This is a genomic window from Streptomyces sp. NPDC052016 (assembly GCF_044548445.1).
Taxonomy (GTDB): domain Bacteria; phylum Actinomycetota; class Actinomycetes; order Streptomycetales; family Streptomycetaceae; genus Streptomyces.
The window spans coordinates 1-56,599 of sequence record NZ_JBIUBX010000019.1; the positions used below are offsets into that span (position 1 = coordinate 1).

The following is a 56,599-nucleotide window of genomic DNA, read 5'->3' on the forward strand; positions in this document are numbered from 1 at the left end:
CACACGCCGCAACGACGCGCACAGAAAAGCCGATCACGGCCACTGTCAACCATCAGCTGGGACCGAACTGTCAAGCATCACCCGGGACCGGACAGTCAAGCCCCATCCCAGCGGGATAAGACTTTCCCTACTTCATCAAGGCCCGCGCACGGCGCGGGCGCGCGCCGCCTCTACGGCGCGGCCCGCCTCCTGTCTTCGCCCCGGCTGGCCGCGCCCGGCGGCGCGCTGCGAGCTGCGGGGATGAGGTAGGAGACACCCTCTGTGGCTGGGGCGGTCGGCTCCACGACTTTAGGCAGCCACCATGGGGCGAGCCTCGAAGATCATGGCCCCAACGTCGTGCTTTAACGGGCAGGTCCACAGACTGCCCGACGCGCCGGAAGCTTACGGGGCCATGATCACTCGCCCCATGGCAGCTCCTGCCCAAAGTCGCTCCGCCGACCTTGCAACCCACGCGCGCCACTCGGAAGCGACGCGCAGGCCCTTTGAGGCTCCTTTGGGGATACTCTGACTGCAAGACCGCCCCCAAAGGAGTCCCAAACGATGCCACCGTCGGTCCTCCCAGCTCTGGAGAAGGTGCTCGCCGGTACAACGGCTGCCAAGTGCGAGACAGAGACGTTGGACTTCAAGCAGGCCAAGCCCAACCAGAAGGATGCCTTCGCGGATCTGGCCGAGGCCGCAGTCTGCTTCGCCAATGCAAGCGGCGGGACGATCGTCGTGGGTGTCGTTGATGCTCGCGGCGGCGAGCAAGCGTTCGTTGGCTGCGACTTGGACGCACCGACCCTGCGAGGCAGAATTCATGCGCTGACTACCCCATCCCTACTGGTGGAAGTCGATGAGATCACGTTCGCCGATAAGAGGCTTTTGGTCATCTCAGTCCCCGAGGGCCTTGAGGTGTACTCCACAGCGAAGGGCTACACATACCAACGAATCAATACTGACTGCATTCCGATGCGGCCGGCGGATGTAACTCGCCTGGCAGAGGAGCGTCGAGGGTTCGACTGGTCGGCTACACCTAGCGGACGCCCCCTTGAAGACATTGACCCTCTGGCCTTTCGGTACTGCCGACGGCTTCTAACCAGTTCTATTGATGTCACGCGGCAGAGACATGGGAAACTCAACGACCGCGATCTACTCCACGCCATGAAAGCCGTGGCAGATGATGGCACTCTCACCCGGGCTGGCGAATTGGTGCTGTGCCAGGATGCAACGTCATCTCCAGCCGAGGCCATCGTTTATCAGCACCGCCGAACGCAGGCAGGTGAAACTGATGCAGTCCTTAGGCTTGGAACGCCGCTCGTTCTGGCCTTTGAGGAGGTCCTCCAAGCTACCCGAGCACGACAGGGAATCACACCGGTAACTCTGCCTGATGGCCGACAGTTGCAGATCGAGGACTACCCATCCGCAGCAGTTCGCGAAGCGATCGTAAACGCGCTCATTCATGGCGACTGGCGCCTGCGTGTTCCTGTGCGCATCGAGCACTCCCCCCAGTATCTAAAGATCGACTCTCCCGGCCCACTCGTGTCCGGTGTGACCACGAGCAACATCCTTACCCGCGGTTCGCGAGCGCGTTACCCCTCGCTCGCCGCAGCCTTCCGACTTCTGGGCCTGGCGGAGGAAGTCGGTCAAGGCGTCGACCGCATGTATCGCGAGATGATTCGCTCAGGACGAGACGTACCCGTCATCTCGGAGGACTCGGAACAGGTATCTGTTCTGTTTCGCGGGGCACCTCCTAATACACGTATCGCAAAATTCCTAGCTTCTCTCCCGGAAGATGAGCAGGACGACACCGACGCCCTGCTCATCATCCGCATCCTATGCAGCAAGCGCACAGTCAAAGCATCCGAGATCGCGAGTGTTATTCAGCGCACGGAGGAGGAGGCGCAAGCGGCACTCTTGAGACTGTCCGTGGAGCCTTTGAATATCTTGGAGCCGACTCGCGGAACAATGCGTAATAGGCTTCCCTCATACCGCCTACGCGGTGAAGTCGTAGCCCGTCTAGGCAGCGCCGTCACGTATCACAGCCGAGCAATCGACGACATCGACAAGAAGATCATCGAGCACATTGTCGACTATGGCGAAGTGAATAATAGGACGATTCAGCGCCTGTTTGATGTGGATGTCTATCAGGCCCGCGACATTCTGCGCGATCTGGTCGGCCGCGAGGTAATTACTCGCACATCCGAACAGAAACGGGGAACGGCCGTGCGATATGGACCTGGACCCGCATTTCCGAAGACCAAAAAAACGCGCTCGCGCAAAAAGATCAATCCCGAGGGAGAAAATGGGCAGGATGAAACGATCTTCTGACCTCTGCCTCCAGCTAGAGCGGCGGAAGTCTTGCTCAAGCGCGTGTCTAACTGCGTGACAACGCTGACGAACAGCAGCGGACACCCACAGACGCTTGCGCACAATCCCACCAGGTCAGAGAGGCTCTGACCCGAGGTCAGCCGCACACCCAAGTTGCTTCGGGACGAAGCGGTCACTGCGTTACGGTGCTCCGCATGACCGACGAGGCCCCCGCCTGTCCCGAGTGCAGCCAGCCCATGCGGTTCGGTGGCTTCGTGCTCTCCAAGCGGGCGGATGAAGGCCGGCGAACTTGTCGGGAGCTGTGGCGGTGTGCCGGTCGGCATGTCTGGTGGGGGTGGGCCGACCGGCCGGGTGAGCCGCTGGAGATCTGCCCCTTCCCGAAGCTGTTCCGCTGACATCCACGAGTGACATCAACGGCAGCGGACGGCGGCGACAGTCAGCAGCCGAGCACGGCACCGGTGCATGAGGCGGGCCCCCACCGGACCGGGTGGGGAACGAACTTGTAAAGCGAAGGTCGTCGGTTCGAGTCCGACAGGGGGCTCCATGCCCGACCAGGGACAACGCCCCCGCGATCTTGGATCGTGGGGGCGTTGACGGCTGTCCCGCCTGACGGCGCCCCCGGCGCGATCGCTCTCGTGCCAGTCCGTTCCTGCCGCCACCCGTCGCTCCGCCTGTCGCATGTGCTGCCATCGGACGGCGCGACGCACACCAGTGGGATGGGGATCCCACGCGACCATCGGCCACGGGTGCCGGGAGCAGTCGGCGCAGTGCCGGGGATTCTGCATCAACAAAAGTCATGGCCGGCGTGCGCCGAACGGGGCTTCACCCGGTGAGGCGCCCTGATCGGTCCCGGACGGTTCGTCCGGGACCGTTCGCTGCCTGGCCACCATGGACCGGCGCGCCGACATGGCCCTGCCGGGCCACCGTGGGCGGCGCGTCGCCGTGTTCAGGACTTGGTGTCCGGCTCGTTGCGGCGTGTGGCGAACTCCTTGTGGCCGTTGGGGCAGGTGGGGATCTTGTCGCCCTGCTGCACGTGGACCTTCTCGTCGCACTTGGCGCAGTAGAAGTCGCCGGTCTTCTGTGCCTTCTCGCCGGCCTTCGCGGTCACTGCTCTCGCCTCCGCGTGTTCGTCGCCGGTGGCTGCGGCGCGGCGTGGTGCTACGCGCGCCGGGCTCAGCGGTCGGTGGAGTCCGCGCCTGTCTCGTCGTCCGGCTCCGGCGGTGTGTGCTCCTCGGCCTCGATCCCTTCCAGCGGCTTGCCCGCCGTCGTGCCGCGTTCCGGCTGGTAGCCCTCCTTGGCGCTCGCCGTGCCCGGCACGGATCGCTCCTGTGCCTGGTGCTCCGAGCCCGAGTGCGCCCCGGGCTCGGCTTCGTCGCGCGCCCGGTCGTAGCGGTCCCCGCGGTGGTCGTTCCGGCCGGCCATGTCCGTCCTCCCATCGACGTCGGGCTTCGCCGGGTTCCCCCGGGCTGAGGACCGGAAACGGCTCCGGGAGTGATCCACCAGGGGTCCCGGTCGGCGTGCCTCGGCCGCTCAGGCAGCGACGCCGTGGCCGGGAGTCGCCTCCCCGGCCCTGGGTACGCGGTCGCCATCGGATGCGGAGTGACGCCGTAGCGGACCGTGCTGCGCCCGCCGGGCAGCGGCCGGCGCGTGAGGTGGCCTCCTCCTGACCGGAGCTGCGACATGGCGACCACCACGGACTTCGGGACTATGATGCGCCGGCTGATGCAGGCGGCCCACACCGTCACGCTGGAGCAGTTGCCCGGCCTCATCGCCGGCCACGCGGCGGCCGCCGGGCTGTTCGACGTGGCCGTCTACGGCGTCGACATCCAGGAGACGGTGCTGCGGCAGATCACCGGCCTGGGCGCCGACGCGGCGGCCCGCGGGGAACAGGTGAAGGTCGACGGCACGCTGCCCGGGCGGGCCTACCAGCGCGTGGAGCTCATCGCCGAGCCCGCGCGCGAGGAGCAGGAGCGGCGGCGCTGGTGGGTGCCGGTGACCGACGGCGTGGAACGGCTCGGAGTGCTGCGGGCGGACGCGGACAGCCGTGACGAGGGGGCCGTTCGGCAGGTTCTGCGGGACCTCGGCTCGATGGTGGCCCTGCTCCTGTTGAGCAAGCGGTCCTTCAGCGACTCGTACGCCCGGCTGGTGCGTACCGAGCCGATGAACGTGGCCGCGGAGATGCAGTGGAACCTGATGCCTCCGCCCGCCTTCGCGGGTCACGACGTCAGCGTCGGCGCCCTGATCGAGCCGGCCTACGGGGTGGGCGGCGACGCCTTCGACTACGCCGTCAGCGGTCAGACGCTGCACCTGGCCGTCCTCGACGCCATGGGCCACGACACCACGGCGGGGATCACCGCGAACGTGGCGGTCGCCGCCTGCCGTAACGCCCGCCGCCAGGGAACCTCGCTCGCCGAGACCAGTCAGGCGGTCGAGGAGGTGCTCCTGGCGCACTTCGGCACCAGCCGGTACGTCACCGGCATCCTCGCGGAACTCGACCTCTCCAGCGGGCAGCTGAGCTGGGTCAACCGCGGGCACCATCTGCCGCTCGTCGTCCGCGACAACCGCTGGACCATCGAGCTGACCTGTCCGCCGGCCGGGCCGATGGGCAGCGGTCTCGGGCTGCCCGTCGTCGTGCGCCGTCAGCAGCTCCAGCCCGGCGATCGGCTGCTGATGTACACCGACGGTGTCGTCGAGGCCCGTGACGCCGAGGGGCGGGAGTTCGGCCGGGACCGCTTCGTCGACTTCATCGTCCGCCAGCACTCCGGCCGTCAGACGCTGCACGAGACCCTGCGCCGCCTGATGCACGCGGTCGTCGGCCACCACGCCGGCCGTCTCGACGACGACGCCACCGTGCTGCTGGCCGAGTGGCGCGTAGGCCACCAGGAGGAGCTCGTTCCCTGACCCCGCGGGTGGCCTCCCGGAATGATCAGCCGCTTCCCGACACCCGAGGGTCCCGCGTGGCTGTACGTGGAGGCACGGAGGCCGGCTCCCGACACCTACGTGATCACTGTGGCCGGTGACCTCGACCGACACAGCAGGGACCGGCTCGACGACAGCGTGCGAACCGTGCCGGCCGGCCGCCCCGCCACCGTGCTGGTCGAGCTGTCCGGCACCGTCTTCATGGACTCCTCCGGACTGACCAGCCTCATCAACGCCTACCGCGCGGCCCTGCGGACCGGCACCCGCTTCCCCTCGTCGCTCCCACCGAGCCGGTCAGCCGGATCCTGGCGCTGACCGGGATCGACCGGGTCCTCGACAGCTGTCCGACGTGCGAGGCGGCCCGCCGCCGGACGGCAGGTGATCACGGACGGGTTCCGTCCTGCCGAGCGGGTCAGAGGCTGTCGCGTCGAGTCCTGCGGGGGCTCCGCTCCGCGTTCCTCGCCCGTCCGTCGTCCGTCTGTGCGACGGCCGGTTCCGCGTCCGGTCGCCTGTCCGCCGCAGGCCGTCCCAACGGCGGGTTTGCCGTCGTGCCCCCTGCGCCGGCCGGGTGAAGTGCGAGGGGTGGGCGGGCACCTCCGGTGCGGTGCATCCGCGCACGTCGTGACGGCTCCCCGACCTCCCCCGCGGGCCGGGGCGAGGGGGTCCTCGCGGTTAATTGTGAACCTTTTGTGGCGAATGAGGGGGTTATGACCAGTCAAGGGCTCCCCGCAACCGGCATCCCACGCCCCTCGCCCCAGCAGATCTTCACCGACCTCTCCGTCGCCCTCACCGGTTTCGACCGGGACGAACTGGCCGGCACCGGCCTGCTCGACACGTACTACGACGCCCTGCTGCGGATCCTCGGCGAGCGGGAGGCCGGTCAGCTGTTCCGGGTGGCCGCCGAGGCGCTGGAGGAGGACCGCGGGAACGACGACCACGCGGCCCTGGAGGCGCGGGTCGTCGACAGCCCCCGCTTCGGGCCGGTCGCCGTCGGCCTGATCAAGCTCTGGTACCTCGGCACCTGGTACCCGTCCGGCGGTGGCCACCGCGACCTCGAGGGCTCGACCGCGTACGACGTCGAGCACGTCGTCTCCCCCCGGGGCCACCGCGAGGGCCTCGTCTGGGCCGCCGCCGGCGCCCACCCGATGGGCGCCGAGCCACCCGGCTTCGGCTCGTGGGCCGAGCCCCCCTCCCTGCCTCCGACCCTCTCAGCCCGAGGAAGCGCATGAGCACCGAGCACTTCGACCTGGTGATCGTCGGCGGCGGGGTCGCCGCGGCCACGGTCGCCAAGACGGTCGTGGAGAAGGCCGCGGCCCAGACCCCGCCCCGGCACCCCCGCATCCTGATCCTGGAGGCCGGCCGGGCCACGGCGATGAGCGCCGACACCTACGACACCTACGTGGAGGCCTACCACGGGGCGGCGGTAAAGTCCCCCAACGCGCCCTACCCGGCGAGTACTTGGGCGCCGCATCCGGACGTGGCGGACATCGCCAGACCGGTCATGGACGGCGCGCGGACCACATCGCCCGCCGACCGGGGGTACTTCGTCCAGATGGGCCCGCTGCCCTTCGGCAGCGACTACACCCGCGCGCTCGGCGGCACCAGCCTGCGCTGGCCGGGCACCTGCCTGCGGATGCTGCCCCACGACTTCCGCATGTACTCGACGTACCGGCGGGGTGTCGACTGGCCGCTGACCTACGAGGAGCTGAAGCCGTACTACGAGCGGGCCGAGTGGGACGTCCTCGGCGTCGCCGGGAACGTCGCCGACCAGCGCTACCCCGGCTCCGCCGCCGACCCCGCGGAGTTCTTCGCGGCCGCCGACACCGAGAGGTTCCCGGGCGGGGCCTACGGCTTCCCCATGGAACGCATCCCTTCCAGCTACCTCGACCAGTACCTGACCAAGCTGGCCGACGGTCTGACGGTCAGTCTGAGCGGCGGGAACGGCACCGTCCACGACTTCACGATCAGGATCGGCAACACGCCGGCCGCCCGCAACTCCACGCCGGCCACCCCGGCGTACGAGGTCGTCGGGGCCGTCGGCGACACCGGCCGGGGGCAGCGCTGCGAGGGCTACGCGAGCTGCGCCGCGATCTGCCCCTCCCAGGCGAAGTACAGCGCGCTCAGGACGCTGCACGAGCTGGTCGTCCGCCACCCCGACCGTGAGCCGGGGGACCGGGCGCGGGTCGCGGTGCGCAGCCAGTGCGTCGTCACGGAGGTGCTGCACACCCAGAAGCCCGGCGAGACGGGCACGGTCACCGGGCTGAGGTACAGGAGGTACTACGACAGCGGCAGCCGGCCGACGGACCACACGGTGACCGCCGGCACGTACGTCCTCGCCGCCAACGCCATCGAGAACGCCACTCTGCTGCTCGCCTCCGGCGCCGCCAACAACAGCGACCAGGTCGGCCGCAACCTGATGGACCGTCCGGTGCTGTACACCTGGGGCCTGCTCCAGGAGAACGCCGGCGCGTTCCGCGGCCCGGCGTCCACCTCCGACATCCCCGTCTTCCGCGACGGCGACTTCCGCCGGGAACGCACCGCCTTCCGCGTGGAGATCGGCAACTGGGGCTGGAACGTCCCGGACAACGCCCCGTACGACACCGTCCACGACCTGGTCGGCGGCAGCAGGGACGGCAGGGCGCGGCTCTACGGCAGGGAACTGCGCCGCAGGATCGGCGACATCCTGCCCCGGCAGTTCCGGCTGGCGTGGGAGCTGGAGCAGGACCCTCAGCCCGGCAACCGGGTCCGCGTGGACGACCGTTACCGCGACGCGCTGGGCAGGCACCGCCCGGTCATCCACTACGACCTCTCCGAGTACGTGCGCGCCTCCCTGCCCTGGGCGGCGCAGGCCGGCAAGCAGCTGTTCCGGCAGCTCGGCATCGGCGAGACGCAGCGGCGGCCCCTCTACGAGGCCGGTGACTACACCCACTACGACCCGGACGACGCCTCGGCCGTGGAGTACGAGGGCGTGACGTACTGGGTGCGCGGCTCGGGCTCCGTCGCGGGCACCCACCGGATGGGCGACGACCCGCGGACCTCCGTCGTCGACAGCCACCAGCGCAGCCACGACCTGGACAACCTCTACGTCGTCGGCTGCGGCAGCATGCCGACGCTGGGCACCTCCGACCCGACGCTCACCATGACCGCGCTGGCCATCCGCACCGGCGACCGGATCGCCGAGGAGTTGAAGGGAGCGGGCCGGTGACCGAGCCGGGGCCCTGAAGGACCCCGCGATCCGTCCGTACGGGGCAGGGCCGTCGCCCTGATGCGCACCCCGGTGCGGATCAGCGGTTCCGCAGGCGGCGGGCGAGCGCCAGATCGTCCGCCGGCGGCGGGTCGCCGTCCTCGATCTCCCACAGGGCGTTCTGCAGCACCCGGCCGAGCGTCCAGGCGAGGGCGCGCTCCCGGTCCAGGCCCAGGACCCCGGTCATCGCGTCGAAACGCCAGGGGACGTCGTCGACGTCGAAGCGGTTGTTCAGCGCGGGCCAGAGGTCGAAGCCGGGGTCGCCGGCGAGCGGCTTGGGGTCGATGGCCAGCCAGGGGGCGCGGTCCGCGCCGAGCACGTTCTCGTAGTGCAGGTCCCAGTGCAGGAGCCGGTCGCCGCTCTCGCCGGCCACCTCGCGCACGGCGGCCGCGCAGTCCGCGACCAGCCGCCGGTCGGCCGGGTCCGCGACCCGCTCCAGCGCCGCGGGGGTCCGCTCCAGCATCTCCCCGGCGATGTCGTCGAGCCGCCGCAGGTCCGGCGGGGCCGGGACGGACGTCAGGTGGGCCAGCAGGCCGGCGATGACCAGGACCGCCTCGTGGATGTCCGCGACGTGGGAGAGCATGCGGGCCGGGTCGAGGCGCTCGAGGAGCAGCGTGCCGGTCGGCCCGTCGTGCCGCAGCAGCCGGACGGCCCGGTCGCCGTTCCACACGCGCAGGGCGACCGGCTCGCCCTCGCTCTCCTCGTCCAGGAGTTGCAGCTTGAGCACGGCGGGCGTCCCGTCGGCGCCCGTGACCGGCAGGACGAGCGCGCTCACGCCGTGCATCGCCGGGCCGTCCGGCCGCAGCTCCCAGCGCTCCAGGAACTCCGCCGTCAGTCCCGGCAGCGCGGCGACGAAGGCCCGCCCCGCCGCCCCGTTGAACCTCGCCTGCGCCTGGGCCAAACCGTCCGGAACGTCGATCACCCGCTCGACGATACGGACGGCGGGAGATCGGCTCACGCTCTTTTCCGGGGCGACGAGTCCACGAAATCCGAAGGAGACAGCCGCCGTGCGGGCGGTTATCGTCCGGCCATGAGCAGCTGGGCGAGCGGTGTCGTGAACGGCGGGATCTCCTACTGGTACGCGGACGACGGCCTTCCGGCGGTACGGGAGCCGCTGACCGGTGACGCCTCCGCGGACGTCGTGATCGTCGGGGGCGGCTACACGGGCCTGTGGACCGCGTACTACCTGAAGAAGGCGGCGCCCTTCCTCCGGATCACCGTCCTGGAGCAGCGGTTCTGCGGCTACGGCGCCTCCGGGCGCAACGGCGGCTGGCTCTACAACGGCATCGCGGGCCGCGACCGGTACGCGAAGCTGCACGGCCGGGAGGCCGCCGTACGGCTCCAGCGGGCGATGAACGACACGGTCGGCGAAGTCGTGCGGGTGGTCCGCGAGGAGGGCGTCGAGGCCGACGTCCACCAGGGAGGGGTCCTGGAAGTCGCCCGGACGCCCGCGCAGCTGGCCCGGCTGAAGGAGTTCCACGCGCACGAGGTGGCGTTCGGGGAGAAGGACCGCGAGCTGTACGGGGCGCGGGAGACCGCCGAGCGGATCCGGGTGGCCGGCGCGGTCGGCTCGACGTGGACGCCGCACGGGGCGCGCGTGCACCCGGTGAAGCTGATGAAGGGGCTCGCGGCGGCCGTCGAGGCGCTCGGGGTGACGATCCACGAGGCGACCCCGGTGACCGAGATCCGGCCGGGACACGCCGTCACGCCGTACGGGACCGTGCGCGCCCCGTACGTGCTGCGGTGCACGGAGGGCTTCACGGCGTCGCTGAAGGGGCAGAAGCGCACCTGGCTGCCCATGAACTCCTCGATGATCGCCACCGAACCCCTGAGCGAGGAGCAGTGGGCGACGGTGGGCTGGACGGGCCGGGAGACCCTGGGCGACATGGCGCACGCCTACATGTACGCGCAGCGCACGGCCGACGGGCGGATCGCGCTGGGCGGGCGCGGGGTGCCGTACCGCTTCGGTTCGCGGACCGACAACGACGGGCGGACGCAGGAGGCGACCGTCGAGGCGCTGCGGAAGATTCTCGTCGGCTTCTTCCCCTCCCTCGCCGGGGTGCGGATCGCGCACGCCTGGTCCGGGGTGCTGGGCGTGCCCCGCGACTGGTGCGCGACGGTCACCCTGGACCGTTCGACCGGTCTCGGCTGGGCGGGCGGGTACGTCGGCTCGGGCGTCGCCACCGCGAACCTGGCGGGACGCACCCTGCGCGACCTGGTCCGGTTCGATTCCGGTCAGGGCGGCCGTACGGAGCTGACGGACCTGCCGTGGGTCGGCCACAAGGTCCGCAGGTGGGAGCCGGAGCCGCTGCGCTGGCTGGGCGTACAGGGCATGTACGCCACCTACCGGGCGGCGGACCGGCGGGAGGCCGTCCGGCACGGCGCGCAGTCGTCGCGGCTGGCGCGGGCCGCGGACCGGGTGGCGGGGCGCCACTGAGCCCCGGCCGGGCTCCGGGCACACGGCGGGCGCCGCGGTACGGGTCCCCGTCGGGGGTCTCCGTCACCCGACGGGCTCCGGTACGGCGTCCTGGGCGTCGTAGCGGGTCGGCTTCGCCGTGGCCAGCAGGGCCGCGGTCAGGGCAGCGAGCAGCATGATGGCGGCGGCCCAGCCGATGGCGACCGTGTAGCCGTGCACCATGCCCTCCGTGGTGACCTGGGCCCGGCGGGCCGGGTCGGCGAGGTGCGCGGTGACGTAGGCGGCCCCGCTGGTGGTGGCGACCGTGTTGAGCAGGGCCGTGCCGATGGAACCGCCCACCTGTTGTGCGGTGTTGACGGTGGCCGAGGTGACGCCGGCGTCCTGGGGGTCGACGCCCGCGGTGGCCGTGGAGAAGACCGGTGTGAAGGTCAGGCCCATGCCGAGGCCCATCAGGACCAGGCTGGGCAGGATGTCGGTGGCGTACGTGCTGTGCACCGTCATCCGGGTGAGGATCAGCATGCCGGTGGCCGCGAGGAGCATGCCGGGGGTCATCAGCAGGCGGGGCGGGACGCGGTGGACCAGGCGGGCGGAGATCTGCGTGGAGCCGGTGAGGATCGAGGCGGTCATGGGGAGGAAGGCCAGACCCGTCAGCACGGGCGAGTAGTGCAGGACGACCTGCAGGTAGTAGGTCATGAACAGGAACATGCCGAACATGCCGACGACCGCCATGGCCATGGTCAGGAAGCAGCCCAGGCGGTTGCGGTCGAGAAGGATGTGCAGCGGCAGCAGGGGGGCCGGCGCCCTCTTCTGCCACCACACGAACCCCGCCAGCAGCATGAACCCGGCCGCGATCACGGCCCACACCAGCGGGTCGGCCCAGCCGCGCGGCTCGGCCTCCGCGAAGCCGTAGACGATCGCGATCAGGCCGCCGCAGCCCAGCAGGACGCCGGGGACGTCGAGCCGGTCGGCCGTGCGGTCGGGGGTGTCGCGCAGGAGGACGAGGGCGCCGACGACGGCGACCATCGCGATGGGCACGTTGACGTACAGGCACCAGCGCCAGTTCAGGTACTCGGTGACCAGCCCGCCCACGACGAAGCCGATCGCGGCCCCGCCGGCGGCGAGCGTGCCGAAGATGCCGAGCGCCCTGGCGCGTTCCCTGGAGTCGGTGAAGGTCGTGGTCAGCAGGCTGAGCGCGGACGGGGCCAGGACGGCGGCGAAGACGCCCTGGAGGGCGCGGGCGCCGAACAGCATGCCCGGGGTGGTGGCCGCGCCGCCGAGCGCGGAGGCGACGGCGAAGCCGGCCAGGCCGATGACGAAGCTGCGTCTGCGGCCCACCAGGTCGGCGATCCGGCCGCCCAGCAGGAGCAGCCCGCCGAAGGCCAGCGTGTAGGCGGTGATCACCCACTGGCGGTCGCCGTCGGACATGCCCAGGTCCCGTTGCGCGGACGGCAGCGCGATGTTCACGATCGTCGCGTCCAGCACCACCATGAGCTGGGCGAGGGCGATCGTCCACAGGCCCCACCAGCGGCGCGGGTCCGGCCGCGCCGGAGGTTCGTCTGCCCCTGAGACACTCACGCCGTCAGAAGACCATGAACGGGACCGGGCCGCATCCGGACCGTCACGGCTTCTCACGCACCGTCACGGCTCCAGGACGACCTTGCCGGTCGTGCCGCGGCTCTCCAGTGCGCGGTGGGCGGCGGCCGCCTCGGCCAGCCGGAAGCGCTGGACGGCCGGGGTGAGGCGGCCGGCGGCGGCTTCGGCCAGGGCGCGCAGCTCCAGGGTCCGGAGGGGGTCGGGGCCGCCCGCCTTCTCCATCATCACCGGGCCCAGGACCTGCTCGGAGACCCCTTCGACGAGGTAGGGCCGGCCGTCGTGCAGTCCCTCGCCCGACCAGCCGAAGACGATGTGCCGGCCGCCGGGGCCGAGCAGGGCGGTGGCCTCGCGGGCGACGTCGCCGCCGACGCCGTCGAAGACGACGGTGGCCGGCCGGCCGCCGAGGTGGGCGCGGACCTTCTCCGGCCAGTCCGGGTCCTTGTAGTCGACGGCGAGGTCGGCTCCGTTCTCCCGTACCCGCGCGGCCTTCTCCGGGCCGCCCGCCAGGCCGACGACGGTGGCGCCCGCGTTCTTCGCGTACTGCACGAGCAGGGTGCCGATGCCGCCCGCGGCGGCCGGGACGAGGACGACGGAACCGGGGCCCGGCTCCGCGAACTGGAGGATCCCCATCGCCGTACGGCCGGTGCCGATCATGGCGACGGCCTGGGCGGCGTCCAGGCCCGGCGGGATCTCGTGGACGCGGGCGGCGTCGGCGACGGCCAGCTCGGCGTAGCCGCCCGGGGCGAAACCGAGGTGGACGACGACCCGCCGTCCGAGCCACGAGGCGTCCACGCCCTCGCCGAGGGACTCGACGACGCCGGCGACCTCACGTCCCGGGACGGTCGGCAGGACCGTCGGCTGGGGCAGCGGGCCCCGCATGCCCTCGCGCAGGGCGGTGTCGAGGAGGTGCACTCCGGCGGCCTCGACGGCGATGCGGACCTGGCCCGGGGCGGGCCGCGGGTCCTCGACCTCCTCGTAGACGAGGTTCTCGGCCGGGCCGAAGGCGTGCAGACGGATGGCGTGCATGTGGGTCCCCCCGTGGTCCGATCGTTCCGCGCGGTGTACGCGGCTCGCTGTGCCGTCGGGACCACTCTTCGACCTCAAGCATGCTTGAGGTCAAGCGTTTTGCGGCCCAGGGCGAGGGAGACGGCGGCCAGGGCACTGTGGAAGGAGACCTCCGAGAGCACACCGGGGGCGGCCACCTGGTCGCCGGCCAGGTACACGCCGTCGCCGCGGTCCACGGCCGGGCGGTCGCGCCAACTCGTGCCGGGCGGGTCGACCGCCCCCGTACGGCCCGCCGCGACGGCCTCCCGCCGCCAGGTGACGCGCTCGCGCCAGCCCGGGAAGCCGAGGTCGAGCAGTTGCTCCGCGCGGGCGACGCCCTCGGCCTTCGACTCGTGCGGGGCGATCGGGATCTGGCCCTGGATCAGCTGCTCGCCGGCCGGGGCGAGGGTGCGGTCCTGGGCGGTGAACCGCTCGATCCAGCCGGGCGCGTCCAGGTCCGACACGGCGAAGGCGTCGCCGGTGGGGGTGCCCCCGAACGAGCGAAGCCGGGAACGGGGGAGGCTGCGGACGGCGAGGTCGACCAGCGCCGTGCGGCCGCTCGGCCAGGTCAGCGAGTCGTCCCCCAGCAGGCGCCGGGCGGCGGCCAGGGAGGTGGCGACGATCACCGGCGTGTCCGTGGGCAGCGTGTCGACGCGGGAGAGGGTCTCCACGCGCACCCCGAGGTTCCAGGCACGGGCCGCCATCCGGTCGACGAGCGCGCCCCAGCCACCGCGCGGGTAGTGCGCCTCGGGCGGCAGCTTGGTGGCGCGGAGCAGGCGCTCCTGGACGAAGGCGGCGGACAGGGCGCCGGGGTCGTGGTGGAAGAGGGCCACGGCGGAGTAGTGGGCGGCGGCCCGGGCCCCCTCCTCGCCGGCCACCTCCGTGGCCCACGTCAGGAAGTCGACGTCCACGGGCGCGGTGCGGCGGACGCCGGGGCGCAGCAGTTTGAGCATCGAGAAGGGCGGGGTGCGGCGCAGGGTGCCCTTGTGGCGCAGCCGGAGGCGGGCCGCTTCCAGGGGCGGGAGGGGCGCGAGCGGCCCGACCAGGTCGCGCCGCTTGAGCCAGGCCCAGTGCGCACCGCCGTTGTAGAGGGCGTGCGGGCCTTCGTTCGTCCGGTACGGGCCGTCCGCGGTCCTGGCCCGTCCACCGAGGGTGTCGTGGGCCTCGTGGAGGGTGACCTTGGCGCCCGCCTCCGCGGCGGCGACGGCGGCGGTGAGGCCGGCGAAGCCGCCTCCGACGACGGTGAGGCGCTGCAGGCGCCTGGGCAGGTGCTCGGCCGGGGGCATGGGCATGGGCGTGGCTCTCCTTCTGGTGTGACGCCTTCGCCGAGTACGACTCCTGGAGGGCCCCGGTCTGTGACATCGGGGGTGTTCACGCAGGTCGGGCGGATTGTCAGTGGCGGGGTGCAGCATGGGCGCATGGCGAGGACGGGTGCGGGCGGGACCGGCAGGAGCAGGGTGAAGGGCGCGCGGCGGCCCGAGGTGCGGCTGCCGGCGCTCGAGGCGTACGAGAGCGGGGAGGTGGAGCCCGACGGGGACTACGACGGGGTGGAGTTCGCGGGGACCGACCTCGCCGGACAGGACGGCGCCGGGGCGAGATTCATGGACTGCGCGCTGACGGGCTGCGCGCTGGACGGGACGCGGCTGCCGCACGCCCGCCTCCTCGACTCGGTCCTCACCGGCATCCGGGGGGTCGGCACGGACCTGGCCGAGTCGACCCTGCGGGACGTCGAGATCGTCGACGCCCGTCTCGGCGGCACCCAGTTGCACGGCGCCGTCCTGGAGCGCGTCCTGGTGCGCGGCGGCAAGATCGACTTCCTGAACCTGCGTCACGCCCGGCTGCGGGACGTCGTCTTCGAGGGCTGCGTCCTCGTCGAGCCCGACTTCGGGGGCGCCCGGCTGGAGCGGGTCGAGTTCGTGGACTGCGCGCTGAAGGCGGCCGACTTCACCGCGGCCACCCTGACCGACGTGGATCTGCGCGGCGCGACGGAACTGGACATCGCGGGCGGCCTGGACCGCCTGTCCGGCGCGGTGATCAGCACGGCGCAACTGCTGGACCTGGCCCCGGCGCTGGCGGCGGAGCTGGGGATCAGGGTGGAGGACTGAGGGGACCGAGGGGAGGGGGTCGAGGGGAGGGGGTCGAGGGGGGTGGGCCTCTTGGGGGAGGGGACCAGGTTTGGGGTGCGGGTTGGGGTGACGCCGGGCCGAGGGGGGGACCGGTCCGCGCCGAGGGGAGGTTCCGGCCGGGGCCGGGCCGAGGGGAGGTCCGGGCCCGGGGCCGGGCTGAGGTGGCGCTGGGCCGGGGGGAAGAACGGGTCGAGGCAGGGCCGGGCCGGGCCGAGGGGAGGTTCGGGTTGGGGCCGGGCCGGGGGAGGGGTCGCGGTGGCGCTGGGCCGGGGGAAGGCCGGGCCAGGGCAGGGCCGCGCCGCGTGAGGGGAGGTTCGGGCCGGGGGCCGGGGGCCGGGGGCCGGGGGTCGGGGCGAGGTGGCGCTGGGCCGGGGTGGGGCCGGGCCGGTCACCCCAACCGGGGGAAGCGTGCCTGCAGGGTCCAGATCGCCGGGTTCTCGCCCAGGTCCTCGTGCAGGTCGACCAGGTCGGCGATCAGGTCGTGCAGGAAGTCACGGGCCTCGCGGCGCAGCTCGGCGTGGGAGAAGGTCAGCGGCGGCTCCTCGGCCGGCATCCAGTCGGCCTCGATGTCCACCCAGCCGAAGCGGCGCTCGAAGAGCATGCGGTCGGTCGACTCGGTGAAGTCCAGCTCCGCGTACTGGGGGCGGGAGGCGCGGGAGCCGGCCGGGTCCTGGTCGATCCGCTCCACGATGTCGCACAGCGCCCACGCGAAGTCGAGAACCGGCACCCATCCCCAGGCTGTGGACAGCTCCCGGTCCGCCTTGGTGTCGGCGAGGTAGACGTCTCCGCAGAACAGGTCGTGCCGCAGCGCGTGGACGTCCGCACGGCGGTAGTCGGTCTGCGGGGGATCGGGGAAGCGGTTGGAGAGGGCATAGCCGATGTCGAGCACGTAGGCGATGGTGTCACGCCCTTGCCGGTCCGGACCCACCGACCGACTGCGGCCCCGGCCGGGCCGTGACCGCAGTCGGCTACGCCCTGGTCGGGTGTGCCCGCGACCCGGGCGGTGGTCTTCGTCCGTGCGTGACTGTGGCCGGGGGTGCCCTGGTCGGTGTGCCCGCGACCCGGGCGGTGGTCTTCGTCCGTGCGTGGCCGTGGCCGGGGGTGCCCCGGCCGGTGCGCCCACGATCGGCCGGGGCCTCCGTCCGCGCGTGACCGTGGCCGACTGTGTCCTGGTCGGCCACCCCGCGGCCGGTCGTGGTCTCCGTCTCCGCCCGTGGGTGTGGCCTCCGTCCGCTCGCGGCCTCCGACCGTAGGATCTGTGACATGTCCAGATCCGTGCGCCTTGTCCGGTCGGTCGCCGTCCTCACGGCGTTGGCGCTCCCCGCCGCCCTCACCGCTTGCGACTCGGGCGGGCGGAAAGACACCGGCGACGCGGGTGCCGGGGACCCGTACTTCCCGAAGGCCGGAAACGGCGGCTACGACGTCCGCCACTACGCCCTCGACCTCGCCTACGACCCGGCGGCCCACCGGCTGTCCGGCACCGCCCGTGTCACCGCCCGTGCGACCCAGCGGCTGGCCGCCTTCGACCTCGACCTCCAAGGCATGGAGGTCGATACCGTCACCGTCGAGGGAGCGGCGGCCCCCTTCGACCGCGAAGGGCAGGAACTCACCGTCCGCCCCGAGGAGCGCCTGGAGAAGGGGGAGACCTTCCAGGTGGCCGTCCGCTACGCCGGCCGCCCGGAGACGATCACCGACCCGGACGGCTCGAGGGAAGGCTGGCTGCGCACCGCCGACGGCGCCGTGGTCCTCGGCCAGCCGACCGGCTCCATGGCGTGGTTCCCCGGCAACCACCACCCCTCCGACAAGGCGACCTACGACATCACGGTCACCGTGCCGAAGGGCCTGACGGCGGTCTCCAACGGGGAGTTGAGGAGCGAACGGACCACCGGCGGGCGCACCGCCTTCACCTGGCGCACCGCCGAACCCATGGCGCCCCACGTCGCCACGCTCGCCGTGGGGCGCTACGGCGTGACGCGCTCCTCCACACCGGACGGCCTGCCCGTGTACGTCGCCGTCGACACGACCCAGACCGACGCCGGCCGTGCCGCGCTCGCCCGTCTCCCCGAGGTCATGGAGTGGGCGGAGTACAACTTCGGCCCGTACCCCTTCTCCTCCACCGGAGCGATCGTCGACCGCCCGGAGGACTCCGAGTACGCCCTGGAGACCCAGAACCGTCCCGTCTTCCCCGGCGCCCCCGACACCGGGCTGCTCGTCCACGAGATCGCCCACGAGTGGTTCGGCAACTCCGTCACGCCGAGGACCTGGCAGGACATGTGGCTCAGCGAGGGCTTCGCCACCTACGCCGAGTGGCTGTGGACGGAGGACGAGGGCGGCGCCACCGCCGAGCAGACCTTCCAGGCGCTCTACGACCACGGTGAGGACACCTACGACGACCTCTGGTCCTTCCCGCCCGCGAAGCAGCCGAGCGCCGCGCACGTCTCCGGCGACCCCGTCTACCAGCGCGGTGCGATGGTGATCCACAAGATCCGCCGGACGCTCGGCGACGACGCCTTCCACGACCTCGTCCAGGGCTGGACCGCCGCCCACCGCCACGGCAACGCCGACACCGACGACTTCACGGCGTACGTGGAGGAGCAGGCGCCGGAGAAGGACTTCGACGCGATCTGGGACGACTGGCTGTACGGGGAGGGAAAGCCGGCCCGCCCGTGAGCCCGGCCCGCCCGTGAGCCCGGTCCGTCCGTGAGCCCGGTCCGCCTGTGAGCGCGGCCCGCCCTTGAGCCCGGCCCGTGCGTGCGGGGCCGGGACGCGCGCGGCAGGCCGGTCGACGGGCGGTCGTGGCGTCAGCGGCGGGAGGCGGCGCGCTTGGGAGGTGCGATGCGCACCCGCTGTTCGGCGGGCGCGTTCTCTATGTCGTCGAGTTGCGCGACGATCGTGTGGCGCAGGTCGTCGTAGTCCTCGAAGCAGTGGTCGTTGAACAGCGTGTAGCCCGTCCACATCAGGTTGGCGCACACCCGGGCCGGCACCCGGCCGGTCTGGGCGCCCATGCCGACCAGCGCCACCGACTCGATGCTGCCCGGCGCGTCCCTGTTCTGCCGGTGGATCGCCTGGAACGCGGCGGCGCAGGCCAGCGCCACGTTCAGCGTCTCGCTCACGTTCTGGGAGGACTGCTCCATCGTCGGCGTCGAGATCAGGAACTTCGGGTTGACCGCGCCGGACGGGACGCACACCGCGCTGCCCACCGGGAGCCGTCCCGCGAACCCGTCGCGGATCGCGCGCTGCACGCGCAGTTGGATGCCCGCCCCGAGGTGCCGCTTGATGACGGCGTCGACCCCGCCGTTCATCAGGCCCCGGGAGTTGGTCGGGCTGACCCAGGCGTCGACCTTCTCGTCGAGGATCGACCCCTTGCGGATCTCGATCTCGGGGGTGTCGGCGAACGCCGCCCGCCACGCCTCCACCACCTTGGCGTTGACGTCGGTCAACACCACCCTGAGCGGCGCCTGCTCGCGGTTCACGGTCATAGTGCACTCCCACGTGAGGGTCGGTCCTTCCACTGCTCGGGACGCTACCGCGCCCCACTGACAACGCAGTTGGGAGCCAGAGCCGCTGTCGTACCCCGCTGCTAGCCTCCCGGCCATGATCGACGCCAACGCTCCCGCGCAGCCGGACCCGAACGACCCGCTGGCCCTCGCCGAACTCTTCCAGGGCGGTGGCGAACCGTGGCTTCCGCTGCTGAAGCCGGTCATCGAGGCGCAGCCGGACGCGGCCGCGTTCATCGGCCCGAACCGCGGCCCGGACGTCGTTCCCGTGCGCGAACTCACCTTCCAGGCGCTCAAGCCCAACCCGCCGCACAAGTGGAAGGTCGTCGTCTTCGGTCAGAACCCGTACCCGCGGCCGGAGAGCGCCACGGGCATCGCCATGTTCGACAACACCTTCCACGACTGGAAGGACAGCCAGTTCGGCCGGGTCGTCAGCATCCGCTGCATCATCAAGGCGGCGGCGATGTGGAAGTACGGCATACCCAAGAAGACGCCGATCGCCGACATCCGGGCGCTTCTGAAGGAGCGGGACGCCGTCCAGCCGCCGGAGTGGTTCCAGGCGATGCTGACGCAGGGCGTCCTGCTGCTGAACGCGTCGCTCACCGCCAGCAGCGACGCGGTGCGGGGGGACGACCGGCACACGGTGTTCTGGCGTCCGATCGCCGAGCGGATCGTCGAGGAGATCCTCAAGGCCAAGCGGGACGCCGACGAGGAGGACCGGGGAGTCGTCTTCGCGTGGTGGGGAGCGCACGCGCGCAACCTGAAGAAGGTCGTCCTCCGGCTCCAGAAGAAGTATCCCGAGGTCGAGGTCCGGCACATCGACCACCCCAATCCCGCGGCGCAGGGCGACATCTTCTGCGACGGCGACCATTTCGGGATGGTGAACGACGCCCTCGCGTCGGTGGGCGCGGACGCGATCGACTGGCTGCCGAGCAGAGGGTGGGACCAGCACGCGGCGGAGGCCGGCGGCGCGGACGGCGGCGTCGCCGAGCGCATGGGCGCGTTCATCGCGTCCACCATGGAACTGCACCAGCTCTATCTGGAGCGGCTCTCCAGCGTCAAGGACGAGGGACTCGTCCTCCCCGCGATCACCGGTGTGTTCGACACCCCGCTCATGGACTTCCGCGACGCCGTCGGTCCTGTCGCCGAGCTGCTGTCGGGTCTCGACCGGCATGTGCAGCGGTCGCACGAGTTCGGCAAGCGGCGGGCGGACGAAGCGGCCGACGGCCTGTCCGCCGACGCGATCGCCGCCCTCTACCTCTACACCTGCGAGTCCGCGTTCTACCGGGAGATCAACGCCATCCTGCGCGCCCCGGACCGGTCCAGGGTCGTCCCGTACCTGCCGTACCTGCGTCTGCTGTTCTCGGCGGTGTCGGGGCTTCCCGTCCGCACGGAGCCGCTGTACCGCGGGGTGTCGCTCGACCTGCGGGCGCAGTACCCCGTCGGGCGTACCGTGACCTGGTGGGGCGTGTCCTCGTGCACGTCCGAGCTCGGCGTGGCACGGGCGTTCCTCGGCAGCCGCGGCAAGCGGACGCTCTTCGAGGTGCAGCCGGCACGGGCCGTCGGCATCCGCGACTTCTCCGCGTTCACGGGCGAGGAGGAGTTCGTCCTCCTGCCGGGCACGCAGCTGAAGGTGACGGACGTGAAGGCCCAGCGCGGCGGCCTGTGCACCGTGAGGCTGACCGAACTGGAGGAGGAGCGCCTCGTCTCCTGAGCGGGCGCGGACGGGCATGCGCGGAGCCCCCGGCCGGGTGAGCGGCCGGGGGCTCCGGGAGGCCTGACGTGGCTCAGACGTTCACGCCGAAGTCCTGCGCGATGCCCACCAGGCCCGAGGCGTAGCCCTGGCCGACCGCGCGGAACTTCCACTCGGCGCCGTTGCGGTACAGCTCGCCGAAGACCATGGCCGTCTCGGTGGCCGCGTCCTCCGACAGGTCGTAGCGGGCGATCTCGGCGCCGCCGGCCTGGTTGATGATGCGGATGTAGGCGTTGCGGACCTGGCCGAAGTTCTGCGAGCGGCTCTCCGCGTCGTAGATGGAGACCGGGAAGACGATCTTGTCGATGTCGGCCGGGAGGGCCGCCAGGTTGACGTTGATCGCCTCGTCGTCGCCCGCACCCTCGCCGGTGCGGTTGTCGCCGGTGTGGACGATGGAGTTGTCCGGGGTCTGCTTGTTGTTGAAGAAGACGAAGTGGGCGTCCGAGTAGACCTTGCCCTGGGGGTTGACCGCGATCGCGGAGGCGTCGAGGTCGAAGTCCGTGCCGGTGGTGGTGCGGACGTCCCAGCCGAGGCCCACGGTGACGGCGGTCAGGCCCGGAGCCTCCTTGGTGAGCGAGACGTTGCCACCCTTGGACAGGCTTACAGCCATGGTTGGGAGTCCTTTCCCTCGGTGCGTAGAGGCTTCGTGCGCCACGAAGCTACAGCTACCCGTATGAACGCGGAGAGGGGTACCCAAGGTTCCCCGTGTCTTTGCCTTCTTTACCCCCGGACGGCCCTGCCGGACGCCCCCCGCGGGCGGACGGGCCCTCCGGACGGCCGTCGGTTAATCGGGTGACGTGGACGGGTCACGGGAGGGAACATGTACGGCATGTCCGGTCCCTATCCCATCCGCGGCTCCGTCTCCCTGCCCGAGGCCGAGCTGATGTGGCGTTTCTCGCGGTCGTCGGGGCCCGGTGGGCAGCACGTGAACACCAGTGACTCGCAGGTGGAGCTCCGCTTCGATCTGGCCCGTACCGAGGCGCTGCCCGAGGTGTGGAAGGCGCGGGCGCTGGAGCGGCTCGCCGGGCGGCTCGTGGACGGCGTCGTCACCGTCCGCGCCTCCGAGCACCGTTCCCAGTGGCGCAACCGCGAGACCGCCGCCGTGCGCCTCGCCGCCCTCCTGGCCGAGGCCACGGCACCCCCGCCGAAGCCCCGCAGGCCCACCCGCATCCCGCGCGGTGTCAACGAGCGCCGGTTGCGGGAGAAGAAGCAGCGGTCGGAGACCAAGCGGGGAAGGACCGGACGGGACTGGGGCTGAACGGGTCCGAACGGGATCAATTCCTGATCGAAGCGGGCTCGATCCCGAACGCTTCCGATATTCGCCGGATTTTTTCTTCGAGCCTGAAGGAAGCCCTCGGCTGCCTGATCAATGCCGGCCAACTGAATTCCCGTTCAGTCCGTTCGGCAGGTCGGCCGGTTCGGCGACTTCCGCTCGTTCGTACCGGTCGGCGTTCAGTCCAACTGCCGGTAGCGGCCTTTGAAATAGACCAGCGGGCCGCCCTCCGCGCTCGGTACCCGCGCGCTCAGGACGCGGCCGATCACCAGCGTGTGGTCGCCCGCCTCCACCCGCTGCTCGGTGCGGCACTCCAGGGTGGCCAGCGCGCCGCCGACCAGGGGAGCGCCGGTGATGTCGCCACGGGTGTACGGGATGTCCTCGAAGAGGAGGCGGTCGCTGAGGCGGCCCTTCATCGCGAAGCGGCCGGCGATGTGGCGCTGGCTCCCGGTCAGCATCGACACGCCCCACAGAAGCTGCTCGTCGAGCAGGTCGTCCATGCGGGAGCCCGTACGCAGGCTGACCAGGACCAGGGGCGGGTCGAGGGAGACCGACAGGAACGCCGTCGCCGTCATGCCGGCGTACTCGCCCTCCGGCGCCCGCGGGTCGTCGGGATCCAGCGGCGGCTCCTGCGCGGTCACCAGGACGACGCCGCCGGCGAGCCGGGACATCGCGGCGCGGAACTCGTCGTTGCTCACCCCCTCAGCATGCCCGGAGCCCGGGGCGGGGACGGCGGCGACAGGGGCGGGGAGCGTCTTGAGTACGTCTGGAGGCACTCCTGCACGCTAGTGTCCGCTCGGCCCGCCCCGCATCGGACCTCCGCCCGAGTACGGTCGTAGGTCCGGGGGCGGATTCACGTACGCTCGGCCATTGGTCGTCATACGCTCAGTAAACACACAGGTAAAACGCAGAAACTCCACGCAATTGTTCACCTTCTTATGTGACTTGAGTCACAAGGGCGATGAATTGTTGACCCTGTGTACCGAGTGGGGAGCACGCTGTGATTCAGTGGCGGAGGCGTCACTGGTTCAGACCCACGGCGGAACAACCAAGAGCGCAAACGACCGACGAACGACACAGCAACGGCAGACGCAACGAGAGAAACGACGTTACGCCGAAGACAACCCTTGATTCGCTGCGAAGTCTCGGGGGGAGGGCGAAGCATGGAGGCCGAGTCGGAGCCGTACGTCCGTCTTGCGTCCCTGCGACAGCTGCACCAGGTCATGGCCGACATGAACACGGCACGGAGCCTGGCCGACACACTGCAGACCGTCGCCGACGGAGTGGTCACCGCGCTCGGTTACGAGCTGGCGTGCGTCAACCTCGTACGCGCCGACGGCGATCTCGTCGTCGCCGCCTTCTCCGGCAACCCCGCCGCGGAGGCCCTCATCACCGGCCGGGTCGGCTCCCGCGAGTCCTGGGAGCGGCGCCTGAGCATGGGCGAGAACTGGGGCGACCTGGTCTTCATACCGCACACCGAGGGCTGGGTCCTCGACGACGACGACGTCCCGCAGTGGTACACCGACGGGCCCGCGCCCCGGTTCGAGGACGAGTGGCACCCCTCCGACCGCCTCTTCGCCCCCATGTACACGCCCGCCGCGCCCGGCGGCGGTGCCGGCGGCGAGCTGATCGGCGTCCTGTCCGTGGACCGGCCGCGCAACGGCCGCCGGCCCGGCGCCTGGGGCCGCGAGGCGCTCCAGATGTACGCCTTCCAGGCCGCCATCGCGATCAGCAACGCGCGTCTACGAGCCAACATGCAGCGCGCCCTGGTCCGCCTCGAGCGCGAGCAGCAGGCGCTGCGCGCCAGCGAGGAAAGCTTCCGTCAGGCCTTCGAGTACGCCCCCTCCGGCATGGCCATCGCCGAGATGGGCGGCGACCAGCACGGCCGGATCCTGCGCACCAACGACGCCCTGTGCCGCCTCCTGGGCCGCCCCGCCTCCGCGATGCGCCGCTACTCGTTCTCCGACCTCGTCCACCCCGAGGACATAGGCACCCTGCTCCGCACCTCCGCCGAGGGCGGACGCGCCGAGCTCCGCCTCGGCCGCCGCGACGGCACCTACGTCTGGGTCAGCCTCCGCAACTCCGTCGTCGCCGACGCCGCCGACGGTCCCCGCTTCCTCCTCACCCACGTCGAGGACATCGAGGAGCGCAAGCGCCGCGAGCTCCAGCTCGCCCACCGCGCCTCGCACGACTCCCTCACGGGCCTGCCGAACTCCGCCGAGCTGCGCTCCCGCCTCTCCTCCCGGCTCTGCCAGCGCCCGCAGTCCACCCATCCCGCCGCCGTCGACGCCTACGACTCGCACGACGTGGCGTACGCGCACCCGGCCGCCTTCGACGCCAACGGCCACGGCTTCGACTACCGGCCCGGCGGCGGCGAGGCCTACGAGGCCTACGACCACCACGTGCACACCGTCGCCCCGGAGGACGTCGGCCGCGACGACGGCACCAAGGGGCTCGCGGTCCTCTTCTGCGACCTGGACGGCTTCAAGTCGATCAACGACCGGTTCGGGCACAACGCCGGTGACGCGGTCCTCATCGAGGTCGCCCGTCGGCTCTCGCGCGGCGTCCGCGACGGCGACACCGTCGCCCGGCTCGGCGGCGACGAGTTCGTGATCCTCGCCGACGGTCTCGGCCGCGCCGACGCCCAGGACCTCGCCGTACGCCTGCGCAACGAGATCATCCAGCCCATCCGCGCCGAGGGCCGGGCCGTCCGTGTGGGCGCCAGCTTCGGCATCGGCTGGGCGCACTGCGGGATGACGGCCGACGAGGTTCTGAAGTCAGCCGACGAGCGGATGTACGTCGAGAAACGATCTCGTCCCAAACAGCACAGACGGGCGGGCTGAATCCCGGGCCGAACCCCAGGTCAGAGGCGTTTGTGCCGAAGCGGTGCGCTCCGAGTCACCCGTTTGGGGCACCGAGAGCGGGTAGGCTCGCCATTCTGACCCTTGCATCGCATCAGCCCCGCACCTGTTGAGGAGTACGAAGGGATGACGCCCGGCAACAATGGCGCGAGCACGCCCGAGGACGACGACCCGTTCGGCTACCTCTACGCCGACGGCCAGGCCAACGGAGCTCAGCCCCCCTCCGGCGGCTACGGCTACCCCAACTCGGTCAGCCGCGTGCGCACCGTCGGCGAACGCCAGTACGGACAGCAGCCCCCACAGCAGACCGCGCAGTACGGGCAGCCGACGGTGCCGCAGCAGGGTGCGTACGGCCGGCCGAACGCCCACTACGCCGCGCCCGAGACCCTCCCCGGCGGCGGAGCCCCCACCGGCAACCGTCAGCAGGCGCCCGGCGGCGGGCGGGGCCGCGGCCCCAACACCAAGGGCCTGCTGATCGGCGCGGTCGCGGTGGTCGCCGCGGTCGTGATCGGTATCGCCGTGGCCATGTCGCAGGGTGACTCGGCCGACGGCAACGAGGGCGGCGGCCAGGCCTCCACCTCGCCCACCGCCTCCGCGAGCGCCTCGCCCAGCGAGTCGAGCAGCGGCGACGCGAGCAACGAGAAGGAACTGCCGACGATCGACGCGAAGGCCCTCCGACTCGGCGGTACCGCCGCGCTCGCCTCCGACGTCCAGGGCGCCCAGGCGGACGGCGGCGTCTACGTCGGCAACCTCAACCAGGTCGGCAACTCCGTCACCTGGAGCGTCGACGGCATCCCCGAGGACGGTACCTACACCCTCTTCGCGCACTACAGCACGGCCGGCGAGGACCAGTCGATGACGCTGACGATCAACGGCAAGAAGTTCGGCAGCCCGCTGAGCATGAAGAACTACGCGAAGGCCGCCGACGGCGACTTCGCCAAGGGCTGGACGACGACCTACGCCTGGCCCAGCCTCACCAAGGGCACCAACACGGTCACCCTCTCCTGCGAGAACGGCGACAAGTGCAACGTGCTGCTGGACCAGCTGTGGCTGAAGGCGGGCCAGGTCAAGAAGTAGTTCTCGCGCGGGTCAGGCCGCGGTGACCTCCCCGGTCACCGCCACCCGCCCCACCAGTTCCTCGTACGCGGCCCGGTCGAACTCGCCGGCCGCCGGGGCGAGGACGGTCGCCGCGGACAGGGCGACCGCGCGGGCCAGGGTCTGCGGCCAGGGGAGGCGGTCGACCAGGCCCGACAGCAGGCCGGCGGACACCGAGTCGCCGGCGCCCGTGGGGTTCCCGCGCAGGCGGGCGGGCGGAGTCGCCCGCCAGCGGCCCTCCGGTGCCGCCGCCACCAGGCCCTCAGGGCCCAGAGAGGCCACCACGGCACGGGCGCCGCGCCGGCGGGCGTCCTGGGTGGCGCGCAACGGCTCGTGCGAGCCGGTCAGCTCGGCCAGTTCGTCGGCGTTCGGCTTGATCAGGTCCGGACGGGCGGCGACCGCGCGGCGCAGCGCCTCGCCACTGGTGTCCAGCAGGACGGGTATGCCCGCGGCGCGGGCGGTGCGCACCAGCCCGGCGTACGCGCCCACCGGCACCCCCGGCGGCAGGCTGCCGCACAGGGCCACCGCCCGCGCTCCGGCCACGAGGCCCTCGTACGTCTCCTGGAAGGCGGACCACTCGGCGGGCGTGATGACCGGGCCCGGCTCGTTCAGCTGGGTGGTGTCGCCGGTGCGCTGGTCGACGACGGCTATCGTGCGGCGGGTCGGGCCGGCGACCGGGACGAGGGCGTCCGTCACGCCGGTGAGGCCTTCCCGGACGGCCCGGCCGGTGGCACCGCCGGCGAAGCCGGTGACCGTGACCTCGTGCCCGAGGGCGGACAGGACGCGCGCCACGTTCAGCCCCTTGCCACCGGGGCGTTCCGTCACGTCGGTCACCCGGTGCGTGGTGTGCGGGCGCAGGGACGGGACGCGGTAGGTGACGTCGAGAGCGGTGTTCAGTGTGACCGTGAGGATCACCTGGTCCGACCTCCCCCGATTGCCGGCGTTCGCCTTCTGTTCACGTGCTCCCGGTGTTCGTGCCGGGGTTTCCGTGTGTCCGGAGGCCGATCATGCCAAAGAGACGGCGACCGGCCCAGTCCTCGGGTCGGCCACCGTCTCTCGACGAGCGGACGTTTCAGGCCAGTTGGGGATCGACCACCCATTCCCCGCGCCGCATCACGCCCTTGAGGTCGAAGTTCTCGTCCAGCAGGACGAGGTCGGCGTCCTTGCCGGGCTCCAGGGAGCCCACGCGGTCGTCCATCCCCAGCAGGCGGGCCGGGGTGGCGGACAGGGCCTCGACCACGTCCTCGACCGGGATGCGGTCGGTCGTCACCGCCCGCTTGAAGGCGCGGTCCAGGGTGAGGGTGGAGCCCGCGATCGAGCCGCCCTCCACCAGGCGGGCCACGCCTTCGCTGACCTCGACCTCCAGCGGGCCGAGCATGTAGCGGCCGTCGCCGATGCCGGCCGCGTCCATCGCGTCCGTGATGAACGCGACGCGCCCCGGGCCGGCGTGACGGAACGCCAGCTCCAGGGCGGCCGGGTGCAGATGGACGCCGTCGTTGATCAGCTCGACGGTGACCCGCTCGTCCTCCAGCAGCGCGGCGATCGGGCCGGGGGCGCGGTGGCCGAGGGCGGGCATCGCGTTGAAGAGGTGGGTGGCGACCGTGGCGCCCGCCTCGATGGCCTCGACGGTCTGCTCGTAGGTGGCGTCCGTGTGGCCGACGGCGGCGATCACGCCGTGCTCGGCGAGCAGCCGTACGGAGTCGAGGCCGCCCGGCAGCTCCGTGGCCAGCGTGACCATCCTCGCCCGGCCGCGCGCCGCGTCGATCAGCTTGCGCACCTCCTCCGGGTCCGGGTCGCGCAGCAGCTTCTCCGAGTGCGCGCCCTTGCGGCACGGCGAGATGAACGGGCCCTCGAAGTGGATGCCGGCGAGGTCGCCCTGCTCGGCCAGTTCGCTGAGCAGGCCGGCCTGCCGGACCAGGACGTCCATGTCGTCGGTGACGGTGGAGGCGACGAGGGTGGTGGTGCCGTGCCGGCGGTGGGCGCGGATGGCCTTGAGGACGTCCTCCACCGGTCCGGAGAAGGACGCGCCTCCTCCGCCGTGGTTGTGGAGGTCCACGAAGCCGGGGACCAGCCAGTGGCCTCGCGCGTCGATGACCTGGGCGTCCGCCGGGGTCGCAGCGGAGATGCGGGTGCCGTCGACGGTGACGCTGCCCTCGGGCACCGTGCCGGTCGGCAGCACCACGTGGGCGCCGGCGAGCACTGTCGTGCGTCCGCCGCCCGCGGGCTGCGGGCGCGTCGTGGCGGGTCGCGCGGACTCGGCGGAGCCGCATGATGTCGCGTCACGCGCCCCTAGTGGGGTGGCCATCAGGGTGTTACCTCCATACCGTCGGTTGTCTCGAGGAGATCCCAGGCCAGGAGCCCCGCACCCAGGCAGCCCGCCGTGTCCCCCAGGGCCGCCGGGACGATCTCCGGCAGCTTCTGGAAGGTGACCCGCTGCCGGACGGCCTCCCGCAGTGGTGTGAACAAGGTTTCCCCCGCCTCGGCGAGCCCGCCACCGATGACGAGCGTGCGCGGGTCCAGCAGGGTGAGGGCGGTGACCAGGCCGTCCGCGAGGGCGTCGACGGCCCGCTGCCAGATCCGGACGGCGTTCGGGTCGCCGGACGCGACGGCCTCGGCGCAGTCCGCCGCGTCCGCCTCCGGGTCACCGCAGGCCTCCGCCCACGCCTCGCTGACCGCCGCGGCGGACGCGAACCGCTCCAGACAGCCGCGCTGCCCGCACGGACAGGGGGTTCCGCCGGGCCGTACGACGATGTGGCCGATCTCGCCCGCGAAGCCGTGCGCGCCGGCCTCGACCCGGCCGTCGACGCCGATGGCGCCCGCGATGCCGGTGCCCAGGGCGACGAACAGGAAGCGGTCGGCGCCCCGTCCCGCGCCGATCCGCCCCTCCGCGAGACCACCGGTGCGCACGTCGTGGCCGAGGGCGACCGGAATGCCCAGCTTCCCGCCGATCAGCTCGCGCAGGGGGACGTCCCGCCAGCCGAGGTTGGCCGCGTAGGCGGCGACGCCCCGGGCCTCGTCGACGATGCCGGGGACGGCTACACCGGCGGCGGCCGCGGGCTCGCCGAGGTGCTCGGCGCCGTACGTGTGCAGCTCGGCGGCGAAGTCGAGGATGCCGGTGACGACCGCGTCGGGGCCGCGGTCGCGGCCGGTGGCGCGGCGGGCCCGGTGCAGGAGCGCGCCGTCCGCCCCGACCAGGGCGGCCTTCATCCCGGTGCCGCCCACGTCGAGGGCGATGACATGTCTCACGGGGGACAGTGTGGCCCGAGTACCCTCAAGAGGTCTAGTCCACTTGCTGGATTAGACCTCAGTTCGGATAGCGGTTTAATTGGTCGGAGCATTCATCGGTCGGGCGTTCATGGCCTACGGCCTTCAGGGGAGCGGGAGAAGCACAGTGCAGCGGCGGGCAGGCAGGTCAGGAACGATCGCGGTGGCAACCGCCCTCGGCATGACGGCGGTCCTCGCCGGTTGCGGGGTCACCGGTGACTCCGGCGACGTCACCCTCACACTCGTCGCCGCCGACTACGGCGACAGCAGTGCCAACAGCTCGAAGAAGTACTGGGACGCGCTGGTGAAGGCGTACGAGAAGGAGCACCCCGGCGTCCACGTCGAGGTCACCGTCCATTCCTGGAACGACGTCGACCGCGAGGTCAAGGAGATGGTCGACGCGGGCGAGGCCCCCGACATGGCCCAGATAGGCGCCTACTCCGACTACGCCGCCGCCGACCTGCTCTACAAGGCGGGCGACGTCCTCTCCATCCCCGTCCAGGCCGACTTCGTGTCCCAGCTCGCCGACGCGGGCGAGGTGAAGGGCGTGCAGTACGGCATGCCGTTCGCCTCCTCGACGCGGCTGCTCTTCTACAACAAGACCCTCTTCGCCAAGGCCGGGGTGAGCGCGCCGACCACCTGGGCCGAGCTGGCCGAGGCCGCGGAGGCGCTCAAGGAGGAGGGCGTGAAGTACCCGTACGCGCTCCCCCTCGGGCCCGAGGAGGCGCAGGCCGAGACCATGCAGTGGCTGCTCAGCGGTGGGGGCGGCTACACCGAGACGGCCACCGGCTACAGCATCGACTCCACCGAGAACGTCGACACCTTCACCTGGCTGAAGAACGATCTGGTCGGCAAGGGTCTGACCGGGCCCGTCGCGCCGGGCAAGCTCAACCGGGCCGACGCGTTCGCGGCGTTCGCCGCCGGGCAGGTCGGCATGCTCAACGGGCACCCCTCGCTGATGAAGGCGGCCGAGAAGAAGGGCGTGAAGTTCGGCATGGTGCCGATGCCCGGCGTCGACGGCCCCACCAAGGTCTCCATGGGCGTCGCCGACTGGATGATGGCGTTCAGGCAGAACGGGCACGCCGACCAGATCAAGGAGTTCCTGAGCTTCGTCTACAACGAGGAGAACGTCCTCGCCTTCTCCCGCGAGTACGACCTGCTGCCGGTCACCAACTCCGCGTCCCAGGTCATGAGCTCCGCGGCGGAGGACGCGGACCTGCGGCCGTTCCTGGAGCAGCTGCCGGTGTCCGAGCTGTATCCGGTGGGGCGGACCTCGTGGGCGTCGGTCAGCGCGGAGATCAAGCAGCGGATCGGTCAGGCCGTGAGCGCCGGCGGCAGCCCGTCCGGCGTCCTGGGACAGCTGCAGACGACGGCGACGACCGCGGAGAGCGGCTCCGCCGGCTGACCCGTGCGGGGACGCGGTGGGTTACGGTGCGGGGATGGAGCGGCCGGAGGCGGAGCTGGGGGCGAGGGAACGGGACATCCTCGCCCTGGAACGGCGTGGGTTCCCCGGGCCGGGGGCGAAGGAGCGGGCGATCCGTGAGGAACTGGACCTGTCCCCGGTCCGCTACTACCAGCTGCTCAACGCCCTGCTGGACGATCCGCGGGCGCTGGCCCACGACCCGGTGACCGTGAACCGCCTCCGCAGAGTCCGAGAGGCCCGCCGCGCGGAGCGCTGAGCCGCACACGCCGCCCCTGCCCTTCCGTCCCCGAGGGTTACCGCCCCCGGGCCGCACGAGCATGCGCGCCGCTCGGGGCGGCTTGGGTGGGTTGTTCCGGCTCCGGACACCAGCGGCGGCCCGGGTGGCTTGTTCCGGCTCCGGAACACCAGCCGCGGGCTTGCGTGCGGCCTGGGGTGGCATGGGGTGGGCGTGGACGGCCCGCGTCGAGTGCCGGGCTGTGTGACCCGGCCCCCGGTCTCGGACGTCCTGCGGCATCCTGCCTGCGTCTGGCCCGCTCAGCCGCGGGCTTGCGTGCGGCCTGGGGTGGCATGGGGTGGGCGCGGGCGGCCCGCGTCGAGCGCGGGGCTGTGTGACCCGGCCCCCGGTCTCGGACGCCTTGCGGCATCCGGCCTGCGTCTGGCCCGCTCAGCCGCGGGCTTGCGTGCCGGCCGGACACCAGCGGCGGGCTTGCGTGCGGCCTGGGGCGGCACGGGTTGGGCGCGGGCGGCCCGCATCGAGCGCGGGGCTGTGTGACACGGTCCCCGGTCTCGGACGCCTTGCGGCATCCTGCCTGCGTCTGGCCCGCTCAGCCGCGGGCATGCGTGCCGCCTGGGGCGGCACGGGTGGGCGCGGGCGGTGCCGCGTCGAGCGCCGGGCTGCGCGACCCGCCCCCCGGCCCCGGCGCCCCGCGGCATCATCCGGCCTGCGACTGGCCGTGCGGCTCGGGTGGGCTGTCCAGCCCCGGGTCCAGCCCCGGGTTGGTCGTCGGCCTCGGGTGGGCCGGGGCGGCTCGGGTGGCCGTCCAGCCTCCGACGGGTCGCGGGTTCCCAGCACGGGTGGTCGCGGGTGGGGTCCGGCGAGGGGTGGGCCGGGTGCCCCACCCCACCGTCGCCGGCGCCCCGCGGTTATCGTCACCGTATGGGCACCCAAGAGACGCACTCCACGGAACCCGCAGAACTCCCCACCCCCACCACCCCCCAGGGCCAACAGGCCCTGGACGCCATCCGGGCCCGCCCCCGCACCACCCTCGTGGCCCTCGACTTCGACGGCACCCTCGCGCCGATCGTCGAGAACCCGGACGACGCGCGGGCACACCCCGACGCCGTCCCCGCGCTCGCGGCGCTCGCGCCGAAGGTCGCCTCCGTCGCCGTGGTGACGGGGCGGCCGGCCGCGGTGGCCGTGCGCAACGGCGGGTTCGCCGGGGTGCCGGGGCTGGAGCACCTCACCGTGCTCGGGCACTACGGGGCCGAGCGGTGGGACGCCCGGACCGGCACCGTCAGCGCCCCCGCCCCCCACCCCGGCGTCGCCGCCGCCCGCGCCGAGCTGCCGGGCGTGCTGGACGCGGCCGGTGCCTGGCAGGGGACCTGGGTGGAGGAGAAGGGGCGGGCCGTAGCCGTGCACACCCGCCGGGCGCAGGACCCGCAAACCGCCTTCGAGGCGCTGCGGCAGCCGTTGGCCGACCTCGCCGCCCGGCACGGGCTGATCGTCGAACCGGGCCGGATGGTCCTCGAACTGCGGCCGCCCGGCGTGGACAAGGGCGTGGCGCTGCACGAGTACGTCCGTGAGATCGGCGCCGAGGCGGTCCTCTACGCCGGCGACGACCTCGGGGACCTCCCCGCCTTCGCGGCCGTGGAGAAGCTCCGCTCCGACGGCGTCCCCGGTCTGCTGGTCGCCAGCGGCAGCGCGGAGGTGTCGGAACTCGCCGAGCGCGCCGACCTCGTCGTCGACGGCCCCGCCGGCGTCGTACGGCTGCTGCGGACGCTCGCGGATCAGCTCGGCTGAGTCTCCCGCAGCGCCTGCAGCTGCTCCAGGAACCACTGGGCCGGAGGCAGCGCGGTCGCGGCCGCCGCCAGCCTCTTGGTGCGCTCGGCGCGCTCCTCCGGCTTCATCGACAGGCCCTCGTGCAGGGCGCGGGCGGTCTCCAGGACGTCGTACGGGTTCACGACGAGGGCGTCCTCGCCCAGCTCCCAGTAGGCGCCCGCCTCCCGCGACAGCACCAGCGCGCAGCCGTGGTCGGAGACGACCGGCACCTCCTTGGCGACCAGGTTCATGCCGTCGCGGATGGGGTTGACCAGGGCCACGTCGGCGAGGCGGTACGCGGCCAGGGAGCGGGCGAAGTCGTCCTTGACGTGCAGGACGACCGGCGTCCAGTCCTCGGTGCCGTACCGCTCGTTGATCTCCCCCGCCACCCGCCGCACCTCGGCCGTGTAGTCGCGGTAGACGGCGAGGTCCTGGCGGGAGGGGTAGGCGAAGGCGACGTGGACGACCCGCTCCCGCCACTCCGGGTGGTCGTCGAGGAGCTGCCGGTACGCCAGCAGACCGCGCACGATGTTCTTCGACAGTTCGGTGCGGTCGACGCGGACGACGGTCTTGCGGGGGCTGCCGTCGGGGGCCGTGCCGATCTCCGCGCGCAGGACCGGGAGACGTTCCCCGACGTCCGGTTCGTGGGAGCGGGCGCGCAGGAAGTCGGCGTCGGCGCCGAGACCGTGGACACCCACCCGGGTGTCGCCGAGGCCCCCCGCGAACTGTGCGCAGCAGGCGGTGAACGCGTCCGCCCAGCGCTGGGTCAGGAAGCCCAGGCGGTCCGCGCCGAGCATGCCCCGCAGCAGCTGGGTGCGGATGTCGCCGGGCAGCAGTCCGAAGTAGTCCGCCGGCGCCCACGGCGTGTGCGAGAAGTGGCCGATGCGCACGTCCGGGCGCAGCTCCCGGAGCATCCCGGGCACGAGACACAGGTGGTAGTCCTGCACCAGGACCGCCGCGCCCGGGGCCGCCTCCTCCGCCAGCGCCTCGGCGAAGGCCCGGTTGTACGTCTCGTACGAGGCCCACTGGCGCCGGAACTCCGCGTCGAAGACCGGCTCCGTCGGGGTCTGGTACAGCAGGTGGTGGATGAACCACAGCACGGAGTTGGCGATGCCGTTGTAGGCGTCGGCGTGCACGTCGGCCGGGATGGGCAGCATGCGCACGCCCTCCTCGCCGACCCCGCGCCGGACCGCCTCACGGTCGCCCTCGGACAGTGCCGAGCAGACCCAGAGGGCGCCCGCGTCGGGGCCGATCGCCGACAGGCCGGAGACCAGCCCGCCGCCGCCCCGTTTCGCGTGCAGCGAGCCGTCCTCGCCGATCGTGTACGAGACCGGGCCGCGATTGGACGCGACCAGCACCTGAGCACCCTGAGCTGCAGCACCGTGCGTGGAAGCCATACGCCTCAACCTAGCCCGGTCCTGATCCGCTCAAACGTACGGATGGGCCGTGTGGTGGGCCGTATCCGGCCGTATACGGCCCGCCCGCGCGGATGACGGCAGTGGCTGCGAGGACGCCCGTGCGAACGGGTGCGCACCCGCTCACGCCACCTTGCGTGCCGCGTACTCCGCGATCTCCGCCATCGGCGGGCGCTCCTCCGTGTCCACCGAGTACGTGCGCGGCTCGAAGCCGTTCGCGCCCCGTTCGAACTGGGTGAGGGAGGGACGGACGAGGTGTCCGCGGGCCAGCCGGAGCTGGGCCGTGCGGTAGATCGCGGCCGCCATCCGGCCGAGTGCCTGCCCGTCCTGGTGGCGGTGCTTGCGCACGCCGACGTCGACCTGGGCGAGGGCGTCCAGGCCCACCAGGTGGAGGGCGTCGACCAGCATGCCGAGTTCCACCCCGTAGCCGACGGGGAAGGGCAGCCGTTCCAGCAGGCTGCGGCGGGCCGCGTACTCGCCGCCCAGCGGCTGGACGAAGCCGGCGAGCTGCGGCCAGTGCATGTTGAGCAGGGGGCGGGCCATCAGCTCGGTCACCCGGCCGCCCTGGCCGGCGGTCCTGCCGGAGGAGAGCGCAGTCGACTCCGTGCCCAGCGGGCGGTCGTACATGGCCTTGACCAGGTCGATGTCCGGGTCGGTGAGCAGCGGGCCCACGATCCCGGAGACGAAGTCGGAGGAGAACTCCCGCAGATCGGCGTCGATGAAACAGACGATGTCCCCGGTGGTGACCAGCAGGGAGCGCCACAGGACCTCGCCCTTCCCGGGCACGGCCGGTATCCGGGGGAGGATCGTGTCCCGGTGGACCACGCGCGCGCCCGCAGCCGCCGCGACCTGCGACGTACGGTCGGTCGACCCCGAGTCGACGACGACCACCTCGTCGACGAGCGGAACCTGCTGCACGAGGTCGTGGCGGATGATCGCGACGATGTCGCCGACCGTCTCCTCCTCGTTCAGCGCGGGCAGCACGACGGACACCGACTGGCCCGAGGCACGTTTGGCGGCCAGGATCCCGTGGAGCGGGCGATCGGTCACGGACCAGGAGCGGGTGGCGAGCCAGCGCTCGACTTCTTCCAGCACGGTCTGCGACTCCTCACTGTCGTGATCACACCAGGTGCACACGGGGTCACCGTGTGATCCATCTCGCGGTTCGGACGACTATCTCAACTGTCCTGGCCGTCGGTTACAGTCTTGAACAACGCGGATGACCATCACATGTCCGGGGTCGTCGGCGTTCACAACCACATACCGCTCATCCAGAGGGGCAGAGGGACACGGCCCGATGAAGCCCCGGCAACCCTCCAGCCGGTCTCGTACCGATCAGTGACGATCGCTCCGCGAGGCTCCCGGCTAGGGAAGGTGCCAAATCCGTCTCACGGCGAGATGCGTCGTGAGGAAGATGAGGAGAAAGGGCCTCGCCTCACATGGCTGTGCAGACAGTTGCAAGCACCACCGACTCCACGACCAGCGTAGACCTCGGTCCTGCCGCGGCTCTCTCCTGCCGCGAGTGCGGCCACCGGGTGCCCCTCGGCCCGGTCTTCGCGTGCGAGGAGTGTTTCGGCCCGCTCGAGATCGCGTACGACTTCTCCTCCTACGACACGGAGGAGCTCCGCAAGCGCATCGAGGCGGGACCCGCGAACATCTGGCGCTACGCGCCGCTGCTGCCCGTCCCGGCCGACGTGGCGGACAAGCCGAACCTCAACCCCGGCTGGACCAAGCTCGTCAAGGCCGACAACCTCGCCCGCGAGCTGGGCGTGACCGGCGGACTGTACGTCAAGGACGACTCGGGCAACCCGACCCACTCCTTCAAGGACCGTGTGGTCGCCCAGGCCCTGGAGGCCGCCCGCGCCTTCGGCTTCACCACCCTGTCCTGCTCCTCGACCGGCAACCTCGCCGGCGCGGTGGGCGCCGCCGCGGCCCGCGCCGGCTTCCGTTCCTGCGTGTTCATCCCGCACGACCTGGAACAGGGCAAGGTCGTCATGGCCGCGATCTACGGCGGCGAGCTCGTCGGCATCGAGGGCAACTACGACGACGTCAACCGCTTCTGCTCCGAGCTCATCGGCGACCCGGCGGGCGAGGGCTGGGGCTTCGTCAACGTCAACCTGCGGCCGTACTACGCCGAGGGCTCCAAGACGCTGGCGTACGAGATCTGTGAGCAGCTCGGCTGGCGGCTGCCGGACCAGCTCGTCGTGCCCATCGCCTCCGGCTCGCAGCTCACGAAGATCGACAAGGGGCTCCAGGAGCTGATCAAGCTCGGGCTCGTCGAGGACAAGCCGTACAAGATCTTCGGTGCGCAGGCCGAGGGGTGCTCGCCGGTGTCCACCGCGTACAAGGCCGGCCACGACGTGGTCCGCCCGCAGAAGCCGAACACCATCGCCAAGTCCCTCGCCATCGGCAACCCGGCGGACGGGCCGTACGTCCTGGACATCGCGCGTCGCACGGGCGGCGCGGTGGAGGACGTCGACGACGAGCAGGTGGTCGACGCGATCCGGCTGCTCGCCCGGACCGAGGGCATCTTCGCGGAGACGGCCGGCGGTGTGACCGTGGGCGTGACCAGGAAGCTGATCGAGAACGGTCTGCTGGATCCGGCGTTGACGACCGTCGTGCTGAACACCGGCGACGGGCTGAAGACGCTGGACGCGGTGGCCGGCACGGGCCTCACCGCGACCATTCGTCCCACCCTGGACTCGTTTCGCGAGGCCGGCCTCGCGTAAGCGGGTAGTTGTCCGTCCGCGGGCTGCGTGGCTGGTCGCGCAGTTCCCCGCGCCCCTCGGGGCACCGTACCGACCGGAGGTCACAACGTGAGCGTCACCGTCCGCATCCCCACCATCCTGCGCACCTACACCGGTGGTCAGGCCGAGGTGGCCGCCGAGGGCGCGACCCTCGCCGAGGTCATCGCCGACCTGGAGAAGAACCACACGGGGATCGCCGCGCGTGTCCTCGACGACCAGGGCAAGCTGCGCCGGTTCGTCAACGTGTACGTCAACGACGACGACGTGCGCTTCGAGCAGGGGTTGGAGACGGCGACCCCGGACGGCGCCGGCGTCTCGATCATCCCGGCCGTCGCGGGTGGCTGACCGAGGTTCAGTACTCGCCGGTAGTAACCGTCGGTAACGCTGATTACCGAGAGTTCATCGAATTGCCCCCACCGTGAGAGAAGCGGAGGGGGCAATTCAGTGTGATTGAGCGCGGTACAGTTGGGGAACCGGGTCCCGGTCCACTGATCCGGAGCCTTTGATTTCTGCCCTGAGCCCGACAAGAAGTAGCCAAAGTGTGTGCTTCTTTTGTGGCTTTTATGGCCTTTGCGGGGCCCGACTTGCCCCGAATTCTGGCGAATTCTCGCCACATTCCTGGCCTCGTGCGTCCAGAATTCTCGTCCGACTGACCTGTTGCACACGGCAGTTGGACAGATACATTCAGCCGCGGTCGACGCGTTCCGGCGCACGCCCCCAACCAACTGGGGGGTGAGGTCTGACCCGGATCCGCGAAGTGTGGATCTGTGCAAGGGCCAGTAATAGGGGAGTTAGGCATGGCTCAGGGCACCGTCAAGTGGTTCAACGCGGAGAAGGGGTACGGCTTCATCGCGGTCGACGGTGGTGCGGACGTCTTCGTCCACTACAGCGCGATTCAGATGGACGGCTACCGCACCCTGGAAGAGGGCCAGCGGGTCGAGTTCGAGATCTCGCAGGGTCAGAAGGGCCCGCAGGCCGACATGGTTCGCGTCACCGCCTGAACGAATTTTCAGCGAAGGGCTCGCATCCCGGCGGGGGTGCGGGCCCTTCGTGCTGCCCGGGGCCCGCCCGCGCACGGCCGAGCGCGCCGCCCGATCCCGGCAGGCGCTTGCACTCGACAGGGCCGAGTGCTAATCATTGCGTTAGCACTCTGAAGGTGAGAGTGACAACGAAGGACCGGGTCGGTGAGGCTCGTGGACCGGATGGGGCAAGGAACCACCGGTCGGGAGCCGTCCGTCGCGGGCGCGGGCGCGGTCCGAAGGAATCACCCCCAGTCCTGGAGGGACCACTTCACATGGCCAAGATCATCGCGTTCGACGAGGAGGCGCGGCGCGGCCTCGAGCGCGGCATGAACCAGCTCGCGGACGCCGTCAAGGTGACCCTCGGCCCCAAGGGCCGCAACGTCGTCCTCGAGAAGAAGTGGGGCGCCCCCACGATCACCAACGACGGTGTCTCCATCGCCAAGGAGATCGAGCTCGAGGACCCGTACGAGAAGATCGGCGCCGAGCTGGTCAAGGAAGTCGCCAAGAAGACGGACGACGTCGCCGGTGACGGTACGACCACCGCGACCGTCCTCGCCCAGGCCCTGGTCAAGGAAGGCCTGCGCAACGTCGCCGCCGGCGCCAACCCGATGGCCCTGAAGCGCGGTATCGAGAAGGCCGTCGAGGCCGTCTCCGCCGCCCTGCTGGAGCAGGCGAAGGACGTCGAGACCAAGGAGCAGATCGCCTCCACGGCCTCCATCTCCGCCGCCGACACCCAGATCGGCGAGCTCATCGCCGAGGCCATGGACAAGGTCGGCAAGGAAGGCGTCATCACCGTCGAGGAGTCCCAGACGTTCGGTCTGGAGCTGGAGCTCACCGAGGGTATGCGCTTCGACAAGGGCTACATCTCGGCGTACTTCGCCACCGACATGGAGCGTATGGAGGCCGTCCTCGACGACCCGTACATCCTGATCGCGAACTCCAAGATCTCCAACGTCAAGGACCTGCTCCCGCTCCTGGAGAAGGTCATGCAGTCGGGCAAGCCGCTGCTGATCATCGCCGAGGACGTCGAGGGCGAGGCCCTGTCGACCCTGGTCGTCAACAAGATCCGCGGCACCTTCAAGTCCGTCGCGGTCAAGGCCCCGGGCTTCGGCGACCGCCGCAAGGCGATGCTGAACGACATCGCCATCCTGACCGGCGGCGAGGTCATCTCCGAGGAGGTCGGTCTCAAGCTCGAGAACACGACCCTCGACCTGCTGGGCAAGGCCCGCAAGGTCGTCATCACCAAGGACGAGACCACGATCGTCGACGGCGCCGGCTCCTCCGAGCAGGTCGCGGGCCGCGTGAACCAGATCCGCGCGGAGATCGAGAACAGCGACTCCGACTACGACCGCGAGAAGCTCCAGGAGCGCCTGGCCAAGCTCGCGGGCGGCGTGGCCGTCATCAAGGCCGGTGCCGCCACCGAGGTCGAGCTCAAGGAGCGCAAGCACCGCATCGAGGACGCCGTCCGCAACGCGAAGGCGGCCGTCGAGGAGGGCATCGTCGCCGGTGGTGGCGTGGCCCTGCTGCAGGCCTCCCAGGTCTTCGAGAAGCTGGAGCTCGAGGGCGACGAGGCCACCGGTGCCGCCGCCGTCAAGCTGGCGCTCGAGGCCCCGCTGAAGCAGATCGCGGTCAACGCCGGCCTCGAGGGCGGCGTCGTGGTGGAGAAGGTGCGCAACCTGACCCCGGGCCACGGCCTGAACGCCGCGACCGGCGAGTACGTCGACCTGGTCGCCGAGGGCATCATCGACCCGGCCAAGGTGACGCGCTCCGCGCTGCAGAACGCCGCGTCGATCGCCGCGCTGTTCCTCACCACCGAGGCCGTCATCGCCGACAAGCCGGAGAAGGCCGCTGCCCCGGCCGGCGGCGGCATGCCGGGCGGTGACATGGACTTCTGATCCACCTCGGGTTTCGACCCCGGTTGATCGGCGTCCTTACCGAGGGCGGCACCCCCTGTTCCGACAGGGGGTGCCGCCCTCGGGCGTTCCGGGCCGTGCACGCGCTTGTCCGACGGGGCTGCGGCGGCGGGGTGGGTCGTGGTTGCTCGCGGACAGGGTGGCCGGGGCCACGGCCATGCGGGACGGATGTGGAATGCGTCGCCTTGCGCGTCCATTTGCTTAAGTAGGTGCAACAATGCGTGCGCACATACTGACCGGTATAACGACGCTTCCGAGGAGCCCTGCGTGACCGATACCCAGCCCACCGCCTCCAGCGCGGCACAGATCCTGGCCCGGCCGACCGTGATCAACGGCCTCACCGTCCCGAACCGCATCGTGATGGCGCCCATGACCCGCATGTTCTCCCCGGGCGGCATCCCCGGCGAGGACGTCGCGTCGTACTACGCCCGCCGCGCCGCCGCCGGGGTGGGCCTGGTCGTCACCGAGGGAACGTACGTCGGCCACGACTCGGCCGGGCAGAGCGACCGCGTGCCGCGCTTCCACGGCGAGGAGCAGCTGGCGGGGTGGGCGAAGGTCGCCGAGGCGGTCCACGCGGCGGGCGGCACGATCGTGCCGCAGCTGTGGCACATCGGCATGGTGCGCAAGCAGGGCCAGCCGCCCGTCGCGGACGCCCCCGCCGTCGGCCCCTCCGGCATCCGTGTCGACGGCACCGAGGGCACCGGCAGGGCGATGACCCAGCGCGACCTGGACGACGTCATCGGCGCGTTCGCCGAGGCCGCCGCGGCCGCCGAGCGCATCGGCTTCGACGGCGTGGAGATCCACGGCGCCCACGGCTATCTCGTCGACCAGTTCCTGTGGGCGGGCACCAACCGCCGCACGGACGCCTACGGCGGCGACCCCGTGTCCCGCACGAGGTTCGCGGCGGAGATCGTCGACGCCGTCCGCGAGGCGGTCTCCCCCGAGTTCCCGATCCTCTTCCGCTACTCGCAGTGGAAGCAGGAGGCCTACGACGCGCGGCTCGCGGAGACCCCGGAGGAGCTGGACGCCATCCTCGCCCCGCTCGCCGCGGCCGGCGTCGACGCCTTCCACGCCTCCACCCGCCGCTACTGGCTGCCCGAGTTCGACGGCTCCGACCTCAACCTGGCGGGCTGGACGAAGAAGCTCACCGGCAAGCCCGCCATCACCGTCGGCTCGGTCGGCCTGGACGGCGACTTCATCAAGGGGTTCCAGGGCGAAGGCTCCCCGGTCAAGGGCATCGACGACCTCCTCGACCGGCTGGAGCGCGACGAGTTCGACCTGGTGGCCGTCGGCCGCGCCCTCCTCCAGGACCCGGAGTGGGCGGCGAAGGTCCTCGGCGGCCGCTTCGACGAGCTGAAGCCGTACGACGCGGCGGCGCTGCGGACGCTGAGCTGACCCCGACCGGCGAGCGGGGAATCGGACGGGGGCGGGGCCCCGGCTGGGGCCGGTGGCCGCCTCGCGCCGGCCGGCACCCGGCGTGCGGAGCCGTCCGTCGCCGAGTGCGCCGCGGCGACCACGGTCGCCGGCCGGTGCGTCGTCACACCGGACGGCGACTAGAGGTTGCCGAGTGGTTCGATGTCGACCTTCACCGGGGTGCCCCAGATGCGCAGGACCTCGTAGTCCGTGAACTCGTGGACCAGCCGGTAGGCCATCGCGGGCCGGGAGCCGCGCCGCAGGGCGGCGAGGTACAGCTCGGCCTCGCGCCGGTCCCGGCGGGGGGTCCCGCACAACTGCCACTCCTGCCCGTTCCACAGCTCCGGCAGCCAGCGCTGCTGGGGTTGCGGGCGGTCGCCGCGGGTGCCGTAGCGGGAGGGGGCGGACGGCGTGTGGGGTGCCTGGGGGGCGGGGCCGTTGAACTCGGCGCGCCGGGCCGCCCGCCGCCGGGTCTCGCAGAGCAGGCACCGGTCGGGTGCGCTCTCGTCGACGGGCCCGTTCGGATGCTCGGCGCAGCGGGTCGCCGGGGCGGCGGTGCCGACGCTCTCGTCCAGCAGCTCCAGGGCCCGCCGCAGATCGGCCCTGACCTCGTGCAGCTTGGTGTCCGGGGTGTCCGCGGTGAGGGCTTCGCCGTGCTCACCGAGGAGGCGGAGGGCACGACCCAGGTGGGTGAGCTGGGCGTGGTTCATGGCGCGCGTCTCCGTTCCCGCTGCTGTCGCCGTCCTGCGTCGGACTTCTACGACACCACGGTCGCACATGCCACTGACAGCCCGGCGGGGTCGTCCGCCTCCTCCCGCTGGGACGGCGGCCGCGGCGCCGGCCGGGACCCGGGTGACGTCCTCACCCGGATCGGGAAGGCGCCGGATCACCGGAAGCCGGGTCACCGGAAGCAGCGGACCGTGCCGTGCGGTCGGTGACGCCGAAGACGTACGTCACGGCGAAGCCGACCGCGTAGCCCGTCAGCAGCCCGCCCCCGTAGATCGCCAGCAGGGGCCCCCAGCCCTGGTTGCCGGCCAGCAGGGGGAAGAGGGCCCAGCCGGACGGACCGATCGCCGTCGCGCCCACCTTGTCGCCGAGCATCGCGAAGAAGCCGACGAAGGCCCCGCCGGCCGCCCCGCCCACACAGGCCGTCAGAAAAGGTCGGCCCAGGGGGAGGGAGACGCCGTAGATCAGGGGCTCGCCGACGCCCAGCAGCCCGGCCGGGAGCGCCGACCTGATCGTCGTACGCAACGACACGTCGTGGCGCAGACGGACGTAGACCGCGAGGGACGCGCCGACCTGGCCGGCGCCCGCCATCGCCAGGATCGGCAGCAGGACGGTGTAGCCCTGCTGCTCGATGAGGGTGGTGTGGATGGGGATGAGGGCCTGGTGCAGACCCAGCATCACCAGCGGCAGGAACAGACCGCCGAGGACAAGACCGGCGAAGGCGCCCGTCGTCGCGAGCAGCCAGTTCGCGGCCGTACCGATGGCGGAGGACACCGCGCCGGCCGCGTACATGAGGCCGTACAGCGTGGCGAGGCCCGCGACCAGGACCGTCAGGGTGGGGGTCAGCAGGACGTCCAGGGTGCCCGGGACCCGGCCGCGGCACCATCTCTCCACGTACGCCGCCAGCAGGGCGGCGGCCAGCGCGCCGAGGACCCCGCCCTGACCGGGCGCGAGGGTCACCCCGAAGGCCGTCACCTCCGCGACGCCCGGGTGCACGACGATCGCCGCGACCGCGCCGCCGAGCACGGGGGTGCCGCCGAACTCCTTCGCCGTGTTGTACCCGACGAACACGGCGATCAGCGCCATGAAGCCGGAGGCCACGGCGGCCACGGCGGGCGTCAGCCACGGCAGCCACCCGGCGTTGACCAGAAGGCCGTTGACGCCGGCGAGGACTCCGCAGCCGATCAGGGCGGGGATGAGGGGGACGAAGACGGCGGCGACCCGGCGCAGGGCGGTCTTGAACGGGGTGGCGTTGCGCCGCCGCCGCTCCTCGCGCAACTCCGCTCCCCGGGCGGCCAGTTCCTCGGCCGTCGACCGCCCCACGAGTTCCTCGAACGCGGCCGTCACCGTGGTGACGAATCCCGGCCCGAGCACCACCTGGTAGGTGCCGTCGGCCACGACGAGGCCGAGCACCCCGGGCAGCGCCCGCAGCGCCTCCTCGTCCACCCGGGACGGATCGGCCAGACCCAGCCGCAGCCGGGTCATGCAGTGGGCGACGGACAGGACGTTCGCGGGGCCGCCGACGAGGGGGAGGAGGGCGGTGGCCGTGGCGTGGGGATCGACAGTCACCCCCCGAGCGTGCGGCTCAGGGGCGCGTCGCGGCGAGCGCGGCGCGCAGATGACCGCCGGACTCCTCCAGAAGGCGGGCGGCCGCCGGCCCGTCGACCCCGGCGAGCAGGACCAGGATCGCGGGCTTCACCTCGCCGCCGGTGGCCGCGAGGACGCGCTCGATCTCGTCGTCGTCCGCCCCCGTCGCGAGGGAGACGATCCGCCGGGAACGGGCGCGCAGCTTCTCGTTGGAGGCGCGCACGTCGACCATCAGGTTCCCGTACGTCTTGCCCAGCCGGATCATCGTGATCGTCGACAGCATGTTCAGCACCAGCTTCTGGGCCGTGCCCGCCTTCAGCCGGGTGGAACCGGTGAGCAGTTCCGGTCCGACGACGACCTCGATGCCGTGCTCGGCGGCCGCCGCCAGCGCGCTGCCCGCGTTGCAGGACACTCCGACGGTCAGGGCTCCCCGGGCCCGCGCGTACTCCACCGCTCCGAGCGCGTACGGCGTCCGCCCGGACGCGGAGACGCCGACCACCGTGTCGTCGGGGGTCGGCGCGAGCGCGGCCAGATCGGCCCGCGCCAGCTCCCGGGAGTCCTCGGCGCCCTCGACCGAGGCGACCATCGCCCGCGGCCCGCCCGCGATCAGCCCGACGACCTGACCGGGCGCCGTGTTGAAGGTGGGCGGGCACTCGGAGGCGTCCAGCACACCGAGCCGCCCGGCGGTCCCGGCCCCGGCATAGATCAGCCGTCCGCCGCGGGCCATGCGCTCGGCGGTGGCGTCGACGGCGGCGGCGATCTCCGGCAGCCGTGCGGCGACCGCGGCGGGGACGGCGGTGTCCTCGCCGTTCATGAGACGGGCGATGTCGAGGGTGGGGAGCCGGTCGATCTCGGCGAGCTCGGGCCGGAAGGCCTCGGTGGTGAGGGACGCGAGCTGGGACTGGAGATCGCGGGGACGGGAGGCGGAGTTCATGGGAAACGCCTTTTCTCCGGTGCCTTGGGAACAAGGGGCGGTGCCGCACGCCTCACAGGACGCGCGGCGCCGCATGCGTACGAGGGTCCGCCGCGTGGGCGCCACCGGCCGGGCGCGGCCGCGGAGACCCACGGACGATCACCTCTACGGACCACTGTCTACCGGTGCCGGTGGGCCAACGCCTCGTAGCTCGCGGCCAGCGAGGGCGCGGCCGTCTCGTATCTGCGCTGGGCCACCCCCACGAACAGGCAGTCCACGACCAGCAGCTGACTCGTACGGGACGACATGGCCGCGGGCCGCAGCTCGCTCTCGCGTGCCGCGGACGTGGTCAGGACGTGATCGGCGTACTGCGTCACCGCGCCCCCCGGCCGCCCGGTGATCGCCACGGTCGTGGCCCCCCGCTCGAACGCCACCCGCAACGGTTCGATGACGTCCCCGGTCGACCCGGAGTGCGTGATGGCGACGGCGACATCGCCGGCCCGCAACTGCACGGCGTTGGTCACGGCGAGGTGCGGGTCGCTGTGGGCGTGGGCGATGAGCCCGATCCGCAGCAGTTTCTGCACGAGGTCCTGGGCGACGAGGCCGGACGCGCCGATGCCGTAGACGTCGGTCCGGCGCGCCCCGGCCACCGCGTCGACCGCCGCGCCGAGTTGGGCGGTGTCGAGGCCGGCGGCGGTGTCGGCGAGGGTCTGCCGCTCGTCGCGGGCGAGTTTGGCGACGACGTCGGCGAGGGGGTCGTCGACGGCGATGTCGGTGGTGATGGCGGGCGCGCGGCCGGACTGCTGCTGCGCGGCGAGACCGGCCAGGGCGAGGCGCAGGTCGCGGTAGCCGGGGTAGCCGAGGAGGCGGGCGGTGCGGACGACGGTGGCCTCGCTGGTCTCGGTGCGCTCGGCGAGGCCGGTGACCGTGAGGGCGGCGCAGCCGGCGGGATCGCCCGCGATGGCCTCGGCGACGCGCTGCACGGAGCGGGTCATGGAGGGGGTGAGCGTGCGGACTTTGGCGGCCAGGGCCGAGGCCGCGGCACCGCCGAAAGTTTCCTTCACGTCAGGGGTCACCCATGAAAGATATTTTCGGTTCGGTGTGAGGGTCAAGAGATGCGCACAATAGGGACATGGATCCCTCCGCCCATGCCTCCGGCAATCCCTCCGGCAACCCTTCGGACAGCCCTTCCGGTCACCCCGTCAGCCCTTTGGAGCAGGCGTTGCACGCGGCACGCGCCCTCGTCCTCGCCGATCTCGCCGCGGGCGAGGTGGCCGCGGCGGACGTGGTGTCCATGGTCGAGGAGTCCGTCGTGCAGCGGCGGTGGTGGGTCCAGCAGTGGCCGGACGGCGCGGACTTCGTCGCGGGTCTGGTGGCGCAGGACGTGCAGGACGCACTGCTCGAGCGGTACGGCCGCTGGCCGCTGTGCCCGGTGTGCGGCTCCGGCGACCCGCACGCCCTCGACGTCGAGCCGGAACTGGGGCCCGACCCGCACTGGGTCTGCCACAAGGCGGGCGTGAAGGTCGCCGCGGTGGGCGCGCTGGGCTCGGCGGCCGGCGGGAAGCCGTCCTCGTGAGGCTTGCGTGACGATCTACATCGACCCGCCGGACTGGCCGGGGCACGGACGCATGTGGTCCCACCTCGTCAGCGACGTCTCCTACGACGAACTGCACCTCTTCGCCGCCGAGTTGAACGTTCCCCGGCGCGCCTTCGAACGCGACCACTACGACGTCCCCTCGCATCGATACGCGGACGCGGTCGCCGCCGGTGCCGTCGAGGTGAGCAGCCGGGAGGTGGTGCGGCTGCTCCACCGGGCGGGGCTGCGCCGGCGCAAGCACGGCAGCGGCAGGGCGGGCGACGCCGGCCGGTGAACACGATTCACTCCGTCAGCAGGTCCAGCTCGCCCCGCAGGTTGTAGCGCGCGGTGGCCTCCCACTCGGCGGCGCCGTGCGGGGTGCGGAACAGGCGGGGGAGCGCCAGGAGTTGGCGCAAAACCGTCGCACGACCCTCGCGGAAGGCCTCGTTCGGGACGAAGTGGTACTCCTCGCGGACGGCGGCCGTGTAGGCGGCGTACGCGGACGGGGGCGCGGCCAGGATCGCGAGGTCGGCGTCGCACAGGACCTGGCCGTCGCGGTCGTCGTCGGCCGGGTCGTGGGTGACGGTGAGCCGGACCAGGCGGGCGACCTCCGCGGTCTTCGCGTCCGGCAGGCCGGCTTCGGGCAGGGCGCGCTCGGCGAGGCGGGCCGAGCGCTCCTCGTTCTCGGAGCGGTCGGGCAGGTAGACCGCGTCGTGGAACCAGGCGGCCAGCCGGACGACGTCCGGGTCGTCGGCGTACGCCTCCAGGGTGTCGACGTGGTCGAGGACGGCGGTGAGGTGCGTGAGGGTGTGGTAGCGGCGCTGCGGCTCCTGCCAGCGGGCGAGGAGGTTGTCGGCGTAGGGGAGGGGATCGGGGGCGGCGGCCGGTCCTCGGGCGCCTTCCAAGGTCCGGGCGAAACGGCTGCGCAGGGCGTCGACATCGGCCATGCCCTCATTTTCCCGCGTCCCCGAGCCCGCGACCCTAGCGTGGAGCCCATGACGACGCATGAGGTGCACGACGTACGCGATCCCGAACTGCCCGGACGGCTCCTGATCACCGAGCGGGACGCCTTCGTGCCGCTGCTGCGGGCCCGGCCCGACGCGGACTTCGCCCGGCCGGTCGCCGCGTGTCCCGGCTGGACCGTGCGGGACGTGCTGGCGCACTGTTCGTCCGCGCTGGTGAGGGTGGTGGAGAGCCGGTTCGAGAAGGGCGTCTTCTCGCCGGAGGCCAACGAGCGGGACATCGCCGAGCGGGCGGAGTGGCCCAACGGGCGGATCGTGGACGAACTGGAGCGGGCGATGACTGAGGCCGGGCCCGTGATCGCGGAGGCGGGCGGGGCGCTGGACCAGATCGCCCTGGGCGAGTGGGTGCACGCCGGCGACGTACGGGAGGCGTGGGGCGAACCGGGCGCGTACACCGGCCCGGGGCTGCCGGCGGCGCTGGCTCTGCTGGGCCGGGTGACCGGGGTCCTGGGGCACGTACCGCTCCAGGCCGACCTCGACGACGTGGACGAGCCGTTGCGTCTGGGGGGCGTGCCAGGGGACCGGACCCCGGCGCGGTTCATCGGCGACGCCGCCACGCTGGTCCGGCTGTACGCGGGCCGTTCCGTCGCCGGGGCGGCGTTCGAGTTGGCGGGGGCGGAGCGCGAGGAGCTGAACATCTTCGGGTGACGTGAGCCGGGCTCCCGTACGGGCGTACGCTTAAATTGGACTAGACCTGTAGCCGCCCGACGACGAATGGGGTCCCATGAGCAAGCGTGCAGTCCTGGAGGTGATCGCCCTCGACGTCGAGGACGCGGTAGCCGCCCAGGCCGGAGGCGCGGACCGCCTCGAACTGGTCACCGACATGGCGGCCGACGGGCTCACCCCGTCGCCCCGCACCGTGGCCGGGATCCGGGCCGCCGTCGACATCGCGCCGCGGGTGATGCTGCGGCTCGCGGACGGGTTCGCCGCGGGGGACGTCGACCGGCTGGCCGGGGTCGCCGGCGAGCTGCGCGAGGCCGGGGCCGAGGAGTTCGTGCTCGGCTTCCTCGACGCGGACGGCGGGGTGGACCTGAACGCGGTGGAGCGGCTCGTCGACGTCCTGGACGGCTGCCCGTGGACCTTCCACCGGGCGATCGACCGGGCGGCCGACCGGGACGCCCTGCGCAAGCAGCTCGCGGACCTCCCCGGCCTCGACGCCTACCTCACGGCCGGCTCCGCGGCCGGTGTCGACGACGGCCTCCCCACCCTGCTGGCCGAGGCCGCGCGGGGCGGGGAGCCGGGGTACCAGCAGGAGCTCCTCGTCGGGGGAGGCCTGCGGCTCGATCACGTGCCGGCCCTGCGGGCCGCCGGCATCGACGCGTTCCACATCGGCGGGGCGGCCCGGCCGGAGGGATGGGAGGGGCCGGTGTCGGCGGCGGCCGTGGCGGAGTGGCGGCGGGTGCTGGACGGCGACTGAGCCGCGGTGACGGGCGGGCCGACACGTCAGCGGATCGTTCGTGTGCAGGGCTCCTGCGCCCGGGCGGCACGCCGGCTGCCCGCTGCCCGGCTGCCCCGCTGCTCCGCCCGGTCCGGGCGGTGAAGGCTTCTGCGCCCGGGCGGCATCGCCGACTGCTCGCTGCGCCGCTGCTTTGCTCGGTCCGGGCGGTGAGGGCTTCTGCGCCCGGGCGGCACCGCCGAGTGCTCGCTGCGCCGCTGCTCTGCTCGGTCCGGGCGGTGATGCCCGTCTGTGTCGTGCCGGGCGGGAGCTGGGCGGTGACGGTGGCGCGGACTGGGGGTGGCGGCCGTCTGGGGTGCGACGCACTTGGTTCGGGCGAGCCGGCTGCTTGTGTCGTGCCGGGCGGGGCTGGGCGATGGCGGCGGTCTGGGGTGTGACGCGCGTGGTTGGGGCGAGCCGGCTGCTTGTGTCGTGCCGGGCGGGGCTGGGCGATGGCGGCGGTCTGGGGTGTGACGCGCGTGGTTGGGGCGAGCCGGCTGCTTGTGTCGTGCCGGGCGGGGCTGGGCGATGGCGGCGGTCTGGGGCGTGACGCACTTGGTTCGGGCGAGCCGGCCTTTCGCGTCGTTCCGTGCTGGGTCCCGACGGGGCCCACACGTCGTGTCGTTCCGTGCCGGCTCTGGGCGGGGCCCGCATGTCGTGTCGTTCCGCCGGGTCGGCCGGTGACGGCCGTCCGTTGGTGCCCTGTCGGGTGTGGGCGGGACGGCCGTCGTTGTCGTGGTGTTCGCGCGCGGTGCGGGATCGGCCGACAACCGGGGCGCGCGTCGTCCGGGTGGGCCCGGTCGGCGGCCGGACCTCGGCGGCCGGGTGGCGCCCGGCGCCGCGCCCCCGCGCCCCCGCGGCCACCGGGACCCCGTGGCCGCCGACTAGGCGAGCTGCGGGGGCAGCGGTGCCGCGTGGGTGACGATCAGGCCCGACACCGCTCGGGTCAGTGCCACGTACAGCCGTCGCAGCCCGGTCCGCTCGTCCGGCTCGCCGTCGACCACGGCCTGTGGCTCGTCGAGGACGACGTAGTCGTACTCCAGGCCCTTGGCCAGGGAGGCCGGGACCAGGGTCAGGCGGGTCTCGCGAGTGGTCTCCTCGCCGGGGGCGAGGTGGGGCAGGCCGGCCGCCGTGAGCGCCTCGGCCAGTGCCGGGACGCGGGCGTCGGCGGCGATCAGGCCCGTCGAGCCCTCGTTGCGGAGCAACTCCTCGCAGGCGGCGACCACGTCGGCGGTGTCCTCGATCGGGCGCAGATCGAAGAAGCCGGGGTTCTCCCGGACCGAGGCGACCGGCGTCAGGCCCGGCGCGATGTGCGGCAGCAGGCGGGACGCATAGGTGATGACGTCCGCCGGGACGCGGAAACCGGCCGTCAGTTCCTCGATCGCCGCGTCGGGCTTGCCGAGGTGGGACAGCGCCTCCTCCCAGCTGCGGGTCGCCCACGGTGTGGTGCCCTGCGCGAGGTCGCCGAGGACGGTCGCGCTGCCCGTGGAGCAACGGCGGCCGACGGCCCGGTACTGCATGGGGGAGAGGTCCTGTGCCTCGTCCAGCACCACGTGCCCCAGGGAGTGCGTGCGCTCGACCAGGTCCGCCGTCTCGTCGATCAGCACCGCGTCCGCGGCCGACCACCTGGCCGACTTCACGGACCGCACCTGCCTCGCCCACAGGATCGTCTTCCGCTCGTCCTCGGTGAGGATCCCCTCCGCGTGCGCGGCGAGGAAGTCCGCGTCCGTGAGCAGACGCAGGACGAGCTTCGCCGGGTCCACGGCCGGCCAGACCGCCTTGACGGCCGCCTTCACCGCGCTGTTGCGGGCCACCGCGTCCTGCACCCGGTCGTCCGGCGCCTCCCCGGCCCGCTCCATCTGCACCAGCACGGCGTGCGCGATGCGCTGCGGAAGGGCGTCACGGGCGGCGCCGTAGCGGATGTCCCGGTCGAGCAACTCGCGGACGATGTCCTCGAGTTCGTAGGCGGGTACGCGCCAGCGGCGGGAGCCGCGCACGACCACGACCGGCTCGGTGGGCATCGTGACGTGGGAGTAGACGGCCCGGCGGAGCACCTCCGCCATGCGCGCGTCGCCCTTGATGACGGCGGCCGCCGCCTCGTCCGTGCCCCTCACCTCCACGTGCGCGACCAGGTCGTCGACCGTCGCCTGGCGCACCGTCAACTCACCGAGGGCCGGGAGGACCTGCTCGATGTAGTGGAGGAAGGACCTGTTCGGTCCGATGACCAGCGTCCCGGTGCGCGCCAGCCGCTCGCGGTGGGCGTAGAGGAGGTACGCGACGCGGTGCAGGCCGACGGCCGTCTTTCCGGTCCCGGGGCCTCCCTGCACGCAGACGGAGCCCGCGAGTCCGGAGCGCACGATCTCGTCCTGCTCCGGCTGGATGGTCGCCACGATGTCGCGCATCGGGCCGACACGCGGACGCTCGATCTCCTGCTGGAGCAGCTTGCTGGTGGTCGCCGCCTCGGCCGGGTCGGAGAGGTGCTCGTCCTCGTACGCGGTGAGGTCGCCGCCGGTGTAGCCGAAACGGCGCCTGAGCGCGATGTCCATCGGGTCCTTCTTGGACGCCCGGTAGAACGGCTGCGAGACCGGCGCACGCCAGTCGATGACCATCGGGTCGCCGTCGGCGTCGTGGACATGACGCCGGCCGATGTAGAAGCGTTCGCCCTCCGCGCCCTCCGCCCGGTCGGCGCCGGGCGCGTGCAGGTAGTCGAGCCGGCCGAAGAACAGGGGGGTGTCGCTGAGGTCGGCGAGCGCCTTGATGCGTTCCTCGATCTGGCGCTCCAGGATCTGGGCGTTGACCCAGTTCGCGGTGACGTCGCTGATGTCGAGGGCCTCGACGTCCTCGCGCATGGCGCGCAGCGCGGAGCGGGAGGCGCTGAGGTGGGAGCGCTCGCGGGCGAGGGGATCGGCGTGGGAGTCGTGGGCGGGCGTGGACAAGGAGGTGCCTCCGAAGGCCTCTGCGTGGGTGGCGCGGAACGCGGAACCGCGGGATGCCGACCGGTTTCCGTCCGGACGGCGGCACTCCGTGAGGGAGGCGGGCAAGAGCGGAGATTCTAGGTGAGGGGGTGGGGGGTCGCCAACGGTTTTCCCGGCCCCCGGACTGCCGTACGGCCGCGGGCCGGTGATCCCGCGTCGGCCGCCGTCCTCGACCCCTCGCGGCCGCCGTCCTCGACCCCTGGCCGCCGCCCTCGACCCGTCGCCGCCGTCCTCCCCCTCGACCGGCGCCGACTGCGACCCCTAGGGGACACCGGCGTCCTCCCTCGGGGGAAGGCGTCCCTCCCGAGGCGTAGGAACGCGGTCCACGGCTTCGGTCCGCAGGCCGATGCCGCCCGCGCGCCCGCGATCCATCATGGAGACATGAGTGCAGCGACCATCCACCCAGCCCCCGCCCCGGCGGGCGCCACCCCGCTCGCCGGCGCCCACCGGCACCTGCTCGGTGACGCCCTGCGCGCGGTCAAGGTCTTCGCCGGCGCCGCCTTCGACGTGATCATCCTCGGTGAGTACGGCGAGGAGGCCGGCGTCCGCCGCAGGTGACGGCCGGGGCCGTGCCCGACCCCGGCCGCGTGCCGTCGGCGCCGCGGATCGGCCGTCGGCGGACGCCCTGAGCTCAGGCCCCTTCCGCCAGCAGCTCGTCCGCGTCCACGATCCGGTACGCGTACCCCTGCTCCGCCAGGAACCGCTGCCGGTGCGCGGCGAAGTCCTGGTCGATCGTGTCGCGGGCGACCACCGAGTAGAAGTGGGCCTGGTGACCGTCCGCCTTGGGGCGCAGCACACGGCCCAGGCGCTGGGCCTCCTCCTGACGCGACCCGAAGGTGCCCGACACCTGGATGGCGACCGTGGCCTCCGGCAGGTCGATCGAGAAGTTCGCCACCTTCGACACCACCAGCACGCTGATCTCGCCCTCCCGGAAGGCGTCGAACAGCTTCTCGCGCTGGGCGTTGGACGTCTCGCCCTTGATGACGGGCGCGTTCAGATGCTCGCCCAACTCGTCGAGCTGGTCGATGTACTGGCCGATGACGAGGATCTGCTGCCCGGCGAAGCGGCGGACGATCGCCTCCGTCACCTTCCGCTTCGTCGCGGTCGTCGCACAGAAGCGGTACTTCTCCTCCGTCTCGGCGGTCGCGTACGCCAGCCGCTCGGAGTCGGTGAGGTTGACCCGGACCTCGACGCAGTCGGCGGGCGCGATGTAGCCCTGCGCCTCGATCTCCTTCCACGGCGCGTCGAACCGCTTCGGACCGATCAGCGAGAACACGTCCGACTCGCGGCCGTCCTCGCGGACCAGCGTCGCGGTCAGGCCGAGCCGGCGGCGCGCCTGCAGATCGGCCGTGAACTTGAAGACCGGCGCCGGCAGCAGGTGCACCTCGTCGTAGACGATCAGCCCCCAGTCCCGGGAGTCGAACAGCTCCAGGTGCGGGTAGACACCCTTCCGCTTGGTCGTCAGCACCTGGTACGTGGCGATCGTGACGGGCCGGATCTCCTTCCGCGTCCCGCTGTACTCGCCGATCTCGTCCTCGGTCAGCGACGTCCGCTTCACCAGCTCGTGCTTCCACTGCCGCGCCGAGACGGTGTTGGTGACGAGGATGAGCGTCGTGGACTTCGCCTGGGCCATCGAACCGGCGCCGACCAGCGTCTTGCCCGCGCCGCAGGGCAGCACGACGACCCCGCTCCCGCCGTGCCAGAAGTTCTCCACCGCCTGCTTCTGGTACGGCCTGAGCGCCCAACCGTCCTCGGCCAGCTCGATCGGGTGCGCCTCGCCGTCGACGTATCCGGCGAGGTCCTCGGCCGGCCAGCCCAGCTTCAGCAGCGTCTGCTTGATCTGCCCGCGCTCGGAGGGGTGCACGACGACCGTGTCCGGGTCGATGCGCGCGCCGACGAGCGGGGCGACCCGCTTCGAACGCAGGATCTCCTCGAGGACCGGCCGGTCGGTGGTCGTCAGGACCAGGCCGTGCGCCGGGTGCTTGGACAGCGTCAGGCGGCCGTAGCGGTCCATCGTCTCCGCGATGTCGACCAGCAGCGCGTGCGGCACCGGGTAGCGGCTGTACTGCACCAGCGCGTCGACGACCTGCTCGGCGTCGTGCCCGGCCGCCCGCGCGTTCCACAGGCCCAGCGGGGTCACCCGGTAGGTGTGGATGTGCTCCGGCGCCCGCTCCAGCTCCGCGAACGGCGCGATGGCGCGACGGCAGTCGTCGGCCTGCTCGTGGTCGACCTCCAGCAGCAGGGTCTTGTCGGACTGGACGATGAGAGGACCGTTCACGTGGTAGGCACATCCTTTCCGCACGGCCAAACGTCCAGTGTGCCTCAACCGCCGGCGATCACGGTCAGTCGTCGGCGAGCTCCGCGACCCCGGTGATCCGGTGCAGCGGGAACGTCCGCACCTCGTCCGCCGTGTGGTCGTACGCCGTCACGAAGCCGCCCTCCACCCGCACCGGGGCGATGACGCGCTGGCTGGCGCTGCCCTCGGCGTTGACGTAGCCGATCCACAGGGCCTCGCCGGTGAGGACGGCGGCCTGCATGGTGGCGAGGGTCTCGGAGGAGCTGGTGCGGGGCAGTTCGCCGGGCGCGAGCGGGGCGGTGTCGGCGGACTTGCGCGGGGCCGTGGACGCCAGGTCGCCCGCCCGGATGGCGCGGATCGCCGCCGTGAGGAGCGTGCCGTCGGGCACCGGTGGGCCGTCCGGGACCGGTTCGGGGGCCGTCCGGGGCGGCGTGCGGTAGGCGTCGGCGCGGGTGATCAGCACGTCACCCTCGGCGGACTCGGCGGCGGGCGCGTACCCCATCGCACGCAGTCCTTCGAGCAGGGCCGCCGGGTCGGCCTGGGCCGCCAGCACGGTCGGTGCGAGGCGGCGCAGCCGCAGGGCGGCGGCGCGCCGGTCGGCGAGGATCTCGTTCAGCAGGGCGTCGTCGTCGCAGCGGACGTACGCCGAGGCCGCGCCCACGCGCAGATGACCGTGCCTGCGCGCCACGTCGTCGATCAGGTACGCCAATGGCTGCGGCACCGGCGTACGGGAGTGCTCCGCGAGGAAGGCGTGCAGGTCGGAGGCGGTACGGCCGGCGTCCAGGGCCCGGCGCACGGAGGCCGGCGTGAAGCGGTAGACGGTCGCCCCGCCCTTCGACTCGACGTCCGCCAGAACGCCCAGCACGTCGGCGAGCGGGCGGCGCAGCGGGCCGGGTGCCACCGCCGTCAGGTCGGCCTGGAGGAGGACGTGGTCCAGGGGCTCGGGCAGGAGGGGGGCGAGGAGGCGGGCGGCGGCCGTGGTCGCCACGGCCTGCTCCGGCGGGGCGAGCGGCGCGGGAGCGGAGGGGCGGTGGTGGACGGGGAGTTTGTCCCCCGGCCCCTCCGGCTCCTCCTGCGCCCTGTGCGCCACGGCCGCCCCCAGCAGGGCACGCCCGTGCGCCGCCAGCGCACCCCGGCCGGTCACGCCCAGCAGTTCGGCCTCCGTCAGCGTCCAGCGGGCGAGGCGTGAGCGCAGGTCGCCCTCGCCCTGCGGGCCCTGTGGCCCCTGCGCGCCCCGCAGCGGCCGCTCCCAGCGCAGCCGGCCGAGCAGGGCCTCCGCGTCCGGCGCGCAGCCCTGCGGCAGCGCGGCCAGCAGCGCGAGCACCCGGTGACGCACCTCCGGCGCGGCCGAACGGTCCAGCCCCGGCCCCAGCGCCGACAGCGCCCGGTCCTTCGCGTCCCGCCCGCCGACCAGGCCCGGCGTCCGCGTCGCCGTCAGCCACGCCTCGGCCAGATGCGCCCACCGGTCGGCGGCCGGACGCTCCCGCCACTCGTCGTACGCCGGAGTCGCCGCGTACCGCTCGTCGGCCTCCCCGTCGGAGGCGATCAGCCCGGCCGCGTACGCCAGCTCCACCCAGAACGCGGCGACGGGCTCGGAGACGTCCAGGGCGACGGCGGTCCGCTTGAGGTCCCGGACGCTGAGGCCGCCCGCCCGCAGTACCGCCGGCCCGCCCTCGTCCCAGTCCTTCAGCAGTTCCTCGACGGTCGCCAGCGCCGTGTACGCCTGGCCGGCCGCCGTCGTGTCCACAACCTGTGGACGGTGGGTGACGGCCGGCTCCACGGCGGGCGGGAACGGCTCCGGCGTGCGGTGCGCCCGGCCGGCCCGCAGGTGCAGCGCGACCTCACGGGGAAGGACGACGGTGCCGGGGGCGGTGGGCAGGAGCAGGCCCCGGTCCAGCAGCCAGCGGAGCCGGGGCGCCGGGTCCGCGGTGACCTGCCCGTACGGCGGCCCCCAGACGAGCCGGTCCAGCACCTCGAGGGAGTCCGCCGGGGCCCCCGCCAACAGGGCCTTCATCTTCCTGCGGTGGGTGAAGAGGGCGGTCAGCGCGGCCACCGCCGACACCGAGTCGTGCGTCGACGGCAGCCCGGCCGCCGACACGATCTCCTGGATCCGGCCCGGCGACATCCCCGCGGTGGCCTCCTGCACGGACGGGCCGAGACCCGTCGGCGAGGGGTGCTGCGGGGACGGGGACAGCAACTCACGGGCCGTGCGGACCAGGCGCAGCCGGTCGTCGGCGCCCCAGACCAGGGCCTGCTCGCGGAGGGCGGCCACGGCGCCGGGCAGCGCGCGGACCACGGCCTCGTCGGCCGTGTCCCCCGCCATCAGGCCCAGCAGCTCGTCGTACGTCGCCGGATCGCCGGCCACGGCCAGCGCCTCCGCCGTCTGCAACGCGAACCGGTCCAGCCGTTCCAGCGCCCGCACCACGGAGGCACGGGTGCCGGCGCGGGTGGCGAGCTGCGTGAGGTCGGTGGGGACCGGGGTGATGAGATCGGGGCGACGGCGCAGGAGAGCGGCCAGGGAGGCGTCGTCCCGACCGCGGAGGGCTTCCGCGAGGGACCGGGGGGCCGGGGGGTCCTCGGTGCTCATCTGACCCACGGTAGCGGGTTGCCTCCGGCGGTTGAGCGGAAGTGGTGCGGGTGGATGGGGGGTGGGTGCGGGTGGGTGGGGGTGCGGGTCGGTTGCCGGGGGCTGCCGCCCCCGGGCCC

At 72.3% G+C, this 56,599-nt stretch carries 49 protein-coding genes, 1 tRNA gene and 1 riboswitch; of the genes, 27 read left to right on the forward strand and 23 right to left on the reverse strand.

Going from position 1 to position 56,599, the window contains the following annotated elements; genetic code table 11:
• Positions 1-540 precede the first annotated feature (540 nt).
• From ACIHAR_RS23475 to ACIHAR_RS23485, 3 genes are all read left to right on the forward strand, one after another.
• A complete protein-coding gene (locus ACIHAR_RS23475; RefSeq protein ID WP_400021556.1) occupies positions 541-2,307 on the forward strand; it encodes an RNA-binding domain-containing protein in 1,767 nt (588 codons plus the stop codon).
• Between the two features lie 194 nt (positions 2,308-2,501).
• Positions 2,502-2,702 carry a dehydrogenase gene (locus ACIHAR_RS23480; protein ID WP_400021558.1) on the forward strand — a complete coding sequence of 67 codons (201 nt, stop codon included), beginning with the start codon at positions 2,502-2,504 and terminating at the stop codon, positions 2,700-2,702.
• Between the two features lie 76 nt (positions 2,703-2,778).
• Positions 2,779-2,851 (forward strand) — tRNA-Tyr (locus ACIHAR_RS23485).
• Positions 2,852-3,253: 402 nt separating this feature from the next.
• Here ACIHAR_RS23485 and ACIHAR_RS23490 read toward each other — a convergent pair.
• Both ACIHAR_RS23490 and ACIHAR_RS23495 read right to left on the reverse strand, forming a co-directional pair.
• The gene (locus tag ACIHAR_RS23490) at positions 3,254-3,415 is read right to left on the reverse strand and encodes a hypothetical protein (RefSeq protein ID WP_400021560.1); all 162 of its coding nucleotides are present in this window, start codon (positions 3,413-3,415) and stop codon (positions 3,254-3,256) included.
• Positions 3,416-3,480: 65 nt separating this feature from the next.
• Positions 3,481-3,729 carry a hypothetical protein gene (locus tag ACIHAR_RS23495; protein ID WP_365460042.1) on the reverse strand — a complete coding sequence of 83 codons (249 nt, stop codon included), beginning with the start codon at positions 3,727-3,729 and terminating at the stop codon, positions 3,481-3,483.
• A 300-nt stretch (positions 3,730-4,029) separates the two neighbouring features.
• On the opposite strand from ACIHAR_RS23495, the gene ACIHAR_RS23500 reads away from it, so the two are divergent.
• From ACIHAR_RS23500 to ACIHAR_RS23515, 4 genes are all read left to right on the forward strand, one after another.
• Complete coding sequence (locus ACIHAR_RS23500; protein WP_400021563.1) at positions 4,030-5,208, forward strand: PP2C family protein-serine/threonine phosphatase; 1,179 nt, start codon at positions 4,030-4,032, stop codon at positions 5,206-5,208.
• Between the two features lie 21 nt (positions 5,209-5,229).
• Positions 5,230-5,541, forward strand: a complete 312-nt coding sequence (locus ACIHAR_RS23505) for an STAS domain-containing protein (protein ID WP_400021565.1) — start codon at positions 5,230-5,232, stop codon at positions 5,539-5,541.
• 392 nt (positions 5,542-5,933) lie between these two features.
• Complete coding sequence (locus ACIHAR_RS23510) at positions 5,934-6,455, forward strand: hypothetical protein (RefSeq protein WP_365460033.1); 522 nt, start codon at positions 5,934-5,936, stop codon at positions 6,453-6,455.
• The gene (locus ACIHAR_RS23515; protein WP_400021567.1) at positions 6,452-8,431 is read left to right on the forward strand and encodes a GMC oxidoreductase; all 1,980 of its coding nucleotides are present in this window, start codon (positions 6,452-6,454) and stop codon (positions 8,429-8,431) included. Before ACIHAR_RS23510 ends, ACIHAR_RS23515 begins: the two co-directional genes overlap by 4 nt.
• Before the next feature lie 79 nt (positions 8,432-8,510).
• On the opposite strand, the gene ACIHAR_RS23520 is transcribed toward ACIHAR_RS23515, so the two are convergent.
• A complete protein-coding gene (locus tag ACIHAR_RS23520) occupies positions 8,511-9,404 on the reverse strand; it encodes an aminoglycoside phosphotransferase family protein (RefSeq protein ID WP_400021750.1) in 894 nt (297 codons plus the stop codon).
• 96 nt (positions 9,405-9,500) lie between these two features.
• On the opposite strand from ACIHAR_RS23520, the gene ACIHAR_RS23525 reads away from it, so the two are divergent.
• Complete coding sequence (locus ACIHAR_RS23525) at positions 9,501-10,907, forward strand: NAD(P)/FAD-dependent oxidoreductase (RefSeq protein WP_400021569.1); 1,407 nt, start codon at positions 9,501-9,503, stop codon at positions 10,905-10,907.
• Between the two features lie 63 nt (positions 10,908-10,970).
• Here ACIHAR_RS23525 and ACIHAR_RS23530 read toward each other — a convergent pair whose 3' ends face one another.
• The 3 genes from ACIHAR_RS23530 to ACIHAR_RS23540 form a co-directional block, all read right to left on the reverse strand.
• Positions 10,971-12,461, reverse strand: coding sequence for an MFS transporter (locus ACIHAR_RS23530; protein ID WP_400021571.1), 1,491 nt, complete (start codon positions 12,459-12,461; stop codon positions 10,971-10,973).
• Positions 12,462-12,524: 63 nt separating this feature from the next.
• On the reverse strand, positions 12,525-13,505 hold the full coding sequence (locus ACIHAR_RS23535; RefSeq protein WP_400021573.1) for a zinc-binding dehydrogenase: 981 nt from the start codon (positions 13,503-13,505) through the stop codon (positions 12,525-12,527).
• Positions 13,506-13,579: 74 nt separating this feature from the next.
• Positions 13,580-14,779: an NAD(P)-binding protein gene (locus ACIHAR_RS23540; RefSeq protein ID WP_400021752.1), complete on the reverse strand. Its 1,200-nt coding sequence runs from the start codon at positions 14,777-14,779 to the stop codon at positions 13,580-13,582.
• Between the two features lie 162 nt (positions 14,780-14,941).
• Between ACIHAR_RS23540 and ACIHAR_RS23545 the strand changes: the two genes are divergently transcribed.
• Positions 14,942-15,628 (forward strand): pentapeptide repeat-containing protein, encoded by a 687-nt coding sequence (locus ACIHAR_RS23545; RefSeq protein ID WP_400021575.1) that lies wholly within the window; start codon positions 14,942-14,944, stop codon positions 15,626-15,628.
• 409 nt (positions 15,629-16,037) lie between these two features.
• Here the strand turns inward: ACIHAR_RS23545 and ACIHAR_RS23550 are convergent, their stop codons facing one another.
• On the reverse strand, positions 16,038-16,538 hold the full coding sequence (locus ACIHAR_RS23550; protein ID WP_365460099.1) for a hypothetical protein: 501 nt from the start codon (positions 16,536-16,538) through the stop codon (positions 16,038-16,040).
• A gap of 374 nt (positions 16,539-16,912) precedes the next feature.
• Here ACIHAR_RS23550 and ACIHAR_RS23555 point away from each other — a divergent pair, with 374 nt between their 5' ends.
• Positions 16,913-18,319: a M1 family metallopeptidase gene (locus ACIHAR_RS23555; protein ID WP_400021578.1), complete on the forward strand. Its 1,407-nt coding sequence runs from the start codon at positions 16,913-16,915 to the stop codon at positions 18,317-18,319.
• A 131-nt stretch (positions 18,320-18,450) separates the two neighbouring features.
• Here ACIHAR_RS23555 and ACIHAR_RS23560 read toward each other — a convergent pair whose 3' ends face one another.
• Positions 18,451-19,128: a macro domain-containing protein gene (locus ACIHAR_RS23560; RefSeq protein ID WP_400021580.1), complete on the reverse strand. Its 678-nt coding sequence runs from the start codon at positions 19,126-19,128 to the stop codon at positions 18,451-18,453.
• Between the two features lie 115 nt (positions 19,129-19,243).
• Here ACIHAR_RS23560 and ACIHAR_RS23565 point away from each other — a divergent pair, with 115 nt between their 5' ends.
• On the forward strand, positions 19,244-20,860 hold the full coding sequence (locus tag ACIHAR_RS23565; protein ID WP_400021583.1) for an ADP-ribosyltransferase domain-containing protein: 1,617 nt from the start codon (positions 19,244-19,246) through the stop codon (positions 20,858-20,860).
• A 73-nt stretch (positions 20,861-20,933) separates the two neighbouring features.
• On the opposite strand, the gene ACIHAR_RS23570 is transcribed toward ACIHAR_RS23565, so the two are convergent.
• Entirely contained in the window at positions 20,934-21,509 is a 576-nt protein-coding gene (locus tag ACIHAR_RS23570; RefSeq protein ID WP_365460006.1) for a TerD family protein, read from the reverse strand.
• A 210-nt stretch (positions 21,510-21,719) separates the two neighbouring features.
• On the opposite strand from ACIHAR_RS23570, the gene arfB reads away from it, so the two are divergent.
• Positions 21,720-22,157 carry an alternative ribosome rescue aminoacyl-tRNA hydrolase ArfB gene (arfB, locus tag ACIHAR_RS23575; protein WP_365460003.1) on the forward strand — a complete coding sequence of 146 codons (438 nt, stop codon included), beginning with the start codon at positions 21,720-21,722 and terminating at the stop codon, positions 22,155-22,157.
• 194 nt (positions 22,158-22,351) lie between these two features.
• Here the strand turns inward: arfB and ACIHAR_RS23580 are convergent, their stop codons facing one another.
• The gene (locus tag ACIHAR_RS23580; RefSeq protein WP_400021585.1) at positions 22,352-22,870 is read right to left on the reverse strand and encodes a flavin reductase family protein; all 519 of its coding nucleotides are present in this window, start codon (positions 22,868-22,870) and stop codon (positions 22,352-22,354) included.
• A gap of 465 nt (positions 22,871-23,335) precedes the next feature.
• On the opposite strand from ACIHAR_RS23580, the gene cdgB reads away from it, so the two are divergent.
• A complete protein-coding gene (cdgB, locus tag ACIHAR_RS23585) occupies positions 23,336-25,015 on the forward strand; it encodes a diguanylate cyclase CdgB (protein WP_365459997.1) in 1,680 nt (559 codons plus the stop codon).
• Positions 25,016-25,159: 144 nt separating this feature from the next.
• Positions 25,160-26,110, forward strand: a complete 951-nt coding sequence (locus tag ACIHAR_RS23590) for a carbohydrate-binding protein (RefSeq protein WP_365459994.1) — start codon at positions 25,160-25,162, stop codon at positions 26,108-26,110.
• Between the two features lie 12 nt (positions 26,111-26,122).
• On the opposite strand, the gene ACIHAR_RS23595 is transcribed toward ACIHAR_RS23590, so the two are convergent.
• The 3 genes from ACIHAR_RS23595 to ACIHAR_RS23605 all read right to left on the reverse strand — a co-directional run bounded on the left by ACIHAR_RS23595 (position 26,123) and on the right by ACIHAR_RS23605 (position 29,374).
• The gene (locus ACIHAR_RS23595; RefSeq protein ID WP_400021587.1) at positions 26,123-27,043 is read right to left on the reverse strand and encodes a 1-phosphofructokinase family hexose kinase; all 921 of its coding nucleotides are present in this window, start codon (positions 27,041-27,043) and stop codon (positions 26,123-26,125) included.
• 157 nt (positions 27,044-27,200) lie between these two features.
• On the reverse strand, positions 27,201-28,328 hold the full coding sequence (gene nagA, locus ACIHAR_RS23600; RefSeq protein ID WP_365460096.1) for an N-acetylglucosamine-6-phosphate deacetylase: 1,128 nt from the start codon (positions 28,326-28,328) through the stop codon (positions 27,201-27,203).
• Between the two features lie 104 nt (positions 28,329-28,432).
• Complete coding sequence (locus tag ACIHAR_RS23605; RefSeq protein ID WP_400021589.1) at positions 28,433-29,374, reverse strand: ROK family protein; 942 nt, start codon at positions 29,372-29,374, stop codon at positions 28,433-28,435.
• A gap of 199 nt (positions 29,375-29,573) precedes the next feature.
• Between ACIHAR_RS23605 and ACIHAR_RS23610 the strand changes: the two genes are divergently transcribed.
• From ACIHAR_RS23610 to otsB, 3 genes are all read left to right on the forward strand, one after another.
• Positions 29,574-30,797, forward strand: a complete 1,224-nt coding sequence (locus tag ACIHAR_RS23610; protein WP_400021755.1) for an extracellular solute-binding protein — start codon at positions 29,574-29,576, stop codon at positions 30,795-30,797.
• 34 nt (positions 30,798-30,831) lie between these two features.
• Complete coding sequence (locus ACIHAR_RS23615) at positions 30,832-31,071, forward strand: DUF3263 domain-containing protein (protein ID WP_384653115.1); 240 nt, start codon at positions 30,832-30,834, stop codon at positions 31,069-31,071.
• A 900-nt stretch (positions 31,072-31,971) separates the two neighbouring features.
• Positions 31,972-32,835, forward strand: coding sequence for a trehalose-phosphatase (gene otsB, locus ACIHAR_RS23620; protein WP_400021591.1), 864 nt, complete (start codon positions 31,972-31,974; stop codon positions 32,833-32,835).
• Here otsB and ACIHAR_RS23625 read toward each other — a convergent pair.
• Together ACIHAR_RS23625 and ACIHAR_RS23630 are read right to left on the reverse strand one after the other, a co-directional pair.
• Complete coding sequence (locus tag ACIHAR_RS23625; protein ID WP_400021592.1) at positions 32,823-34,250, reverse strand: trehalose-6-phosphate synthase; 1,428 nt, start codon at positions 34,248-34,250, stop codon at positions 32,823-32,825. The genes otsB and ACIHAR_RS23625 overlap by 13 nt on opposite strands.
• Positions 34,251-34,391: 141 nt before the next feature.
• Positions 34,392-35,363 carry a glucosyl-3-phosphoglycerate synthase gene (locus tag ACIHAR_RS23630; RefSeq protein ID WP_365459976.1) on the reverse strand — a complete coding sequence of 324 codons (972 nt, stop codon included), beginning with the start codon at positions 35,361-35,363 and terminating at the stop codon, positions 34,392-34,394.
• A gap of 169 nt (positions 35,364-35,532) precedes the next feature.
• Positions 35,533-35,689, forward strand: a riboswitch (SAM riboswitch).
• A gap of 18 nt (positions 35,690-35,707) precedes the next feature.
• Here ACIHAR_RS23630 and thrC point away from each other — a divergent pair.
• From thrC to ACIHAR_RS23655, 5 genes are all read left to right on the forward strand, one after another.
• Positions 35,708-36,997, forward strand: a complete 1,290-nt coding sequence (gene thrC, locus ACIHAR_RS23635; RefSeq protein WP_400021595.1) for a threonine synthase — start codon at positions 35,708-35,710, stop codon at positions 36,995-36,997.
• 87 nt (positions 36,998-37,084) lie between these two features.
• Positions 37,085-37,360, forward strand: coding sequence for a MoaD/ThiS family protein (locus ACIHAR_RS23640; protein WP_004000249.1), 276 nt, complete (start codon positions 37,085-37,087; stop codon positions 37,358-37,360).
• Between the two features lie 452 nt (positions 37,361-37,812).
• Positions 37,813-38,016, forward strand: a complete 204-nt coding sequence (locus tag ACIHAR_RS23645; protein WP_004986573.1) for a cold-shock protein — start codon at positions 37,813-37,815, stop codon at positions 38,014-38,016.
• Between the two features lie 293 nt (positions 38,017-38,309).
• Positions 38,310-39,932 (forward strand): chaperonin GroEL, encoded by a 1,623-nt coding sequence (gene groL, locus ACIHAR_RS23650; RefSeq protein ID WP_365459967.1) that lies wholly within the window; start codon positions 38,310-38,312, stop codon positions 39,930-39,932.
• Between the two features lie 285 nt (positions 39,933-40,217).
• The gene (locus ACIHAR_RS23655) at positions 40,218-41,345 is read left to right on the forward strand and encodes an NADH:flavin oxidoreductase (protein WP_400021598.1); all 1,128 of its coding nucleotides are present in this window, start codon (positions 40,218-40,220) and stop codon (positions 41,343-41,345) included.
• A gap of 158 nt (positions 41,346-41,503) precedes the next feature.
• On the opposite strand, the gene ACIHAR_RS23660 is transcribed toward ACIHAR_RS23655, so the two are convergent.
• The 4 genes from ACIHAR_RS23660 to ACIHAR_RS23675 all read right to left on the reverse strand — a co-directional run bounded on the left by ACIHAR_RS23660 (position 41,504) and on the right by ACIHAR_RS23675 (position 45,665).
• Positions 41,504-42,073, reverse strand: a complete 570-nt coding sequence (locus ACIHAR_RS23660; RefSeq protein WP_365459961.1) for a hypothetical protein — start codon at positions 42,071-42,073, stop codon at positions 41,504-41,506.
• A gap of 151 nt (positions 42,074-42,224) precedes the next feature.
• Entirely contained in the window at positions 42,225-43,658 is a 1,434-nt protein-coding gene (locus ACIHAR_RS23665; RefSeq protein WP_400021601.1) for a PTS transporter subunit EIIC, read from the reverse strand.
• Positions 43,659-43,674: 16 nt separating this feature from the next.
• Positions 43,675-44,610: an N-acetylmuramic acid 6-phosphate etherase gene (murQ, locus tag ACIHAR_RS23670; protein ID WP_365459955.1), complete on the reverse strand. Its 936-nt coding sequence runs from the start codon at positions 44,608-44,610 to the stop codon at positions 43,675-43,677.
• Positions 44,611-44,768: 158 nt separating this feature from the next.
• Positions 44,769-45,665, reverse strand: coding sequence for a MurR/RpiR family transcriptional regulator (locus ACIHAR_RS23675; protein ID WP_365459952.1), 897 nt, complete (start codon positions 45,663-45,665; stop codon positions 44,769-44,771).
• Between the two features lie 56 nt (positions 45,666-45,721).
• On the opposite strand from ACIHAR_RS23675, the gene ACIHAR_RS23680 reads away from it, so the two are divergent.
• Positions 45,722-46,165 carry a hypothetical protein gene (locus tag ACIHAR_RS23680; protein ID WP_400021604.1) on the forward strand — a complete coding sequence of 148 codons (444 nt, stop codon included), beginning with the start codon at positions 45,722-45,724 and terminating at the stop codon, positions 46,163-46,165.
• 7 nt (positions 46,166-46,172) lie between these two features.
• A complete protein-coding gene (locus ACIHAR_RS23685; RefSeq protein ID WP_365459946.1) occupies positions 46,173-46,460 on the forward strand; it encodes a DUF4031 domain-containing protein in 288 nt (95 codons plus the stop codon).
• A 7-nt stretch (positions 46,461-46,467) separates the two neighbouring features.
• On the opposite strand, the gene ACIHAR_RS23690 is transcribed toward ACIHAR_RS23685, so the two are convergent.
• The gene (locus tag ACIHAR_RS23690; protein WP_365459943.1) at positions 46,468-47,112 is read right to left on the reverse strand and encodes a hypothetical protein; all 645 of its coding nucleotides are present in this window, start codon (positions 47,110-47,112) and stop codon (positions 46,468-46,470) included.
• Positions 47,113-47,160: 48 nt separating this feature from the next.
• Between ACIHAR_RS23690 and ACIHAR_RS23695 the strand changes: the two genes are divergently transcribed.
• Positions 47,161-47,835: a maleylpyruvate isomerase family mycothiol-dependent enzyme gene (locus tag ACIHAR_RS23695; RefSeq protein ID WP_400021607.1), complete on the forward strand. Its 675-nt coding sequence runs from the start codon at positions 47,161-47,163 to the stop codon at positions 47,833-47,835.
• A 76-nt stretch (positions 47,836-47,911) separates the two neighbouring features.
• The gene (locus ACIHAR_RS23700) at positions 47,912-48,604 is read left to right on the forward strand and encodes a copper homeostasis protein CutC (RefSeq protein ID WP_365459937.1); all 693 of its coding nucleotides are present in this window, start codon (positions 47,912-47,914) and stop codon (positions 48,602-48,604) included.
• Between the two features lie 902 nt (positions 48,605-49,506).
• Here the strand turns inward: ACIHAR_RS23700 and ACIHAR_RS23705 are convergent.
• Complete coding sequence (locus ACIHAR_RS23705; protein WP_400021609.1) at positions 49,507-51,558, reverse strand: HelD family protein; 2,052 nt, start codon at positions 51,556-51,558, stop codon at positions 49,507-49,509.
• A gap of 420 nt (positions 51,559-51,978) precedes the next feature.
• Between ACIHAR_RS23705 and ACIHAR_RS23710 the strand changes: the two genes are divergently transcribed.
• Positions 51,979-52,155 (forward strand): hypothetical protein, encoded by a 177-nt coding sequence (locus ACIHAR_RS23710; RefSeq protein ID WP_365459931.1) that lies wholly within the window; start codon positions 51,979-51,981, stop codon positions 52,153-52,155.
• A 73-nt stretch (positions 52,156-52,228) separates the two neighbouring features.
• On the opposite strand, the gene ACIHAR_RS23715 is transcribed toward ACIHAR_RS23710, so the two are convergent.
• Positions 52,229-53,875 (reverse strand): DNA repair helicase XPB, encoded by a 1,647-nt coding sequence (locus ACIHAR_RS23715; RefSeq protein ID WP_365459928.1) that lies wholly within the window; start codon positions 53,873-53,875, stop codon positions 52,229-52,231.
• A gap of 64 nt (positions 53,876-53,939) precedes the next feature.
• Positions 53,940-56,480, reverse strand: coding sequence for a helicase-associated domain-containing protein (locus ACIHAR_RS23720; protein ID WP_400021612.1), 2,541 nt, complete (start codon positions 56,478-56,480; stop codon positions 53,940-53,942).
• Positions 56,481-56,599 lie beyond the last annotated feature (119 nt).

Excerpts from the sequence above, each read along its gene's own strand:
- ACIHAR_RS23475 (WP_400021556.1), top strand. The coding sequence starts at position 541 with ATGCCACCGTCGGTCCTCCCAGCTCTGGAGAAGGTGCTCGCCGGTACA.
- ACIHAR_RS23480 (WP_400021558.1), top strand. The coding sequence starts at position 2,502 with ATGACCGACGAGGCCCCCGCCTGTCCCGAGTGCAGCCAGCCCATGCGG.
- ACIHAR_RS23495 (WP_365460042.1), bottom strand. The coding sequence starts at position 3,729 with ATGGCCGGCCGGAACGACCACCGCGGGGACCGCTACGACCGGGCGCGC.
- ACIHAR_RS23500 (WP_400021563.1), top strand. The coding sequence starts at position 4,030 with ATGCAGGCGGCCCACACCGTCACGCTGGAGCAGTTGCCCGGCCTCATC.
- ACIHAR_RS23505 (WP_400021565.1), top strand. The coding sequence starts at position 5,230 with ATGATCAGCCGCTTCCCGACACCCGAGGGTCCCGCGTGGCTGTACGTG.
- ACIHAR_RS23510 (WP_365460033.1), top strand. The coding sequence starts at position 5,934 with ATGACCAGTCAAGGGCTCCCCGCAACCGGCATCCCACGCCCCTCGCCC.
- ACIHAR_RS23515 (WP_400021567.1), top strand. The coding sequence starts at position 6,452 with ATGAGCACCGAGCACTTCGACCTGGTGATCGTCGGCGGCGGGGTCGCC.
- ACIHAR_RS23525 (WP_400021569.1), top strand. The coding sequence starts at position 9,501 with ATGAGCAGCTGGGCGAGCGGTGTCGTGAACGGCGGGATCTCCTACTGG.
- ACIHAR_RS23535 (WP_400021573.1), bottom strand. The coding sequence starts at position 13,505 with ATGCACGCCATCCGTCTGCACGCCTTCGGCCCGGCCGAGAACCTCGTC.
- ACIHAR_RS23545 (WP_400021575.1), top strand. The coding sequence starts at position 14,942 with ATGGCGAGGACGGGTGCGGGCGGGACCGGCAGGAGCAGGGTGAAGGGC.
- ACIHAR_RS23555 (WP_400021578.1), top strand. The coding sequence starts at position 16,913 with ATGTCCAGATCCGTGCGCCTTGTCCGGTCGGTCGCCGTCCTCACGGCG.
- ACIHAR_RS23560 (WP_400021580.1), bottom strand. The coding sequence starts at position 19,128 with ATGACCGTGAACCGCGAGCAGGCGCCGCTCAGGGTGGTGTTGACCGAC.
- ACIHAR_RS23565 (WP_400021583.1), top strand. The coding sequence starts at position 19,244 with ATGATCGACGCCAACGCTCCCGCGCAGCCGGACCCGAACGACCCGCTG.
- ACIHAR_RS23570 (WP_365460006.1), bottom strand. The coding sequence starts at position 21,509 with ATGGCTGTAAGCCTGTCCAAGGGTGGCAACGTCTCGCTCACCAAGGAG.
- arfB (WP_365460003.1), top strand. The coding sequence starts at position 21,720 with ATGTACGGCATGTCCGGTCCCTATCCCATCCGCGGCTCCGTCTCCCTG.
- cdgB (WP_365459997.1), top strand. The coding sequence starts at position 23,336 with ATGGAGGCCGAGTCGGAGCCGTACGTCCGTCTTGCGTCCCTGCGACAG.
- ACIHAR_RS23590 (WP_365459994.1), top strand. The coding sequence starts at position 25,160 with ATGACGCCCGGCAACAATGGCGCGAGCACGCCCGAGGACGACGACCCG.
- ACIHAR_RS23610 (WP_400021755.1), top strand. The coding sequence starts at position 29,574 with ATGACGGCGGTCCTCGCCGGTTGCGGGGTCACCGGTGACTCCGGCGAC.
- ACIHAR_RS23615 (WP_384653115.1), top strand. The coding sequence starts at position 30,832 with ATGGAGCGGCCGGAGGCGGAGCTGGGGGCGAGGGAACGGGACATCCTC.
- otsB (WP_400021591.1), top strand. The coding sequence starts at position 31,972 with ATGGGCACCCAAGAGACGCACTCCACGGAACCCGCAGAACTCCCCACC.
- ACIHAR_RS23625 (WP_400021592.1), bottom strand. The coding sequence starts at position 34,250 with ATGGCTTCCACGCACGGTGCTGCAGCTCAGGGTGCTCAGGTGCTGGTC.
- thrC (WP_400021595.1), top strand. The coding sequence starts at position 35,708 with ATGGCTGTGCAGACAGTTGCAAGCACCACCGACTCCACGACCAGCGTA.
- ACIHAR_RS23645 (WP_004986573.1), top strand. The coding sequence starts at position 37,813 with ATGGCTCAGGGCACCGTCAAGTGGTTCAACGCGGAGAAGGGGTACGGC.
- groL (WP_365459967.1), top strand. The coding sequence starts at position 38,310 with ATGGCCAAGATCATCGCGTTCGACGAGGAGGCGCGGCGCGGCCTCGAG.
- ACIHAR_RS23660 (WP_365459961.1), bottom strand. The coding sequence starts at position 42,073 with ATGAACCACGCCCAGCTCACCCACCTGGGTCGTGCCCTCCGCCTCCTC.
- murQ (WP_365459955.1), bottom strand. The coding sequence starts at position 44,610 with ATGAACTCCGCCTCCCGTCCCCGCGATCTCCAGTCCCAGCTCGCGTCC.
- ACIHAR_RS23680 (WP_400021604.1), top strand. The coding sequence starts at position 45,722 with ATGGATCCCTCCGCCCATGCCTCCGGCAATCCCTCCGGCAACCCTTCG.
- ACIHAR_RS23690 (WP_365459943.1), bottom strand. The coding sequence starts at position 47,112 with ATGGCCGATGTCGACGCCCTGCGCAGCCGTTTCGCCCGGACCTTGGAA.
- ACIHAR_RS23695 (WP_400021607.1), top strand. The coding sequence starts at position 47,161 with ATGACGACGCATGAGGTGCACGACGTACGCGATCCCGAACTGCCCGGA.
- ACIHAR_RS23700 (WP_365459937.1), top strand. The coding sequence starts at position 47,912 with ATGAGCAAGCGTGCAGTCCTGGAGGTGATCGCCCTCGACGTCGAGGAC.
- ACIHAR_RS23710 (WP_365459931.1), top strand. The coding sequence starts at position 51,979 with ATGAGTGCAGCGACCATCCACCCAGCCCCCGCCCCGGCGGGCGCCACC.
- ACIHAR_RS23720 (WP_400021612.1), bottom strand. The coding sequence starts at position 56,480 with ATGAGCACCGAGGACCCCCCGGCCCCCCGGTCCCTCGCGGAAGCCCTC.